We start from the raw sequence: 56,981 nt of genomic DNA on the forward strand, positions 1-56,981 counted from the left end.
GGATCAGCGAGGCCTGGAGGATGACCGCGACGGCGTACGGGATTCTGCGCACCCAGCGTCGGCGGGAGTTGCCGAGCAGCGGGGGCGAACGTTCGCGGCGGGCCCCCGGCGGTGGCGGTCGGTCACTGCACGGGGATGATCGTGGTCAGCCACTCGAAGGCGCTCGGGACCATCCGCTTCCACATGTCGGTGGTGTGCGGGCCGGTGCTCTCCTCGACCTGGACCTTGGTCGGCTCCTTGGCCGCGGCGGCGATCGCCTGGCCGTCCTCGTAGCCGTCGCCCTTGGCGCCGCTGACCAGCAGGGCGACCTTGGGCGGCTGCTGGGCGGACTTGAGGATGTTGACCGGGTTGTTCGCCTCGCGCAGCTTCGGGTCCTTGCCGACCAGCGAGTCGCCCTCGGTGGCCGGGTCGTTGTAGCCGGACATCGCGATGCCGGCGCGGTAGCGGTTGGGGTGGGCGAGCGACAGCTTGGCCGCGCAGTGGGCGCCGGCCGAGTAGCCCGCGATCGCCCAGCGGTCCGCGGACGGGTCGGCGCGGAAGTTGTCCATCACCATCTGGGGGACGTCGCGGGTGATCCAGGCGTCCGCGTTGATCTTGCCGGGGATGTCGGTGCAGCCGGCGTCCTGGTGGCTGCCGAGCAGCAGGGTGCGCGGCGAGACCAGGATGAAGGGCGCGACCTTGCCCTGCTGCATCAGCGGCTTGAGCTGCTCGGAGACCTTCAGGGTGCCGTACCAGGTGGAGGAGGAGCCCGGGTAGCCCGGGATCAGCTCGACCACCGGGAACTTCTTGTCCTTGAACGCCGGGTCGTTGTACTGCGGCGGCAGCCAGACCAGCACCTCGCCGTCGACCCCGGACACCTGGCCCTTGAGGTCGGTCTTCTGGACGTCGCCGGGCACCGCCGGGTCGTTCACGCCGCCGAACTTCTGCAGCACCTTGGGCGGCTGCTTGGCGGCGTCGCCGGGCTGGCCGTTGCCGGCCGGGTCCGCCGGCGGGACCGAGGGCACGGCCCGGACGTGGTCACCGGTGCCGAGCAGGTCGTCCCAGTTGCCGTAGATCAGGTTCGCGTTGTTGACCATCACGAAGACCATCAGGACGGCGGTGACCTGGCAGAACATGATCATGACGATCCGGGACAGGGTGCGCACCGGCTGGGGGCCGCGCACCTTCCCCCAGAAGAGCAGCGCCACCGTGATGGACACCGGCACCAGGATGACGGTGAGGATGAAGAATGGCGTACCTGTCAGTTCCATCAAGTTCTCGTATCCGGGTCGCTCGCCGCCCGGGCCCCACTCGCCCGAACGCACGTCAATGGCATCAGACGGCAGTCGACGGATGATCGGTTGCCGTCCGAATCTGTGCGGAACCTGAGAGGAACATCACGTTTCCGAGCTGTTCCCGCTTCGGGTCGGCGCCTAGTCTGTCACCCGGACGGTCGTGGTCCGGACCAGATGTTCAGCGAACTTCCAGGAAGGTCCCCCGGGGCACCTTACCTGCCGCGCCGATCGCACTGCCGGGCGAGGCGGTGCGATCCCGCGCGGCCGGGCCAGAGAGACTATGGGGATGAGCACTACCCGCTTTCGCCCGTCCCGCCGCTTCTGGCCCGTGTGCGCCGTCCTGGCCCTCGCGGTCACCGCGGCCGGTTGCAGCAGTACCGGAGGCAGACGCGCCGAGGAGGCCCGCGCCAAGGCCGCGGCCGCCGGCGGCAGCGCCGTGACCACCCCGCGCTGGAAGGTCGCCATGGTGACCCACGCCGGTGCCGGCGACGCCTTCTGGGACAGCGTGCGCAAGGGCGCGGAGCAGGCCGCCGCCAAGGACAACATCACCTTCCTGTACTCCAACGACGCGCAGACCCAGAACCAGGTCCAGCTCGTCCAGGCCGCCATCGACCAGAAGGTCGACGGCCTGCTGGTCACCCTCGCCAAGGGCGACGCGATGGCCGACGTCCTCGGCAAGGCCAAGGCGGCCGGCATCCCCGTGATCACGATCAACTCCGGTCAGGAGTTCTCGGCGAAGTTCGGCGCGCTGACCCACATCGGCCAGGACGAGTCCTCGGCCGGTCAGGCGGCCGGCGCCGAGCTGGCCTCGCGCGGCCGCAAGAACGTGCTGTGCGTGATCCACGAGCAGGGCAACGTCGGCCAGGAGCAGCGCTGCTCGGGCGCCCAGGCCAAGGCCGGCGGCGGCTTCCAGGTGCTGTACGTCAACGGCGTCGACATGCCCGACGCCCGGGCGTCGATCTCCGCCAAGCTCCAGGCCGACCCCTCCATCGACACCGTGCTCACCCTCTCCGGCCCGATGGCCGCCACCGGACTGCAGGCCGTCCAGGACGCCCACCGCGGCGTGGAGCTGGACACCTTCGACCTGGGACCGCAGGTGGTCGCCGGGCTCAAGTCCGGCAGCGTCGGCTTCGCCGTCGACCAGCAGCCCTACCTCCAGGGCTACGAGGGCGTGGACCTGCTCTGGCTGTACAAGTCCAACCTGGACATGCTCGGCGGCGGAAAGCCCGTCGCGACCGGCCCGCAGATCCTGACCAAGGACAACGCCGACGCGCTCGCCGAGTACGTGGCGAGGGGGACCAGGTGAGCGGCTCGACCACCCCGGACCTGCTCGTCCAGGACCGTCCGGCCGCCCTGCGGCGCCTGCTCGCCCGCCCGGAGCTCGGCTCGCTGATCGCCGCCGTCGCGGTGTTCGCGGTCTTCGCCGCCGCGGCCGAACCCTTCCTGCGGGTCTCCTCGCTGGGCACCGTGCTCTACGCGGCGTCCACCATCGGGATCATGGCCGTGCCGGTCTCGCTGCTGATGATCGGCGGCGAGTTCGACCTGTCGGCCGGCGTGCTGGTCACCACCGCCGCGCTGACCTCCTCGATGGTCTCGTACCAGTTCACCGCCGTCACCTGGGTCGGCGTCCTGGTCTCGCTGGCCACCACGCTGGCGATCGGCGGGTTCAACGGCTGGATGCTCGGCCGCACCAGGCTGCCCAGCTTCATCGTCACCCTGGGCACCTTCCTGATGCTGACCGGCGCCAACCTGGGCGTCACCAAGGCGGTCTCCGGGACGGTCTCCACCAAGTCGATCTCGGACATGCAGGGCTACCAGACCTGCCGCTGGCTGTTCGCCTCCGAGGTGAACATCGGCGGGCTGACGGTCAAGGCCACCGTCTGGTGGTGGCTCGGCCTGCTGGCGATCGGCAGCTGGGTGCTGCTGCGCACCCGCTTCGGCAACTGGGTCTTCGCCGTCGGCGGCGACGCGGCCGCCGCCCGCGCGGTCGGCGTGCCGGTCGCCCGGACCAAGACGGTGCTCTACCTGGGCGTCGGCTTCGGCGCCTGGGTGCTCGGCCAGCACCTGCTGTTCTCCTTCGACACCGTGCAGTCCGGCGAGGGCGTCGGCAACGAGCTGATCTACATCGTCGCGGCCGTGATCGGCGGCTGCCTGATCACCGGCGGCTACGGCTCGGTGGCCGGCTCCGCGCTCGGCGCGCTGATCTTCGGCATGGCCAGCAAGGGGATCATCTACGCCCAGTGGAACCCGGACTGGTTCAAGTTCTTCCTCGGCGCGATGCTGCTGCTGGCCGCGCTGCTCAACGCCTACGTCAAGCGCCGGGCGGAACGGGGTCCGCGATGAACGACGAACTCCGCTCCGGTACGGAGCTGCTGGCGCTGGAGGGCGTCGGCAAGACCTACGGGACGGTCCGCGCGCTGCAGGACGTCTCGCTGACCCTGCGGGCCGGCGAGATCAGCTGCGTCCTGGGCGACAACGGGGCCGGCAAGTCCACCCTGATCAAGATCATCTCTGGGCTGCACCGGCACGACGAGGGCGTCTACACCGTCGGCGGCGAGGAGGTCCGGCTCGACTCCCCGCGCCAGGCCCTCGACCGCGGCATCGCCACCGTCTACCAGGACCTCGCCGTCGTCCCGCTGATGCCGGTGTGGCGCAACTTCTTCCTCGGCTCCGAGCGGGGCACCCGCCGCTGGGGCGGCCTGCGGCTGGACGCCGAGGGCATGCGCGCCACCACCCGCGAGGCGCTCGCGCGGATGGGCATCGACCTGCACGACGTCGACCGGCCGATCGGCACCCTCTCCGGTGGGCAGCGCCAGTGCGTGGCCATCGCCCGTGCCGTGCACTTCGGGGCCAAGGTGCTCATCCTGGACGAGCCGACCGCGGCGCTCGGCGTCAAGCAGTCCGGGGTGGTGCTCAAGTACGTCACCGCGGCCCGCGACGCCGGGCTCGGGGTCGTCCTGATCACCCACAACCCGCACCACGCCTACCTGGTCGGCGACCACTTCACCCTGCTGAAGCGGGGGCGGATGGCCGGCAGCCACCCGCGCGCCGAGATCAGCCTCGAACAGCTCACCACCGAGATGGCCGGCGGCTCCGACCTCGCCGAGCTCTCGCACGAGCTGGCCCGTCCGTCCGTCCCCGGCACCACCGAGCCCGGCACCACCGGACCCGGCACCACCGAACCCGACTCCCGTGAGGAGCGTCCGAAGCCGTGAACAGCCCCCAAGGCAGCACTCGGCCGGCCGTCCTGCCGACCCTGCTCGGCCTCGGCCCGCGCGCCGAGCGCCGCCGCCGCGCCCTGCCCGCGGGCATACTGCGGCTGCCCACCATCGGCGTCGACATCGGCGGCACCAAGGTGGTCGCCGGGGTCGTCGACGGCGAGGGGAAGGTGCTGGAGAAGCTCCGCACCGACACCCCGCACAAGAGCAGGAGCGCCAAGGTCGTCGAGGACGTGATCGTCGAGCTGGTGCTCCAGCTCGCCGACCGGCACGACGTCCACGCGGTCGGCATCGGCGCGGCCGGCTGGGTCGACGCCGACCGCTCCCGGGTGCTCTTCGCCCCGCACCTCAACTGGCGCAACGAGCCGCTCCAGCAGGCGCTCAGCGAGCGGCTGCGGTTCCCGGTGATCGTGGAGAACGACGCCAACGCGGCGGCCTGGGCCGAGTGGCGCTTCGGCGCCGGGCGCGGCGAGGACCACATGGTGATGCTCACCCTGGGCACCGGCATCGGCGGCGCGGTCGTCCGGGACGGCTACGTCGACCGCGGCAAGTACGGCCTGGCGGGCGAGTTCGGGCACATGCAGGTGGTGCCCGGCGGTCACCGCTGCCCGTGCGGCAACCGCGGCTGCTGGGAGCAGTACTCCTCCGGCAACGCCCTGGTGCGGGACGCGCGGGAGCTGGTCGCCGAGGAGTCGCCGGTGGTTCAGCCGCTGCTCGCCCGGGCGGGCGGCACGGTCGAGGGCATCACCGGGCCGCTGGTCACCGAGGCCGCCCGGGAGGGCGACCCGACCGCCACCGAGCTGCTCTACGAGGTCGGCACCTGGCTCGGGGTCGGCATCGCCAACCTGGCCGCCGGCCTCGACCCGGGGCGCTTCGTCATCGGCGGTGGCGTCTCCGAGGCCGGCGACCTGCTGCTCGGCCCGGCCCGGGACACCTTCCGCCGCACCCTGACCGGCCGCGGCTTCCGGCCCGAGGCCAGCATCGTCCACGCGGCCCTCGGCAACGAGGCGGGGCTGGTCGGCGCCGCGGACCTGGCGCGGCAGGTCGCGCGGCGGTTCCGCACCATCAAGCGGCGGCGGGTGGAGCGCGCGCTGTAGGGGCGGGGCGGGTGACGGCCTTCGGCGAACGGGTTTCAGCGAACAGATAACAGATGACGTTATCTGTTCGCTGAAATCTGAAAGCTGAAAGTTGAAATCTGTCAGCTGTCACCCGTCGGCCGTCATTCGCCGCACTCACCCCTCCGTCCCCTCCGTCACGTCAACTACCCGTTGGTAGCTGTGCGGTGTGGTTGTCGGAGTCATGCCTCCTGTGGAACAACTGAGGTGACGTCGACTCAGGAGGACTCGGATGAGGGCTCTGACCCGCTTAGCGCCACCACTGCTGCTCGCCACCGCACTGGTCTGGGCCACCACCGGGCCCGCCGGGGCCGCGGCACCGCCGCCCAAGGCGCCGGAGGCGGTGGGCTGGGGCGGGGCGGTGGCCTCCGTGGACGCCGATGCCACCGCCGCCGGGATCGAGGTGCTGCGCAAGGGCGGGAACGCCGTGGACGCGGCCGTGGCCGCCGCCGCGGCGCTCGGCGTGACCGAGCCCTACTCCTCCGGAATCGGCGGCGGCGGTTACTTCGTCTACTACGACCACGCCACCGGCCGGGTGCACACCATCGACGGCCGCGAGACGGCCGGCCGCACCGCCGACAGCGGACTGTTCCTGGAGGGCGGCAAGCCGCTCGCCTTCGCCGACGCCGTCACCAGCGGACTGTCCGTCGGCGTCCCCGGCACCCCCGCCACCTGGGACTCCGCGCTGCGCCAGTGGGGCACCCGCTCGCTCGCGCAGAACCTCGAACCCGCCGAGCGGATCGCCGAGGACGGCTTCGTCGTCGACGGCACCTTCCGCGGCCAGACCTCCGACAACTACAGCCGGTTCAAGGACTTCCCGGCCACCGCCAAGATCTTCCTGCCGAACGGCAAGCTCCCCGAGGTGGGCTCCGTCCTGCGCAACCCCGACCTCGCCGCGACCTACAAGCTGCTCGCCAAGGACGGCGTGAAGGCCTTCTACCAGGGCGAGTTGGCGCAGGACATCGCCAACACCGTGCAGCACCCGCCGGTTGACCCGGCCTCCGGCCGCAACGCCCGTCCCGGGAAGGTCGACACCGCCGACCTGGCCGCCTACCAGGTCCGCCGCCAGGCGCCCACCCACGTCGCCTACCGCGACTACGACGTCTACTCGATGGCCCCGTCCAGCTCCGGCGGCACCACCGTCGGCGAGGCGCTGCACATCCTGGAGGACGGCGACCTCTCCGGCTACAGCGGCACGCAGTACTACCACCACTTCCTGGAGGCCTCCCGTATCGCCTTCGCCGACCGCAACCGCTGGGTCGGCGACCCGGCCTTCGGCGACGTCCCGACCAAGCAGCTGCTGTCCGAGCGCTACGCCGCCTCCCGGGCCTGCCTGATCAGCCCCGACCACGCGCTCACCAGCCCGCTCGCCCCCGGCGACCCGCGCCACCCGGCCGACTGCGCCGACACCGGCCAGGCCCTCCCCGAGCCGTACGAGGGCCCCAACACCACCCACCTGACGGTGGCGGACCGCTGGGGCAACATCGTCTCCTACACCCTCACCATCGAGCAGACCGGCGGCAGCGGCATCACCGTCCCCGGCCGGGGCTTCCTGCTCAACAACGAGCTGACCGACTTCGACTTCACCCCGCTCGCCGCCGGCGTCCCCGACCCCAACCTGCCCGGTCCGGGCAAGCGGCCGCGCTCCTCGATGTCCCCGACCATCGTGCTGCGCGACGGCGAGCCGCTGCTGGCCACCGGCAGCCCCGGCGGCGCGACCATCATCACCACCACCCTCCAGGTGCTGCTCGGCCGCCTCGACCGGGGGCTGAGCCTGGAGCAGGCCATCGCCGCGCCGCGCGCCAGCCAGCGCAACAGCGCCGTCACCCAGGCCGAGCCGGGCTTCCTGGCACTGCCGGAGCGGAGCGCGCTGGAGGCCCTCGGGCACCGGTTCGCCGACGGCGGCGAGATCGGCGCCGCCACCGGCGTGGAACGGCTGCCGGACGGCCGCTGGGTGGCCGCCGCCGAACCGGTACGGCGCGGCGGCGGCTCGGCCGCGGTGGTGCGCCCCGCGGGCTGACACCCAGCGGGCCGGAGCGCCGGGGCCTTGCGCCCCGCGGGCCGGGGCACCGACCCGCCCGGCCGGGTCGTCGGTCGGGCCGGGGCGCCGGTCGGGCCGGGGCGCCGGTCGGGCCGGGTTGTCGGTGCCGGGCGGTATGTTCGGGGTGGGCCTCCCCCGGGGGCCCACCCCCGTCCGCACCGACCGAACCACCGGGAAGGCCGCCCGCCGTGACCGTCCGCATCGCCACCTGGAACATCAACTCCGTCACCGCCCGGCTGCCCAAGCTCCTGGAGTGGCTGGAGAGCGCCAAGCCCGACGTGCTCTGCCTCCAGGAGCTCAAGTGCGCGGCCGACGCCTTCCCGTACGAGGAGGTCCGCGAGCTCGGCTACGAGACGGCCGCGCACGGCACCGGCCGGTGGAACGGCGTCGCCATCGTCTCCCGGCTCGGCCTGGACGACGTCGTACGCGGCCTGCCCGGCCAGCCCGGGTACCTGGCCGACGGCGCCCTGCTGCCCGACGTCGAGCCGCGCGCCATCGCCGCCACCTGCGGCCCGGTCCGGGTCTGGTCGGTCTACGTGCCCAACGGCCGCGAGGTCGACCACCCGCACTACCACTACAAGCTGGAGTGGCTGGAGGCCCTGCGCAAGGCCTCCGCCGAGGACGCGGCCGGCCCCCGCCCGTTCGCCGTCCTCGGGGACTTCAACATCGCCCCCACCGACGCGGACGTCTACGACGTCGCCGCCTTCGAGGGCCTCACCCACGTCACCCCGGTCGAGCGCGCCGCGCTGGAGGCCCTCGGCGAGATCGGCCTGCACGACGTGGTGCCGCGCCCGCTGAAGTACGACCACCCGTACACCTACTGGGACTACCGCCAGCTGGCGTTCCCGAAGAACCGAGGCATGCGGATCGACCTCACCTACGCCAACAAGCCCTTCGCCGACGCCGTCACCGACAGCTACGTGGACCGCGAGGCCCGCAAGGGCAAGGGGACCTCGGACCACGCCCCGGTCGTGGTCGACCTGGACCTCTGACCGGCTCCGGGCGGTGGCCCCGCGCGGCGGCGACACCGGCGGCGACACCGACGGTGGTGACACCGAGTGACGGTTACACCGGGTGACGGCCCGTCGCCCGAACGGTCCTGAGCGGTGGCCGGGCCCGCCGGGCCTCCCTACCGTCGGTGAATGACCGGGTGCGGTTGACACACCACGTGGACATGGGAGTCCCCGGCCGCGCCCGAGAATCCCGGAGGTTCCGGCATGCGCTCCACGCGTACGGCGGCCGCCGCCCTGATCGGCGCGACGGTGCTGACCGGTCTGACGGCCCCCCTCGCAGCGGCCAGGGACGGCGCGGCCTCGGTCAGCCCGTCCCAGGCCGCACCGGGCCAGACCGTGACGGTCACGGTCTCCTGCGAGAAGTCGGACAAGCCCGACGCCAAGACCATCACCGCCCACTCCGCCGCCTTCGAGGGCGGCCCCGCGACCCTCACCCTGGGCGCCGACGGCAAGCACAGTGGCTCCGCCCGGCTGGCCTCCCAGCACAACGGGGACAGCAGGGTCGACGGCACCTGTCCGGACGGCGGCGCCTTCTCCACCACCGTCACGGTCTCCACGGTGACCGCGAGCGGTCCGGACAAGGGCCTCGGCGACTGGGGCAAGGCCGCGGGGGAGTGGGCCGGCTCGCTCGGCCAGTCCGGCGCCGGCAGTCAGCAGGTGGCCCCGCACGGAGCGGTGAAGACCGGCCTCGGCGGCTCGGTCGCGGCGAACCCGGCGGAGCTGGCCGGAGGGCTGGCCCTGGTCGCGGGCGGCGTCGGCGGCTTCTGGCTGCTCCGGAGGCGCAGTGCCTGAAGGCCCCGCCCGCCCCGCACGCGCGCGCCGCGCCGCCGGACCCTGAGCGGGGTCGGCGGTGCGGCGGTGCGACGGTGTGTCGGTGGACGGCCGGTGCGGCCGCCCGGCGGTGCGTCAGAGGGCCGCGCGCTCCTGCCGCTCCTCGTGCTGGAGGAGGCCGCTGGCCAGCAGGTACTGGGCCAGCACGTACGTCGCCATGATCCAGAACTGATGCCCCGGCAGCTCGCGCCACTTCGCCAGCTGGGTGGCGATCAGCGTGTCGGAGAGCAGGAACAGCGCCCCGCCCAGCCCGGTCCGCCAACCCAGCCCGGCCGCGGTGACCGCCGTCGAGGCGAGCAGCAGGCTGTAGCCGGCCACCGGGGCCTTGAGGTCCCCGAGGTCCGGCCAGAGCTGACCGATCATGCCCGCCCACGCCGCCGCGTACGCGGCCGCGACCACCAGCGCGCGCCGTCGGTCGGTGAACGCCCCGCGCTGGACGAACATCGTGACGTAGCAGACGTGCGCGGCCGCGAACGAGCCCATCCCGGCCAGGAACGCGGTGTCGTCCTTCAACTGCAGCAGCACGTCCCCGCCTGCGCTCGCCAGCAGCGCCGGGGCCAGCAGCTTCGGGGCCTCGCGCTCGGCCCGGGCCGCCGCCGCCGTGCTGTGTGCCGCCAGCAGCGGCATCAGGGCCGGCTTGGTGGCGTTCCGCAGCACCGAGGACCCGGACAGGATCGAGCCCAGGTGCACCGCCGAGGTGGCCGCGAAGCCGCCGAGCAGGCCGGTGGCCGAACGCAGGCGCCCGCCGAGGCCGGTGGCGCGGGTGATGGTCGTGCTGATGCTCATGCGCCCGCCTCGCTGCGCTCGGCAGGGGCGTTCGCCCCTGCGCACCTCTTCATGATTCGTTCGCTGCGCTCGCTCATTCGGCGCGTGCCTCCGGGGTGGGCGGGATTCACAGACCTTAGGGACCGGGCGAAGCCGGGAAGGACAGGTTACCGGTGCGTAACCCGGTCCGGGCGCGGCGGCTGACGGCGCGGCCGGGAGAGCGGAGCGTCGGCGGCCGCTTCCAGGGCTCCTGCGGAGACTTCCTCAGGAGGGCGGTTGCTGCCACCGGGTGAGCGGTCACCGTCTACGCTGGACCCCGACATGGAGCAGCAGGAGTACGCGGTCGGCGCCACCCGGGTGGCCGCCGGCAGGCCGGACGGACGCACGGGCGGGGCAGGGCGGGGAACCGCCGCCGCCGTCCTCGCCGTACGCGGACCCGAAGCCGCCGTCACAGCCGGCGCCGCTGCCGAACCCGACGCCGCCGCCGACACCGAGAGCGCCGCCGGGCCCGCTGCCGGCGCCACCGGGCCCGCCGACCCGGCCGATGCCGTGGGCGGGAGCCGTGCTGACGGCCCGCAGGAAGTGGCCCAAGGGCTCTCGCCCGACCCGGGCCTGCTGCGGCTCGCCCACTGGTTCGCCGCCGCCACCCCCGCCGACGCCGACGACCTCTGCGCCGCCTCCTTCGGCCTCTACCCCGCCCGCCACCTCGGCGCCGCCGCCGAGCCCGGCGACCCCGCCGTCAGCTGGTGGCACGGCCCGACCGCCCACGCCGCCTCCGCCCCGCGCGCCCGCGAGGCGCGCGCCGACGGCGGCCTGCGGCGCGCCCGGCGCGACGCCGCCGCGCTGCCCGTCGTCCGGTCGGGCGCCAAGCCCGGCAGGCCCGGCCGGCACCGCAGGCCGGAACGCTCCCGGGCCCTCCCGGAGCTGCCCTGCGACCTACCCGACCCCGTGGTCGTGGAACTCCCGGACGCCGAACGCCGCATCGCCGCCCGGCTGCTGCTCGCCCACCCGCTGGTCACCGCCTCCGGCCCGCACGCCGACGGCTTCCCGCTGATCCGCCGTCACCGCGACTGGCTCACCGAACGCTTCGACACCCTGCTCGGCTACCGTCTGGTCGTTGGCCCCTGGCACGCCCGGCTGTGCAAGGCCGGTCTCGGCCCCGGCGCCGCCCGTCGCCTCGAACACCCGGTCACCGGCGCCCCGTTCACCCCGGCCGACTACGCCCAGCTCACCCTCGCCCTGGCTCTGCTCGTCGACGCGCCCGAGCAACTCCCGTACGGGCAGCTGCTCGACGCGATGCGGGCCGCCGCACCCGAGCTCGCACCCGGGTGCGCAGCCGAGCTCGCGGCTGGGGCCGCGACGCCCCCGGACCGCGCGGCCCCCGGGATGGCGCTCGCCGCGCTGGCCGAGTGGCAGGTCCTCGGCGACCTGCCGGCCGACCCCGCCGACACCGCCTTCGTGCTGACCGTCGACCGCGAACTCGCCCGCGCCGTCCCGGCCGGCCCGCCCGCGCTCGCCGACGACGCCGCCGACCTCATCCGCCGCGCCGCCGAGGCCGAACCCGCCACCGCCGTGCGGCGCCTGCTCGCCGAGACGCCCGTGGTCCTCGCCGCCGACCTCCCCGAGGACCGGCGCGCCTGGCTGCACGAGCACCGGCTCAGCGGCCCGGCCGCCCTCGCGGAGTTCCTCGGACTGGAGGCCGAACTGCGGGCCGAGGGCGTCGCCCTGCTCGACCCGGCCGCCGAACTCACCGACCTCGCCCTCCCCGGCACCGGCACCCTCGCCCAGGCCACCCTGCTGCTGGTCGAACGCCTGGTCGAGGAGGTCCGGCCGCTGCCCGGCGAGGCCGCGGACGGCGACGTCCCGATCGCCGACGCGCTGATAGACGGCCTGCTCGGCGACATCGCCGACGACCACGACCTCCCCGCCCGCTACCTCGCCGACCGCACCGCCCTGCGCCGCGACGCCCTCGACCTCCTCCACCGCCTCGGCCTGATCACCCCCACCCCCCGCACCACCTGGCTGCTCCGGCCCCCGGCCGCCCGCTACGCCCCGGCCCCCGACCTCCACCCCACTCCCGGCACCGGCCGCCACTCCCGCCCCGCCACCCCGCCCCGCGACGGCACTCGGGCGTAGGGGCACTCCCGTGGCCGGGGGTTCGACGACGGACCCCAGGGGCCCGAGCCCCGACCTCCACTCCACCCCGACCTCCACTCCGCCCCCGGCCGCCGCTCCCGCCCCGTGAGGGCACTCGGACGTAGGGGGCGCCGGGCCCCCTCCCGGCCCGCCGGGTGCCGGGCCGGGTGCGTCGGGTCGCCGACTCCCGCTCGCACCAGCGGCCTTGGGTCCGCCCCGCTCCCCGCTGACCAGGGTCGGGCGACACCTGGGCGGCGGGCCGGGGGTCAGGCCGGGATGAGGGCGGTCCATTGGGCGCGGGTGGGGCCGTCGTGGTCGGGGGTGAAGTCGGGGTGGGCGGCCAGCCAGGCGGTGAGGTGGCGGTCGACCTCCTCACTCCCGTAGGCGTCGTCGGGGGTGCGGACGAGGTGGCGCACGTGGGCGCGGGCGCGCATGACGACCGGGTCGTCGAAGGCGCAGGCGGCGAGGGCGGCGGCTCGACGGTCGGGGAGGGCCGAACTGTCCAGGAGTCGCTGCTCGTTGGCGCGGTCGGCGGTCACCTGGGCGTCGAACCAGGGGCGCAGGGTCCGGGCCGCCCAGTCGTGGTAGCCGGTGGGGTCGGCGGCGACCTGGTCGGCGTGGCCGGCGAGGTGCTGGGCGGCGCGCAGGCCGAGGGCGACGCCGTGGCCGAGGGTGGGGTTGGTGTGGACGAGGCTGTCGCCGGCGTTGACCAGGCCGGTGACGACGGGGCCGGCGTCGTCGGCGAGGGAGGTCCAGCGGTTGTCCAGGCCGGCCATCGCCAGGACGGGCGAGCGGGGTTCGGGGTCGAGGTCGAGCCAGGCGGCGCAGGCGGGGAAACGGCGCAGGACGGCCTCGAACACGTCGGGGTCGAGGAGTGCGCTGCGGGTCGGGTCGCCGGTGGAGAGCACCATGCTCAGCGCGAAGGTGTCGTTGTCGGAGGGGAAGACGCCGGCGAGGGCGAACGCGGCGGCCGAGCCGGTCTTCACCCGCCCGGGGTCGCGCGGGCCGTCGGCGCGCAGGCGGTACCAGCGGCACAGGTAGGTGATGCCGGTGCGGTGGCTCTCGACGACGGGCGGGCGGCAGCCGGCGGCGGCCAGCCAGGCGGGTACCGGTGAGCGGCGGCCGGCGGCGTCGACGACGAGGTCGGCCGGGTGGGTCTCGTTGTCGACCCGCAGTCCGGTGACCCGGGGCGGTCGGCCCTCCTCGAGGGTGAGGGCGCCGACCCGCCGGCCCAGCCGTACCTCGACGCCGGGTTCCCGCCGTACGGCCTCGGTCAGGGCGGCTTCCAGCACGATGCGGCGGGTGCGCAGGGTGATCAGTTCCTCGTCGCCGTCGCGGTGCGGCGGGTGCCGGTCGAACCAGTCGAAGTCGTGGTACTCCCGGGCGCCGCGGGCCAGCAGGTCGGTGTAGACGTCGGGGGCCTCGGCGCGCAGCACCGTGCGCACGGGGGCGAGGAAGGAGTGGGGCTGGTCGGCCTGGGGGACCCGGGGGCGCTTCCAGTGGAAGAAGTCCTGGTCGGGGTCGGTTCCGGACTGCCGGGTGTCCTGTTCGAACAGGGTGACCGGATGTCCCCTCCGGCCGAGCATGAGGGCCGTTCCCAGCCCGCTGATCCCGCCACCGATGATTGCAACCCGAGCCACTGCATCCCCTTCGCGTCGTGTTGCAGAACGATCATAGGGCTTACCGATCTTCGCCTTGACATGCCCCCCACCCCACTCCGGTACGGCGCCGGAAAGGCGAAAGCACCGCGTCCTGAGCCGGACGGCGGTGCTGGGGGCGGGACCGGTCGGTTACTTGCTCGCGCTGGCGGTGGCGAGCGGGCCGTGCTGGACGGTCTCCACGGTGGCGCCCACGCCGAGGGTGCCGAGGGCGATGGAGGCGAGGACGGCGATGCAGGCGAGGAGGCGGCGGTGGCGCTGGGGGAGCGGGAAGCGCGGTTCCTGGTAGGGCGCCTGAGGGCTGGCGTTCATGACAGGGAGGCTCCCAGTGCGGTGTGAACGGTCGGTACGCGCGGGTGAAGTCCGGACGGGGATCGGGCGTCGGTTGGCCGCATACGCCCCACCGGACGGCCGGGCGGGGCGTATGCGCTGGTCAGCGCGGGGCCCAGCGGGCTCAGCGGCCCCGGCCGCGCTCCGCGAGGGCTTCGCCCACCGCGACCCGGACGGCGTCCCGCAGGCCGTGGGCGGGGTGGAAGCGGGAGGGTCCGGCGGCCGGGTCCTCGCGGAGTTCCTTCACCAGGGAGACGCACAGCAGCAGCATCACCACGACGAAGGGCAGGGCGACCAGGATGGTGGCGTTCTGCAGCGCGGTGAGCCCGCCGGCCAGCAGCAGCGCGGCGGCGACCCCGCCCATCAGCACGCCCCAGACCACCACCAGCGGGGTGCGCGGGTGCAGCGAGCCGCGGCTGGAGAGCGAGCCGAGCACCAGGGAGGCGGAGTCGGCGCTGGTGATGAAGAAGGTCATCACCAGCAGCACCGCGATCACGCTGGTGACCGAGCCGAGCGGCAGCGAGCGCAGCATCTCGAACAGCGAGGCCTCGGCGCCGCGCGGGATGGTCGCGACCAGGTCGGCGGCGCCCGTACCGACCAGCCGGATCGCGGTGCCGCCCATGACGCAGAACCAGATCACCGTCGCCCCGCTGGGCACCAGCAGCACGCCGAGCAGGAACTGCCGGATGGTGCGGCCGCGCGAGATGCGGGCGATGAAGGTGCCGACGAAGGGCGCCCAGGAGAGCCACCAGGCCCAGTAGAAGATCGTCCAGGAGCCGAGCCAGCTCTCGTCGGTGAAGGCGCCGGTCTGGGTGGACATGGCGAGCAGGTCGGAGAGGTAGCCGCCGACGGTGGCCGGGACCGAGTCCAGCGCGAAGACCGTCGGCCCGAACACGAAGACGAAGGCCATGATCAGCGAGGCCAGCACCACGTTCGCGGTGGAGAGCCACTTGACGCCCTTGTGGACGCCGGAGAAGGCGGAGAGCACGAAGGCGGCGGTCAGCGAGCCGATGATGACGAGCTGGGCGTTCTGGGTGTTGCGGACGGAGGTGATGTACCCGAGGCCGTCGGCGACCTGGAGGGCGCCGAGCCCGAGGCTGGTCGCGGAGCCGAAGACGGTGGCGAAGACGGCCAGCAGGTCGATGGTGCGCCCGGCCCAGCCGTCCGCGCCGCGCTGCCCGATCAGCGGGACGAAGGCGGCGGAGATCCGGTTGCCACGGCCCTTGCGGAAGGTGGTGTAGGCGAGGGCGAGGCCGCCGACCGCGTAGATCGCCCAGGGGTGCAGGGTCCAGTGGAAGAGCGAGAACTCCAGCGCCTGCTGGGCGGCGGCCGCGCTCTGCGCTTCGAGGCCGGAGCCGGGCTGCGGGGCGGCGAACAGTTGCAGGGGCTCGCCGACGCCGTAGAACATCAGGCCGATGCCCATGCCGGCGCTGAACATCATGGCGACCCAGGCGAGGGTGGAGAACTCGGGTTCGTCGTCGTCGCGGCCGAGCCGGATCCGGCCGAAGCGGCTGAACGCGAGCAGCACGGTGAGGGCGAGGAACACGTCGGCGGCCACCACGAACAACCAGCCGAAGTTGTGCAGGACCCAGCCGAGCGCGGTGCTGGAGGCACGGCCGAGCGACTCGTCGGCGAACACGCCCCAGGCGACCACCGCCAGCACCAGGACGGCGCTGATGCCGAACACCGCCCGGTCGGTGGGGAGGGTGGCGGCGGGTTCGCCGGGCCCGTCGGGCTCCTTCACACGAGGGGAGGGCTGCGGCGGCTGGCTGCTCATCGGGGGCCTCTCGACATACTCGGAATACGGGGATTCAAGATGTATGTCGCACTATGTCCAGTCGGCGGCGCGAGTGCCGGGAGGGCGCGCCGGGCAGGCGGACGGTGGGGGCCTTCGACCCGAGGGGGCGTGCGGACCTGCGTCCCGTCAGGCCGCCTGCTCCTCCTCGCTCGGGGCGTGCGCGGTCGCGAGGTAGTGGGAGAGCACCCGGCGGCTGCGGCTGAGGTCGTCGATCCGGGCGTCCAGGTCGGCGAGTTCGCCGCGCAGGGTGGCGAGCAGGCTCGGGCAGGCCGTCAGCGCGGGGGCCGGACCGGTGGCGCAGGGCAGGATCCCGGCGATGACCCGGGTGGGCAGGCCGGCCGCGAGCAGGCTGCGGATCTGCCACACCCGGACGGTGTCCTCCTCCTGGTACTCGCGGTAGCCGGCCGGGGTGCGGGCGGGCTGGAGCAGCCCCTGCTCCTCGTAGTAGCGGAGCAGCCGGGCGGACACCCCGGTCAGGCGGGCGAGTTCTCCGATGCGCATGACCGGGCCAACGCGGGGCGGGACGGGGGTGTTCCCGGAGCCGGACCGCGACGCGTCCCCCGCGCTGCTCAGCCCGTCACGAACTCCAGCACGGCCGCGCGCAGTTGGGGCAGCGCCTCGACCATCGGCAGGTGCCCGCTGGGCAGTTCGACATAGCGCGCGCCGGGGATGCCCGCGGCCAGCAGGCGGTGCTGGGCCGGCTGGACGAGCATGTCCTCGGCGGCCCCGACGACCAGGGTGGGCACGGTGATCGAGGCCAGCTCGGCGCGCACGTCGGTACGGGCGGCGAGCCGGAACTGCTGCGGGAACCCGGCCGGCAGCGGGGACTCGAGCCCCGCCCGCAGCGCCGCGAGCCGGTCGGCGGGCAGCGCGTCCACCCAGCTGTGGCCGAGGACGACGGTGAGCATCAGGTCGGCGAGCTCGGCCGGCCGGTCGCGCAGCCGGACCATCAGTTCGGACAGCGCGCTCTGCCGCGCCGATCCGCCCGCCAGGCCCGCGATCAGCAGCAGCGAGCGGACCCGCCCGGGGTGGCGGGTGGCGATCCGGACGGCCACGGCGGCGCCCAGCGAGAAGCCGGCCAGGTCGAAGGTGTCGAGGCCCTCCTCGTCGGCGGCGGCGACCAGCCGGTCGGCGTACTCGTCCAGGGTGGGCTCGCCGGGCTCGTACGGGCTGTCGCCGGAGCCCGGGTAGTCGGGGGCGACGACGGTGCGGTGCGCGGCGAGGTCGGGCAGCAGCGGGCCCCAGTTGTCCCGGGCGCTCCCGCCGGCGCCGTGCGCGAGCAGCAGGCCGGGGCCGGAGCCCTGGACGATCCGGGCGAGCGGGGCGAAGGCGGAGGTGGTGGACGACACGGGGGCTCCTCGGGTTCGGTGCGGCGGGGCTTGTTCCGACACCGGGAACGCTAGGAGTTCACACCGGTGGGAAGGTCAAGGCCTGGGCCGGCGCGAACCCCCGCCCGCCGCCGTGGTCACGGAACGCGCCGGAACCCCTGCGCCGGGAGACGCGGCGGCATCCGGACGGTGCCGTCCGGATGCCGCCGCGCTCCTCCGGGGCGCCCGCGTGCCCGCGTCGGCCGCGCCGGTGTTCGCCCGGGCCGGGCGGCCGCCGAGGAGGTGCTCAGCCGTCCGGGCCGCCCCGGCTCAGCCGGTGGAGGTGGACCGGACCTCGTACGGGGCCGGGTAGTGGGTCTCGTACGGGGTCAGCACCAGCCGCACCACGTCCTCCAGCCGCCGGCGGGCGTCCCCGAGGGTGGTGCGGCCGGTCACCCAGGCCGTCAGCTCACCCTGCCAGGCGTGCGCCACGATGTGCCGCACCAGGTCGCTGGCCGACGCCGGCACCTCGGCCGTCACCGCCTGGAGGGCGGCGCTGTCGGCCCGGGCCATGCCTTGCAGGGCCTCGCTGGCGAAGGGGTCGGTGGAGGCGGCGACGGCGACCCGCAGCCGGGCCAGCTCGGGTTGGCGCTGGTAGGCCCGCATCCCGCCGCGGACGAACCGGACGGCCCGGTCGGTGGCCCCCAGCCCGGCGCGCGGTCCCCGCAGCTCGGCCACCAGGTCCGCCAGCAGCAGGCGGTGCCACTCGGCGATCGCCGCCGCCAGCAGGTGGTCCTTGGAGGAGAAGTAGCGGTACGCCGTCCCCAGGGCTACTCCGGACCGCTCGCACACCTGCTTCATCTGCAGCCGCTCGACGCCGATCTCGTTCACCAGGGCGAGGGCGGCCGCGATCAGGCTTTCGCGGCGTTCGAGCTGACGCGGAGACATCGCCTCCACCGGCCGTGGTGACAGGTCAACCTTGGTCACCCGCACCATGATACGGGCCGGGACCGCTCAGGAGTATGACGCCGACCGGCCCCCTTCCGTTCGCCCGGCGGTCACCGCGGTCCTCCCGGGCGCGCGCCGGGGCGTCCGGCGGCCTGCAGGTGGTCTTCACCGGCGGGTCCCGGCGGGTCCCGGCGGGCCCCGGCGGTCGTCGGCGGTCGTCGGCGGCCGTTGGGGCGCCGGGTGGGCGGGTCCGGGGGCGGGTCCGGCTCAGGGCATCCTGCGGATCAGCGCCTCCTGGACGGCCGAGGCCACCAGCCGGCCGTCCCGGTCGTAGAACTCGCCGAGCGACAGGCCGCGGCCGTCCGAGGCGGAGGGGCTGCGCTGGGCGAACAGCAGCCAGTCGTCGGCCCGGAACGGGCGGTGGAACCACATCGCGTGGTCCAGCGAGGTCATCAGCAGCCGGGACGGCCCGGTGCGCTGGAAGAAGTTCGGCTGCTCGTGCAGCCCGGCCGTGGAGGCCAGGGTGAGGTCGGACAGGTAGGTGAGCGCGCAGCTGTGCAGCAGCGGGTCGGTGTCCGGCAGCCGGCCGGTGATGCGCAGCCAGACGAACTGCTGCGGCATCCCGGGGACGTCCGGCGGCAGGCCGGGGGCGTCCGGCGGCACGAAGCGCAGTTCGAGGCCGCGGAAGCCGTTGGAGGCCTTGACCGAGGTGCGCAGCCCCTCGTCCGAGTGCGAGAAGGCGTCCGGCAGGGTCTCCGGGGCGGGCAGCGGCGGCACCTCGCGCTGGCGGTCGCCGCCGGTGGCCGGTTCGGGGCGCTTGAAGGAGGCGGTGAGGTTGAAGATCTCCTTCCGGTCCTGCACCGCCCGGACCCGGCGGGTGGCGTAGGTGAAGCCCTCGCGCAGCCGGTCGACGTGGTACTCGATCGGCCGGGTCGGGTCGCCGGGCAGCAGGAAGTAGCCGTGCAGCGAGTGCACCGCGCGCTCCGTGGCACTGGTGCGTCCGGCGGCGGCGAGGGCCTGGGCGGCGACGTGGCCGCCGAAGGCGCGCATCGGGGCACCGGCGTGGCAATGGCCCCGAAACGTGTTCTCGTCCAGCTGCTCGATCTCCAGCAGTTCGGCGAACGGGGCGGCCGGGCCGGGGGCCTGATCGGCCGGTCGCTGCTCTTCTCTCAGGTCGGTCACCGGCCCATAGTGGCAGAAGGCAACCGTGCGGCGGTGTGACCTGGGTAACGCCTGGCTCGGGTAGAACGTGTTTCATTACGGTGTGCGGTCGAGGGGCTGTCGGACCCGTCACCCAGCGTGCTGCGCATGATGCGATCCGCGCAGGCGTACGCCTGTCTGCGGCCGTCGGCCGTCCTGGACACCGCCGCGTGGCCGGGCGGGCCCTAGGGTGGGCGGATCCGTTCCGTCCGCCTCGCACCGGAGTGCCCGTGCTGCACCTTCGTCTGATCGTTCCGCCCGACCTGCGCGAGCCGGTGCTCGGCTGCCTGGACGACGCGGTCGGGGTCACCCACGTGGTGGTCCTGCCGGACGCGGCCGTCCGGCCCGCCGGGGACGTGGTGCTGTGCGACGTGGCCCGGGAGGCGCTGGACGAGGTACTGGGCGCGCTGCGCGGGACGGGTCTGGTCGAGTGCGGGGCGATCGACGTCTCGGCGCTCGAACTGTCCCTCTCGGCGGCTGCCGACGAGGCCGAACGGCTGGCCCCGGGGGAGGGGGCCGACGCGCTGGTATGGGAGTCGGTCTCCGAGATCACCCACGAGGAGTCCACCCTCACCTGGGTGTTCCTGGCCTTCCTCACCGTCGCCACCATGCTGGCCGCCTGCGGCTCGGTGCTGGACAGTGCCATCCTGATCGTCGGCGCGATGGCGGTGGGCCCTGAGTTCGGGCCGCTGGCCGGGCTCTGCGTGGCCCTCGTCCAGCGGCGGACGCGCCCGGCGCTGCGCTCGCTGAACGCCCTGGTGACGGGCTTCCTGGTGGCGATGGCGCTGACCGTCTGCTTCGGGCTGCTGATGGACGCTCTGGGACTGTTCTCGGAGGCCGCGTTCGAGGCCGCGCGACCGAACACCTCGTTCATCTGGCAACCCGACGCGACCTCCTTCGTGGTCGCCTTCCTGGCCGGCATCGCCGGGCTGCTCTCGCTGACCTCCGCGAAGGCGGGCACCCTGGTGGGCGTCGCGATCTCGGTCACCACCGTGCCCGCCGCCGCCAACGCGGCGGTGGCGCTGGGGTACGGCAAGGTCGATCAGTTCTGGGGCTCCAGCGTGCAGTTGCTGCTGAACCTGCTGGGGATCGTGCTGGCCGGGGTGCTCACCCTGCTGGTGCAGGAGGCGGGTTGGGCGGTGATCCGCCGTCGGCGGCGGGCCGGGGCGGGCCGGGTCACCGTGGACGGGTGACAGCGAACAGATGACAGCGAACAGATAACAGCAAACAGATAACAGATTTCAGCGAACAGAGTTTGAAATCTGTTCGCTGAAGCCCGTTGCCTGTTCCCGGACCTCCGTCCGCTCCGCGACCAGCGGCTCGATGCCGCGCGGCCTGGCCGCGACGGCGCGCCACCACAGCCGAAGCGCCGGTGGGTCGGCGGGTTCGAAGGGCTTGCCGGGGCGGGGCACCGCCAGGTGGGCGCCGAGCGCCTGGGCGGCGGTGACGACGCGTTCGGCGGGCTCCTCCCAGGGGTGGACCGCCAGGTTGAAGGTGCACCAGTGGATCGGCAGCAGCAGCTCGCCGCCCAGGTCCAGGTGCGCCCGGACGCCCTCCTCGGGGGTCATGTGCACCTCGGGCCAGAACTCGCTGTACGCGCCGACCTGCATCATCGTCGCGTCGAACGGGCCGAGCCGGCGGCCGATCTCCGCGAAGCCGGGGAAGTAGCCGGTGTCCCCGCTGTGGAAGATCCGGTGCCCGCCGCCCGCGATCACCCAGGACGCCCAGAGGAACAGCGCGCTGGTGCGCGGGCCGCGGCTGCAGTAGTGCCGGGCGGGCGTGGCGGTCAGGGTCAGCCCGGCGACCTCGGCCGACTCCCACCAGTCCAGCTCGACGATCCGCCCGGTCGGCACGCCCCAGTGCTCCAGGTGCGCCCCGACCCCGAGCGGTACGGCGAACACCGCGTCGCCGCCGGTCAGGGCCCGCACGGTGCGCATGTCGAGGTGGTCGTAGTGGTCGTGCGAGATCACCACCACGTCCACCGGCCCGAGTTCGGACAGGGGCAGCGGCACCGGGTGCAGCCGCTTGGGGCCGGTCCAGCCGAACGGGGAGCAGCGCTCGCCCCAGACCGGGTCGATCAGGACGCGTCGTCCGCCGATCTCGGCGAGCACGGTGGCGTGTCCCAGCCAGGTGAGCCGCAGTCCGGAGGCCGGCGGAGCGGCGAGGTCGACCGGGAGCAGCCGGTGCACCGGTACGGCGGCGGCGGGCGCGCGGCGGGTCTTGTCCCCGCTCAGCTGGGCGAGGGTGATCTCCAGCGGGCTCCGCTCGTAGACCAGGCGCCGGGTCGGCACCGGGTTGCGGAAGGCGCCGTCGGCGAACTGGGGCGAGCGGTGGATCCGGGCCAGCCGCTCGCCCCGGGGGTCGGCCCCGAAGGCGTCGGTGCGGACCCGGTGCCAGGCGGCGCGCGGCAGCCCGGCCAGGCCGGGGACGGTGCGGTCCGGGGTGTCGCGGCCGAGCGCGGCGCGGTCGGCGTCCGGTGCGGTGGGGGGCGGCGCGAACTGTGAGGTCAGACCGGCGAGGCGGGAGAACCACGGAACGGGGCGGGGCACGGCTCCTCCAGGGACGGTCACGGCTACCGGGCAGGCCGGGGGGCGTACCCCGGCGGCGCAGGAGGCCACTGGGGTACGACAACCATCTCGTCGGACGTTACTCGCCGTGGGCCGTTCGGACCCGGTGGGGAGCCCGGTGCGGTCCAATCGGCGTACCCGGTGCCCGCCCGGGCACTGCCCCGGTCGCCGCCCGCGCCCCGCGCCCCCTGCCAGGCCGCCCGGCGGCCGCCTGCCGGTCCTACGCGTAGAAGCGGGTGATCGCCTCCGCGACGCAGTGCGGCTTGCTGCTCCGCTCGCTGGTGATGGTGAAGCGCACCACCGCCTGGACCCCGCCCGGTACCTCGGTGGCCGAGAGCAGCTCGGCGGTGGCCCGGATCGCCGTGCCCACCGGCACCGGGGCCGGGAACCGCACCTTGTCCGAGCCGTAGTTGAGCGCCATCCGCACGCCCTCGACGCCGTAGCACTCCTTGGCCAGCACCGGGATCATCGACTGGGTCAGGTAGCCGTGCGCGATGGTCGAGCCGAACTGGCTCTCCTTCGCCCGCTCCGGGTCGACGTGGATCCACTGGTGGTCCCCGGTCGCCTCGGCGAACAGGTCGATCTTCCGCTGGTCTATGGTGTGCCACTCGCTGGTGCCCAGCTCGGTGCCGACGGCGGCGGTCAGCTCGGCGAGGGAGGCGAAGGTCGTCACGGTGCGCTCCTGGTGGGGGACGGGCCCCGGGGAGGGGTCAGGACGCGGGAAGCGTATGCCTACCCGCCGGTACCTGTCAGGAGCGGAGCACGAAACCCGAGCTCAGGGCCGCAGCAGCGGCCGCCCCGTCGAGTCCGGTCCCGGCGAGCCCAACCCCGGCGAGCCCAACCCCGGCGAGTCCTGCGTCGGCGAGCCCGCCCCCGGGGCGCCCCACCCGGCCGGGAACAGCCGACGGCCGCTCACCAGTTCCGGCACCAGGGCGATGAACAGCGGTTCGGGATCCCCCACCCACGGCCGCAGCCCGGAGCGCAGCACCCGCCGCACCTGTGCGGGCTCGCTGACCGCGTCGGCCCGTCCGTGCACCAGCACGCTCCACCCGGTGCGGGTGACCGGGTCCAGCTGGTCCGCCTGGAAGGCCACCACCGTGCCGTCAAGCCCGCGCGCGGTGGCACTTCCCCGGCGTACGGCGAGCACCAGCCGCCCGTCCAGGACCTCGAAGGAGACCGGCAGGACGGCCGGCAGCGCGTGCTCGGTGTACACCACGCGCCCGACGGGCACGGTGCTGAGCAGCCGCAGGCACTCGGCCTCGCTCAGGGTCTCCACACGGTCCTCACGCTCCATGCGTCCGATCGTCCTCGGTCGGCGCGGGCGTCGATAGGGCCCATGGTCCCTGGGCGGACGGGCCGGGAGCCCCGTCGGCGCCCGCCCGGAGCGGTAGCCTGCCCCGCGGCGGGATCGGTGGAGGGGTGGGCGCAGGAGGGGGCGGACGGATGGCCGGCGGAGTCGATCTGGTGGTGATCGGGGCGGACGGCGGGCCCGACCGGGCCTATGGCGGGTCGGCGCACGCCCCGGCGGGCGCCAGGCTGTTGGCCGAGGTGCTGCCCGGGATGTGCTTCGACACCGGTGCCGCGGGCTGCCGGGTGACGGCCGTCGCACCGGACGCGGACGCCAACGCGATGCTGACGGCGGTGCGGGACGCCGCCCAGCACCCCGGCCGCTGGCTGGTGGTCTGCCTGGTCGGCCAGTTGGTGGCCGACCCGCGCGGGCGCCGGCTCGCCCTGGTCACCCGGGGCAGCACCCCCGACAACGCCTACCGCCGCGGCCTGGCCTGGGACTGGGTGGTCAGCGCGATGGTGCACGGGGACCAGGAGGAGGCGCTGCTGCTGGTCGACGCGGTGGCCGACCGCGATACCTGGACGGCGCTGGAGCGCTCCGGCGAGGACAGCGCGGGCGAGCTGCTCAGCTACTCCAGGGTCCCGCTGTGGGGCCGGATCGGCCGCTACGCCCCGGGCAGACGCGGCCGGGACGCCGTACTGCCGGGCGAGGAGGGCTCGTTCAGCCGGGCGCTCACCGCCGTCCTGCGGCAGGGCGTCCCGGGGGCCCCGGCGGCGGTCGCCCCGCTGGACCTCCAGCCCGCCGTCGCCGGGTTGCTGGACGGGGGTGATCCGCCCGGTAGTTCGGGTGCGCCGGGCGCGCGCCTGCTCGTTCCGCCGCACGGCGGGCGCCTGTTGATGCGCAATCGGGCCGCTGTCCGGGGCGCATTGGCCGGATTGTCGCTTTCCGAAGAACTGTTGGCCGTTCTGTGGCGGGAAAACGCCCCGACGGAACCGCCTTCCGCGTAAGGTCAGGGGGCCTGAGGTGTTGCCGTGATGGGGTGGGTTGGCGAAGAATCGATCCCCAGCGGAAACATCGGCGGGACTTCGGAATTCTCCTGGCGGCCGTTGATCACGGATCGGCTCGGTCGCGACGAGGTGGGGCGATGCGGCAGCGCGGAAATGTGTTGCGCCCTGGGGCGGTTGGGACTGGCGGGGCGGTTCTGATGCTGCTGCTCGGCGCTTGTGCGAGTGGTGGTGGCGGCGGTTCCGTCGATCATCTGGGGTCGCCCGTGCCCACGGTTGCGGGAGTGGATCCGTTAACTCCTTCGGGTGGTTCGGCAAACGGCGCGATCGCGCCGACCGACGGGCCGGAAGGGGCCCGGGGGCGGCTGGCCCTGAGGACGTATCAGGACTGGTGGCAGGCTCAGGCCACGGCCTACGGGCGTATGGATTCGGACGGTTCCGCGCTCGAGGCGTACTCCTCCGGGCGGGCCCTGTCCGATGCCCTGGTCGGCCTCCGTCAACTCCACGACGGCAAACTGCTGATGACCGGAATGCCGCGGAATTCGGCCGTGGTGAAGGCCGTCGACCTGAATGCCGATCCGCAGACCGCGGTGATCGAGGACTGCGTCGACGTCTCGGACTGGCACCGCGTCGATGCCGTCACCCGTACCGCGAAGGATCCGGCCGACCGACTGAACCGTTATGTCGCGACCGCTTCCCTGCGTTGGTTCCAAGCGCACTGGCTGATCTACGACTTCAAGCGGGAGGTGGACCGGACATGCTGAACTCACCGAAACCGGCCCGGCGGTTCGCGGTCGTCGCTTCGTTGTCCGCCGGGCTGTTGTTGTCCTCGGCGGTAACGGCGACGGCGGACGAACCACCGGACGCCGGGGCGAACACGTGCTCCCCGAGTGTGATCTGCTCGCACGTCGGCACCGGCGGCAGCAGTACCAGCACGTCCGGCACCTCGCAGGGCGGGGGCGACACCGGGGGCGGCGGGCCGCAGTTGTGCAGCTACCACGACACCCAGTGGGCCTGCTACGACCCGGAGCGCGGCTACTTCAACAGCGACGTCGGGTGCTACTTCCGGCCCCTGGACCAGCAGCCGGCCGAGGGCGACAAGGCCTGGGAGGGGCACAAGCCCTCGGAGGGCTCCGTCTACTCCAAGGTCTGCCCGCAGACCGCCGGCGGGCAGGACGGCCTGCAGACCCAGTTCGTGAGCAACGCGGCGGGCGCGACCCCGGTGATCAACCTGACCGTCCAGGCGAAGCTGCTCGCCGACCGGATGGCCTTCCCGGCCCCGAAGGCGGGCCTCGCGCCCAAGGAGACGGCCGTGGTGAAGGCGCCGGTCTGGCTCTGGGCCGAGGGCATGGTGGCGCCCAAGCCGAGTTCGCTCACGGTGCCGGGCGCCTCCGTCACCGTCACCGCGCAACTGGACGGCATGACCTGGGACTTCGGCCAGGGGATGACGGTGGACTGCGCCACGGCCGGGACGCCGTACGACCCCGTGTACAAGGACGCGAAGTCCCCCGACTGCGGCTACGAGTTCGCGGCCGGCTCGGGCACCCGGAAGGGCGGTGTCTTCACCGGCACCGTGACCGCGCACTGGCGGGCCCATGTGGTGATCACCGGGCCGCAGGCGAAGACCTTCGACATCGACATGCCGCGCGGATCGGACCTCGCGCTCAAGGTCGCCGAGGTCCAGGTCCTCAACTGACCCTGCCACACCGGCCGTTCGGCCACTGACGATCCGGAAAGCGAAAGAGGAAGGGCGGAACCCGGTGGAGAACCGTACATTCGCGACGCCGGGGACCGGCACACCGGCGGGCGCCGCGGTGTCCGTGACGGTGCCGGAGCAGCAGGAGCAGGGCCGCGGCCGGGCCACCCCGCACGCGCCCGGCCGCACCTTGCGGGCCCGGCGCCGGCGCCCCGCGGTGCTCGCGATGGCGGTCGCGCTGATCGCGGCCGGCGGGCTGGGCGGCGCCGTCCTCTACAACAGCACCGGTCAGCGGGTCGCGGTGCTGGCGCTGGCCCGGGACGTGCCCTGGGGGCAGGTGATCACCGACGACGACCTGGTGGTGGCCCGGATCGCGGGCGACCCGGCGCTGCGTCCGGTGGCGGCCCAGGACCGGGGCAGGGCGGTCGGCCTGCGGGCCGCCACCGACCTCAAGCGCGGTGCCATGCTGACGGGTTCGGACCTGGCGCAGGGCCTGTCGGTGCAGCCGGGGCAGATCGTGGTCGGGGTGTCGGCCAAGCGCACCCAGCTGCCCGCCAGCCGGCTCCAGCCCGGGGTGCAGATCGTGGTGGTCAACACCCCCGACAACGGCCGGCCGGACTCGCTGGCCGCGACGGTCATCACCGTCGGCCGGGTGGACACCGACGGCAGCCAGGTGGTCGACGTGGCGGTCGGCTCGGCGGACGGGCCGCGGCTGGCGCAGTGGGTGGCCGGCGGCCGGATCCAGGTGCTGCTGGCGCCGCGCCCCGCCGCGGGCGGGACCGGCCAGGCCGGTGGCGCCCCGACCTCCCCGTCGGCCTCCCCGTCGGCGGCCCCCTCGGGCGCTGCTCCCTCTGGCGCGGCTCCCTCGGGCGGTGCCTCCTCCGCGGGGGCCGGCGCGCCCTCGACCCCGGCCGGAACGGGTGGCGCCTGATGGCGGTGATCGCGGTCGTCGGCGGCCCGGGCGCGCCCGGTGCGACCACGACCGCCCTGGCGCTGCTGCTCGCCTGGCCGCTCCAGCCCGGCCGGCGGATCCTGCTGGTCGAGGCCGACCCGGACGGCGGCGCCGTGCTCGCCGGAGCCCTCGAGGGCCGGGTCGAGGCGGTGTACGGGCTGCGCAACCTGGCCGTCGCCGACCGGCGCGGACTGCTCGCCCAGACCATCTGGGAGCAGCTGATCGACCTCTCGCCCGAGGGCAACGCCGAGCGGCTGCTGCTGCCCGGCCTCACCGACCCGGTCCAGGCCTCCGGCCTCGCCTACACCTGGGAGCCGCTCGCCGAACTGCTGCACGGCATCGAGCAGCAGGGCTACGACGTCATCGTCGACCTCGGCCGCTCCGGCGCCACCGGGACCAGCGGGGTGCTGGCCCGCCGCGCCGACGTGGTGGCGGTGACGGTCCGCAGCACGCTGCGCGGACTGAGCTCGGCCCGCCCCCGGCTCGCCGCGCTCGGCGAGGACCTCGCCGCCGCCGGGACGGGGGCGGACGCGCTCGGACTGCTGCTGGTCGCGGAAGGGCCGTACTCGGGGGCGGAGGTCTCCCGCGAGTTCGGCCTGCCGGTGCTCGGGGAACTGCCGCACGCCACCCGCACCGCCCGGGTGCTCTCCGACGGCGGGGACACCACCGACCGGCGGTTCATCCGCTCGGAGCTGATGCGCACGGCGCGGTCGGCGGCGGACGAGGTGCAAGCGCTGGTCCGCCGCCGGCGGCAGCGGCTCGCACCGAACGCGGTCGCCGCGGTCGCGCCCGCGGTCGGGCCCGCGCAGCCCGTGCCCGTGGCCGTATCCGCCGCGCCGACGCCGGTCGGGCCGGGCGGTCCCGTCGCTCCGGTGCCGCCCACACCGGCGGTGCCCGTGCCGGCCCCGTACGGGCAGCCCGCCCACCCGGACCAGACCTACCAGGCTCACCAGGGATACCGGGCGCAGCCCCAGGGCCAGTCCGGCTACGCCCAGCCCGGCTACGCCCAGTCCGGCTCCGGGCAGCCCGGCTACGGTCAGGCGGACCCCGGCCCCGGCGCGGCCGAGCCGCCCTCCTACGCCCCGCCGGTGATTACCACCGGTCCGGTCGCGCCGCTCGCCGGACTTGCGCCGCAGCCCGCCGCCCCGGCGCCGTTCCCGGCGCACGTCCAAGGGGCCGGGCGGGCCGACGAGGACGGCCAGTACCAGCTCCAGCAGCCCACGGTGACGGACCGTCAGGACGACGACCGGTATCCGTACAACCCCGGGGAGGTGCTCCGTGCGCGGTAGCCCCCTGCACCAGCACCCGGCGGCCGACCCGGCCGCCCTGCCCTGGGCCGCGCCGGCACCGGCCGCCGGCCAGTACCAGACCCAGCCCCAGTACCAGCCCCAGCACCAGTCGCAGCCGCAGGCGTACCAGCCCGGCCCGGTCGCCCCGCAGCCCGTCGCCCCCGGCGCCGGTGACGCCGTCGGACCCACCGCCGTGCCCGCCCAGCTGCCCTCGCTGGACGTGCGCGGTACCGCCACCCGGCCGGCCGTCGACCCGCAGGTCGCGCGTGAGCTCAAGCGCCAGGTCGCCGCCGAACTGCACCAGCAGATCACCCGGTTGACCACCACCTCGGGCACCGAGCCGGACCGGGCCACCCGTCGTCAGCGCGGCCGCGCGCTGATCGAGGAGGCGGTCGCCCGCTGGTCCGACGCCTACGCCCAGACCCACGGCATCCCGCCCACCCGGGACCAGGACCGCGCCCTCGCCGAGGCCGTCTTCGACCTGCTGTTCCGGGCCGGCCGGCTGCAGCCCTACCTGGACGACCCGGAGATCGAGAACATCCTGGTCAACGGCTGCGACGACGTCTGGGTCTCCAAGGTGCACCAACCCCTGCGCCAGGTACCGCCGGTGGCCGACAGCGACGCCGAACTCGTCGAACTGCTCCAGGACCTGGCCCGGCAGCACGGTGGCGGCGAGCGCAGCCTGTCCACCGCCAGCCCGACCCTCGCCCTGCGCCTTGAGGGCGGCATGCGCCTCCAGGCGCTGACCGAGGTGACGCCCCGCCCGTACGTGGCGATCCGCCGCCACCGGGTGGCCTCGGCGACACTGCCCGAGATGGTCGAACTCGGCACCCTGGACGGGACCTTGGCGGCTTTCCTGGCCGCCGCGATCCGGGCCCGGAAGAACGTGATGATCACCGGCACCCAGGGCGTCGGCAAGACCAGTCTGCTGCGCGCGATGGCCGCCGAGATCCCGCCGGACGAGCGGATCGGCACCCTGGAGTCGGAGTTCGAGCTCTGGCTGCACACCCTCGGCCACCTGCGCCAGGTCGTCCCGATGGAGGCCCGGGAGGGCAACGGCGAGCGCGTCGAGGGCCGCCTGGCCGGGGAGTTGACGATCGGCGACCTCATCCCGGCCGCGCTGCGGATGACCCTCTCGCGGATCATCGTCGGCGAGGTCCGCTCCGGCGAGGTCGTCCCGATGCTGCGGGTCATGACCAACGGCGAGGGCGGCTCGATGTGCACCCTGCACGCCCGCGGCCCGCACATGGTGGTCGACCGCATCGCCGAACTCTGCCTGGAGTACGGCTCGCACATGACCGACGCGCTCGCCTACCGGCTGACCGCCAACGCCCTGGACCTCATCGTGCATGTCTCCATGGTCGACGAGACCGCCGTCGGCGGCCGCCGGCACCGCTTCGTCTCCCACGTCCTGGAGGTCACCGGCCTCGGCGAGAGCGGCCGGCCCGCGCTGAACACCGTCTTCGGCCCCCGGCCGGAGCTGGGCGAGCCGCGCGCCGTCCCGCACACCCCGCCGCAGTGCCTGGACGACCTGCGCCGGGCCGGCTTCGACGCCGCGCTGCTCGGTTCCCGGTACGGCAGTTGGGCCGCCCCGCTGCAGCTGCGGATCGGCGGTGGCGCGCGGTGATGCTGCTCTTCGCCCTGTGCGGGCTGGCGCTCACGGGCGGCCTGGTCGCCCTCGTGGCCTGGGTGCGCGGCAGCGAGCCCGCCGACGAGGACGAGCCCGCCGCCCGGGCCAACCCGCTGGCCGGCCGCGCCCACGTGTTCTGGTACGGCGCCCCGGGCAGCGCCTCGCTGCGGATGGTGCGGCTGCGCCGGATCCAGCTGCCGCTCGCACTCGTCGGCGCCCCGCTGGCCTGGCTGTTCACCGGCATCCCGCTGACCGCGCTGCTGGTGCCGCTGGCCGTCTTCGGCCTGCCCTGGCTGTTCGACACCACCCGCCCGGACACCCACCGGATCGAGCGGCTGGAGGCGCTCTCCGAGTGGACCCAGCGGATCGCCGACGTACTGCTGCTCGGCGTCGGCCTCAACCAGGCCATCGTCACCAGCCGCCGTACCGCGCCCGCCGCCCTGGAGGACGAGATCGCCGAACTGGCCGCCCGGCTGCAGGCCCGGTGGCGGCCCGAGGAGGCGCTGCACGCCTTCGCCGACAGCCTGGCCGACGCCACCGCCGACAAGGTGCTCGCCGCCCTGGTGCTGCGGGCCGGCGACAGCGGCCCGGGCCTGGCCCGGACGCTCGCCGACATGGCCGACTCGGTGCGCGAGGAGGTCCGCCAGCGCCGAGCCATCGAGGCCGACCGGGCCAAGCACCGCACCACCATCCGCTGGCTGGTCGGCATCATCGTGCTGGTCGTCACGGTCGGCTCCTTCAACACCGAGTACACCCGCCCGTACGGGACCTTCCTCGGCCAGATCGTGCTGGCCGTGGTCGCCGCCCTGTTCGTCGCGATCATCGCCTGGATGCGGGCCCTGGCCTCGCACCCGCCGGTGCCCCGGCTGCTCGCCCCGGACCGGCGCAGCAGGGGCGGGCGCCGGCTGCGCGGTTCCGGGCCGGAGCCGGTCGAGCAGCTCGGGGAGGTCCGGTGATCTCCCCCTGGTCCGTGCTGGCCGGCGCCGTCGCGGCCGGCGGCCTCGCCCTGCTGGTCGCCGAACTGCGGCCCGCGCCACCGGACCTGCGCCAGGCGCTGGACCGGCTGCACCGCACCCCGGCCGACCGCGAGCAGGACCCGGACGAGCGGCCGAGCTGGTACGACCGGATCGGCGAGCGCTCGCTCACCCTGCGGGGGGTGACGATCCCGCGCCGCGAACTCGCCCTGATCGGCCGCACCCCGGCCCGGTTCATGGTGCACAAGCTGCTGTTCGCCGCGCTCGGCCTGCTGCTGCCCGCCTACCTGGGCGCGATGGCCGTGCTGGTGGACGTCGGCCTGCCGTTCGCCCTGCCGCTGGTCGTCGGGCCGCTGCTGGCCGGACTGCTCTGGTTCGTCCCGGACGCGGTGGTGCGCGGCGAGGCGAAGGAGGCGCGCACCGAGTACCTGCACGGCATCGCCGCCTACCTGGAACTCGTCGCCATGGAGCGGGCCGCCGACTGCGGCCCCGCCGAGGCGCTGCGCCGGGCGGCCTCGGTCGGGCAGGGCGTGGTGTTCGGGCGGATCCGCGACGCGCTGGAGCGCGCCGCCACCGACCGGCTCCCGCCCTGGGCCGGACTCGACGCGCTGGCCGAGGAGTTGGGCCTCAGTCCGCTGCAGGACGTGGCCGACATCATGCGGCTGTCCGGCACCGACGGCGCCGCCGTGTACGACACCCTGCGGGCCCGGGCCAAGGGCCTGCGCGGCGAGCTGCTCGCCGAGGACCTCGCCCGCGCGAACGCCGACAGCGAACGGATGGTCGCGCCGGGCGCCGCCCTGACCCTGCTGATGACCGTCCTGATCGTGTTCCCCGCGCTCCACCAGATGCTCGACTGACGGGTCCGACGACGTGCCCGATACCGCGCCCGAAACCGTGCCCGACCACCTGTCCCCAGCAGCTGACACCACACACCACACCCCCGGGAGACCCCGATGACCGTACGACTCGCCCAGTTGGCAGGCCGGGTGCTGCGGCCCGTCCTGCTGCCCGTGCAGTTCGCCCTGCTGTTGTTCACGCTCCGGCTGGGCCGGCTGCGGGCCGCCCGGGCGCGCGGCGACCGGGGTGCCATCAGCATCGAACTCGCCCTCGCCATCATCGCGTTGGTGTTCGTCGCGGGGGCCGTCGCGACCGCGCTGTACCTGTTGAAGGACAAGGTGGTCACCAAGGTCGAGCAGGACCCGAACCTGCCCGGCGGCGCCGCGGGCGGCGCGGGCGGCGCCTCCAAGTGATCCGGGCCCGTCGTCGTCCGCTCCGCCGCCGGGGCGACCGGGGATCGATGAGCATCAGTCTGGCCATCGTCTTCCCGGTCGTCCTGCTGCTCCTGTTGCTGGTCGTCCAGGCCGCGTTGATCTGGTACGACCGGCAGGTCGCGCTCACCGCCGCCCGCGAGGGCGTGGACGCCGGCCGGGTGCAGGGGAAGGCGACGAAGCAGGAGGCGGACGAGGCCGCCGCGCGCCAGGCCCGGGACTTCCTGGACCGGCAGGGCGTGCACGCGTACCAGGTGGGGACGGGCGGCAGCACCGACGAGACGATCAAGGTCACCGTGGAACTGACGCCGCCGCTGCTGATACCCGGTCTCACCGGGCCCAGCATCCGCCAGTTCGCCGAGGCGCCGCGCGAGCGCTTCGTCCCCCCGGTGGTGAAGCCGTGAGGCGGCGGCTCGGGAGGTCCGGGCGGCTGGGGCGGCTCCGGCGCCCGGACCGGGGCGGGATCGCCATCGAGGCGGCGATCGTCGTCCCCGGCGTGGTGGGGCTGGTACTGCTGGCGATCGCCGCCGGGCGGGTGCAGACCGCGGCCGGCACGGTCGAGGCCGCGGCCCGCACCGGGGCCCGGACCGGCTCGCTCCAGCGCAGCGTCGCGGGGGCGGACGGGCCCGCCAAGGAGTCCGCGCTGGCGGTGCTGCGCCAGCAGGGCGTGTCCTGCCGCACCGCGGACGTCCACGTCGACGAGGGCACCCTGGACCTGCCGGGCGGCCCGGTGGTGACCGTGACGGTCAGGGTGACCTGCGACGTCGAACTCGCCGACCTGCTCGGCGGACCGTCCGGGCTGCCCGTGACGAAGCACCTCGTCGGGGAGTTCACCTCCGTGATGGACCGCTACCGCGGCACATGACGGCGGCACCGGGCGGCGCGCGGGCCGCAACGGGCGCGGCAGGGGGATTGGGGACGGCCCGCGCGGGGGAGACGCAAGCGGAGAGCGCTCGGGGGATGACGCAACGGCACCGAGGGGCGTCCGGTGGGGAGCCGGTGGGGAGACATCGTGCGGATCGGGGGAAGGGGGTGCGAGTGCTGAGCGGGCTGAGCGGGCTGAGGGACCGCCGTCGGCGAACGACCGGGCGACGGTCCGACCGGGGCGCGGTCGCCCTCTTCGTGGCGATCTGCGCCGCCTACCTGGTGCTCGTCATCGCGCTGGTGATCGACGCGGGCGGCCGGCTGCGGGTGGCCGAGCGCACCGACGCGTACGCCCAGGAGGCCGCGCGGGTCGGCGGACAGCAGCTCGACCAGGCGGCCGTGCTGCAGGGGACGGGCTTCAAGGTCCGCCAGGACTACGTCCGGCAGGCCGCCGGCAGCTACCTCGGCCGGTACGGGCTCCAGGTCGACGACGTCGTCTTCTCCGATGAGGGCAAGGTCGTCACCGTCACCGTGCGGGCCGACTACCGGCCGGTCCTGCTGGGCGCCCTCGGGGAGCGGAAGGTAACGGGCAGGGGCAGTGCGACCCTCGTCCACGGAGTCGAGAAAGCGGAGACCCACTGATGGCCGCGCCACGTGCCAAGGACCAGGCCCGTACCGCCCAGGCCCGTACGGGCGGGGCCGGTGCCGGCCCGGGCGGAACCCGGAACGGCGGAGCCGGGAAGGGCGGAGCAGGGAACGGCGGAGCCGGGAAGGGCGGCAGGCCGACCGTGCGGGGGCACGCCCGCTCCGGGCGCCGCCGACCCGGCCGCGGCGGCGCGCTGATCGGCGCGCTCGCCGCCCTGGTCACCCTGCTCGCCCTGCTGTTCGGCGTCCCCGCCCTGCTGCTGTACGGCACCCAGGCGGTCGCCTCGATGGGCGAGGTCGCCTCCGGCGGGGTGGGCGAGGCACTCACCAGCCCGGACGACGGGCGGCTGTTCCTGTGGCTGCTGGTGGTGGTCGGCTGGCTGGCCTGGGCGTGCTTCGCGCTCTCCGTCCTGCTGGAGGTCCCCGCCCAGCTGCGCGGCCGGATCGCCCGCCGGATCCCGGCCTTCGGCTGGAGCCAGCGGATGGCGGCGGGGCTGGTCGGTTCGGTGCTGGCGCTGCTGCCGGTGGCCGGTTCGGCCTTCGCCGCGGTGCCCGAGACCGCCCACGGCCCGTCCGTCCGGGCGCAGTTGACCCCGGGCGTGCAGCGGGCCGCGCTGCCCGCCGCCCAGCCCGCGGCCGCACCGGTCCAGGCGGCGGACCAGCACCCCACGTACACCGTTCGGGACAGCCGGCCGGCGGACAGCCTGTGGTCCATCGCCGAGCGCCAACTGGGCTCCGGGGAACGCTGGGTGGAGATCGCCAAGCTCAACGACGGCCGGGCGATGGACGATTCGGGCACCCGCTTCGACGCGGAGCGGCCGATCCAGCCCGGCTGGGAGCTGCTGATGCCGGCGGACGCCAAGCCGGACGAGGCGAAGGCCCCGGCTCCGGCACCTGCCCCGGCGCCCACCCAGACCCGGACGCCCGGACAGGGGCAGACGGCCGGGCAGGCCCAGGTGCCCTCGTCCGCGGCGCAGGTCCCGCAGGCCGGCACGGAGCCGGGAGCGGGCGGGCCGAAGACGGTGACCGTCCGTTCCGGGGACAGCCTGTCGGCCATCGCCCAGCGGGAGTTGGGGGACGCCGAGGCCTGGCCGAAGCTCTTCGAGGCGAACAAGGGCGTCCAGGCGCCGGACGGGGAGCGGCTGACCGACCCGGACGTGGTGGAGCCCGGGATGGTGCTCACCGTCCCCGGAACGGCCGCACCGGCCGAGCCCGCCCCTGCTCCCGCTCCCGCTCCCGCGCCGGCCCCGGCCCCGGCTTCCGGCACCGGTGCGGCGACCACGCCCGAGCCCGCCCCGGCCACCCAGGCTCCCGCTCCCGCCCCCTCCCAGGGCGCGTCGCAGCCCGCCCCGGCGCCGACCCACGCGCCCGCCCACACGCCCGCGCCCGCCCCCGCCGCGCACGCCGACCCGGCACCCAGCGGCGACTACGGCGTCGCCCTCACCGCGTCCACCGTGGGCGTGCTGCTCGCCGCCGTGATGGTCGGCACCGTCGCCTACAAGCGCGGCAGCCAGCAGCGCGGCCGCCGCCCGGGCCACCGGATCGCGATGCCCGAGGCCGAGGCCGCCGCCTTCGAGAACGAGCTGATGGCCCGCCAGGACCAGGCCGGCCTGGAGCTGCTGGACCGCGCCCTGCGCACCCTGGCCCGCAACACCACCCGGGGCGGCAAGCGGCTGCCCGCGATCGTCGCGACCCGGATCACCCCCGACCACACCATCGAGCTGCACCTGTCCGGCCCGGCCACCCCGATCGCGCCGTTCCGCGCCGCGCACGCCGCCAACGTCTGGTGGTGCAGCGAGGAGTCCGGCGACCTGCTGAGCCCCGCCCAGGCCCGCAAGACCCCCGCGCCCTACCCGGCGCTGGTCACCCTGGGCACCTCGCCGGACGGCTCGGTGGTCCTCGCCGACCTGGAGGCCGTCCGGCTGCTCCACCTGTCCGGGCACCCCGACGACGCCCGCGACGTGCTGCGCACCCTCGCCATCGAGCTCGCCCACAGCCCGCTGGCCGACCGGCTCCACCTGCACCTGGTGGACCTCGCCGAGGAGGTGCCGATCACCGGACCGGCCGCCGAGCGGGTCCACCGCCACCCCACCCTGGAGGCCGCGCTCGCCGCCCTCGGCCCGCGCACCGCCAAGGCGCGCGCCACCCTGGTCGCGGCCGAGGCCACCAGTCCGCGCGAGGCCCGCAGCCGGGGCCAGGCGGACGAGTCCTGGGTGCCCGAGATCGTGCTCTGCGCCCAGCAGCCCGGCGGCGACACCCCCGCCGAACTCGGCCGGCTGCTGGACGCCCGCCCGCGCACCTGCGTCGCCGTCATCACCCGGGCCCCCGAGCGAGGCACCGGACCGGTCGCCCGCTGGACCCTGCCGACCACCGGCCAGGCCGCCATCCCCGGACTGCACCTGACCGTCGAACTCCAGCGGCTGGACGACCACCAGTACGACCAGGTCGCCGAGCTGCTCCGGGCCGCCGACGACACCACCCAGCACCCGGCGCCCGCCTGGACGCTGGACGGGCCGGGCCTCGACCCGGATCCGGACGAGGACCCCGACACCACCGAACTCCCGCTCGCCGTACCGGTGCTGGCCGCCGTCGGCGCCCCGGGCGGGACGGCCGAGGAGGAGGCGGGGACGGCCGCCGGGCCCCGGCTGCCGGCCCGGGTCATCGGGACCGGCGCCAGCCCGTTCGCGGGCACCGACCCGGTCGCACCGGCTCCCGCGCCCGCTTCCGCCCCCGTGCCCACGCCGGCCGGTCCCGCGCGCTTCGCCGTCAACGGCCAGGGGCGGCAGGCGGCCACCGGGACGGAGCAGCCCGCCGACGAGGCCACCCGCGACCTGCGGCTGCCGGGCGGGCCGGCGCAGCAGGCCGAGCCGGTCGAGTCGGTCGAGTCGGTCGCGCCCGGTGAGGCGGAGGCCGACGGTTCGGAGGCTGCCGGTACGGATGCCGCCGGTACGGTGCCGACGCCGGCAGAGGCCTCGGTGCCGGTGCTCCCGGTCCAGCCGGTGCGGCCCGTCGCGCCCGTCGCGCCCGCCGTGCCCGTCGCGCCCGCCGTGCCCGTGCCCGCGGTGCCCGTGCCCGTGGTGCCCGCCGAGCCCGTGCCGACACACCAGAGCGCGCCCGCGCCCACCGGTGCCGCCCCGCGGGTCCCGGCCCGGCCGGAGCCCGGCGTCGGTTCCGGACCCGGCCCCGAGGACACCACCGGCGGTACGGCCCCGGCGACGGGAACGGCCGTGGTCGAGCCCGGCCCGGCCGCCGTCGCACCCGTGGCCCTGACCGCCCCCGGCCGCAGCGACAGCGACGACCTGCTCGCCATCCTGCGCTCCCCGGAGGCGCACACCCCGCGCAACGCCCCCCGGATCCGGCTGCTCGGCCCGGTCGACGTGGCGGGCACCCCCGGCACCGTCGAACCCGGGGCGCTGCCCCGGCTCACCGAACTCGCCGTCTACCTCGCGCTGCGCCCCGGCGCCGACCACCACGCGCTCGACCACGACCTGCACCCGGGCGCCGCCCACCTCGACCCGCACCCCACCGCGTCCGACGCCGGGAGCCCGCTGCCGGCCAAACTCGCCGACCTGTCGGCCTGGTTCGGCAGCACCCCGGACGGCCGCGTCTACCTGCCCACCGACACCACCGAGGGCTACGCCTTCGCCCCCGCCGTGACCTGCGACTGGGACGAGTTCCGCAGCCTCTACCGGCGCGGCATGCGCAGCACCAGCGCCACCGCGGACGCCGCCCTCGCCCACGCCCTGGCCCTGGTCCGCGGCGCCCCGTTCGCCGAGGCTCCGCCCGCCTCCTACGGCTGGGCCGAGGCCGAGCGCCAGGACATGATCGCCGCGATCGTGGACACTGCCCACGAACTCGCCGCCCGCCGCCTCCAGTACGGCGATCACCGCAGCGCCGAGGCCGCCGTCTTCCGCGGCCTCGCCGTCGCCCCGGACGTCGAACTCCTGCACCGGGACCTCTTCTACGCCTACGCCTCGGCCGGCGCGCGCGACCAGCTGCTGCGCGCCGTCAACCGCCTCGACGCGCTCAGCCGCCGGACCGGCCGGGACCTGGACGCCGACACGGTCGCCCTGCTGCGCGACCTGCTCGCCGGGTCCTGAGCAGGATCCCTCGGAGGTCGGTTGACGAATGGCCGAGCGCGCGGCCGGCCGGTGGGTTCCACACGCCCGGTCTCGATGTGTCCTGGACGTACGGCGGGGCCTTCGACGGTCTCGCCCCTGTCGCCCGGCCGGACCGGTGAGCCCCGCCCGGCCGCCCCTGATCCGTCGGGGCCGGCCGGGCGGTGGTCATTCCTCCCAGGAGAACGGGCGGCAGGCGCAGGCGCCGTCGCGCGCGGGTGCGGAGGCCGTGTGGACGTCCTGCACGGATGCCGTCGCCAGCCTGGCCACGGCCACCATGACCCGCCGGGGGTCGGCCGGGGTCCGCGCGAGCACCTCGGCGTCCGTCTGCTCCTCCGCCGTGGCCCGGACCAGCACGCTGAACTCGTACGCGCCGTTCTCGACGCGGTAGCCGTCTGCCCACAGTTCGAGCAGGGCCCCGTCCCGCAGGGTCAGGTGCCAGCGGCTGGGCGGTCCGGCCTCGTACTCCATGGCGGGGGAGTGTAGCGGGGGCGGGCGGGTCAGGCGGTGCGCAGCCAGGCCTCGATGGTCGCGAAGTCGGCGACGGTGAGGCCCACTTGGTGGTCGACGAGGTGTAGCAGCGCGGCGGCGGGGGAGTGGGCCGCGACCCAGCGGCGGTCGGCCCGGGTGAGCTCGTCGTCCACCCAGGCGAACCGGCGTCCGGCCGCCCAGGCGACCAAGGTGCGGGTCTTCCAGTGCAGTTGGGCGTCCGTGCCGGTGCCACCGCCCGGTTCCTCGGCGTCCGGCCAGTCCACGTAGGGGAGTCGGGGCAGGCCCAGCCGGGGTGCGAGGCAGTCGTTCGCGTCCGCCAACCAGGTGGTGGCCCACACCAGTTGACAGCGCAGGGCGAGCAGCCGCGGCCCGAGCGCCGGGTCGACCCGGGCCACCAGCGGATTGCCGGACGGGCCCGTGCCCGGGCCGGGGTAGGCGGGGTAGCCGCCTGGGGGCGGGGCACCGAAGGGGATCAGGGGTCCGTCGACGTCGAGGAACAGCAACGGCAGTCCGGGGCCGGTCATGACGGCACGATAGCGGCCGACGCCCGGGGCGTGGCACGCTGATCGGCCACCCGGCCTGGCTCGGGCGTGCCGGGATCTCGTAGGGTGGCGCGCACGGGACGTGGTGGCAGGCACCACGAAGGCAAGGGCATCAGACGCCGTGGACGCGGCGGGGCGGGGCGGTGACCAGAAGATGGCGGAGACGACAGCTGTTTCCGGAGGTCCCGAGCCGACAGCGGACTCGGGCCCCTGGGACGCCGTACCGCCGCCGCCCGCGGACCGGCCCGCCGAGGAGCACCCGCCCGGGCCCGCCGCGCTGTACGAGCCGCCGCCGGTGCCTCCGGTGCCGCCCGCGGCCTTCGCCGCCGTGGTGCCGCCCGCACCGCCGGCCGCGCCCACCGGATGGACCCTCACCGGCCTGCCCGCCGCGGGCGCGGGTGCTCCGGCCCCGGCGGCGGTCCCGTCCGCCGCCACGGCTCCGGGGGCTGCGGCGGCTCCGGCGGGCCAGGGCGGGCTCGGTGCGACGCCGCGCGGCCGGATCCTGGTGGTCGAGGGCGGCTACGGCAACTCCGGCCGCCGCACCTGGGGCCGGGGCGGCGCGGCCCAGGCGCCGGTGCTGTCCGCCATGCTGGCGGCCGTGTCGCCGCAGGTACTGCTCGCCGCGGACGGGGTGGACGCCGTCCACCTCCCCGGCGCCAGCGACCCGCACACCGTCCTCGCCCACCTGCGCGCCGCCTCCCGGCACCCGGGCCCGCTGCTGGTCCACCTGGGCGGGCACGTCGTCGCCGACAAGCGCGGCGGGCAGCTGCAGCTGACCCTGCGCGACGCCAAGCAGGACGGCCTGCCCTGGCAGGCGATCGCCGCCGAGCTGAGCCACCGGCCGGCCGAGTGGCAGACCCTGGTCATCGCCGACCTGAGCGCCGACCAGAACGCCTGGCCCTACCTCCAGGGCACCGTCTCGCCGCTCAGCGAGGGCATCCCGCTGTGGGCGGTGGTCAGCCCGGACCCGGAGCAGATCGGCACCTTCACCCGCGCCCTGATCGAGGCGCTGCACGGCGGCCGCCCGGGCGCGGGCGAGATGCTCTCCCCCGAGCAGCTGCGCCAGCAGGTGTACTCGGTGCTGCGGCCGGACGTGGTCATCCTGGCCACCCACGCCCCGGACCGCCCGGTCTTCCGCAACACCGCCCGCCGGGGCGAGGCCCCGGTGGCGGACGTCGTGCTGCCGGTGCCGGAGGCGCCGTCCCTCGCGGACGCGGTGCCTGTCGTGGACGCGATGCCGTCCGAGCTGCCGCTGCCGCTGCCGACCGTGCCGCCGCTGCCGCCTCTGGCGGAGCCGCAGGACGCCGTGGTCGAGCGGGCGTCGGGGGCTTTCGCCCCGGTGCCGGTCACGCCCGTCGGCGGGCCGGTGAGCCTGGTCAAGCCCGGCGTGCCGCCCACGCCGCCCCGAGCGGCCCGCCCGGTCAGCCTGCGCAAGGCCGGCGAGCAGCCCGTGCAGCAGCCCGTCGACCCGTCGGTCGGGCAGCCCGTGGAGGAGTCGTCCAGCGTGAGCCTGCGCAAGGCGGCCGCTGGCGAGGCCGATGCCGATCTGTCGGTGGAGGTGACGCCCGCGGCGGGTGTCACGCTGCGCAAGGCCCGCCCGGAGCCGGCGGGGGCCGTCGAGGCGGTCGAGGCGGTTCTCCGGGCCGCTGTCGAGCTCGCCGAGGACACCGACGTCAGCGAGGTCGCAGAGGCCGCCGAGCCGGCCGAGGAGCCCCGGGACGCCGTTCCGGCCGAGGCCCGGACGACGGAGGAGTCGGCCCAGGACGCGCTGCCGGCCGACGCGGTGCCTGCCGAGCAGCCGCCCGTACCGGCCGGGGCCCCCGCCGCCAACGCGCCGCGCGAGGACTACCGCGAGGTCATCGGACGGATCGTTCGCAGCGCCGACGCCGGGGACCACGCCGCCGCCACCGATCTCGCCTTCGCCCTCGAGCTGGAGGCGATCGCCGAGCACGGGGCCGTCTCGGAGCCGGTCCTCCAGGTGCGCCAGGTGCGCGCCCACGTGTGCCGGCTCGCGGGCCGACCCGCCGAGGCGGCCGCCATCTACCGCGAGGTGGCCCTGACGCTGCTCCGCTCGCAGGGCGCGGACCATCCGGAGACCCAGCGGGCGGCCACCAACGCCGAGGCCTGCTGGCGTTCGATCGCCGACCGGGCGGAGGCCATCCGGATCGCCCCGGAGATCATCGAACTGCGCGCCTTCCTCCCGGGCACGGACAACCGCAAGCTCCGGGCCGCCGAGCGCTACCTCGCCCAACTGGCCGCCACCGCAACGGCGGTGGCCGACCAAGCCTGACGCCATGGCTGCACGGCTGCCGACCGCCGGTCGGCAGCCGTGCAGCCATGGCGCACAGCCGAAGCAGCCGAAACAGCCAGAACGGCTGACAGCACACAGCCGACGGCGAACAGATCACAGAAAACAGATAACAGAAAACAGCGAACGGATAACAGATGTTGAAATCTGTTATCCGTTCGCTGTTACTTGTCAGCTGTCAGCTGTCAGGCCGCCAATCGCGACCGTCCGCCGCTCACTGCTCGTTGTTACTGCTCGTCGCCCTGGCTGTTGTCGTCGAACTGCACGTCGCCGGCGATCGCGTGGACGAACTTGGCGCCGTCGATGGTGCCGAGGCCGCTCGCGAGGTCGTAGCCCTCGGTGGCGTTGTAGCCGGTGACGCCGCCCCAGCCGTTGTCGCCGTCCTTGACGTCAACGATGCCGCTCCACTTGCTCGGGAGCAGGCTCAGGCCGTACAGGCTCGGGTTGAGCTGGCCGAGGCGGTGGCCGGCGAGCTGGTCGGCGAGCGCGACGATGCCCGAGAACAGCGGGGTGGCCTCGCTGGTGCCGCCGGTGAGGTGCCAGCCGACAGCGGTCGGGTCGTAGGACTCGTAGGTCCAGGCTGCGCCGTCGACGGCGGCGCTCATGCTGATGTCCGGGGTGCCGCGGTGCTCGCCGGTGACGTCGGAGACGGCGGTCTGGTACCACGGGCGGGAGAAGATGCCGGACACGCCGCCGCCGCCGGCGCCGGACTTGTCGTGCCACACCTTGTCGGCCGCGGTGCGCTTGCCGTTGTCGTCCAGGGTCAGCTGGGTGCCGCCGATGGAGGTGACCAGCGGGTCCGAGGACGGCCAGGAGTTGACCTTGAACGGGTACAGGTCGGTGCCGTTGGTCTGCGAGTCGGTGGCGCCGTTGTCGCCGGAGGCGGCGAGCACGGTGACGTTGCGGTCTGCGGCGGCCTTGAAGGCGTAGCGCAGGTCGGTCAGCGACTTGAAGTCGCCCTTGTCGTAACCCGGGAAGGTGTTCTCGGTGGCGCCGAAGCTCTGCGAGATGACGTCGCCGACGCCCTTCTTGATCAGGTCCTTCTCGGCGTCCATCATCTCGGGCAGGCCGGTGGTGCCCTCGGTCTCGGCGACACCGGTCTCGACCAGGACGATGTGGGCGTCCGGGGCGATCGCGTGGGCGTACTCGACGTCCAGGGTGGTCTCGCCGGCCCAGCCGGTGTGGTCGGGGTTCTTCGGGTCGAAGGCGGGGACGTTGCCCCACTTCCGCACCTCGACCTGGGTGTCCTTCAGGCCCCACTGCTTGTCGAAGACCTCCAGGTCGTGCTGGATGGTCGGCGAGCCGAAGGAGTCGACGATGACGATCGTCCGGCCCTTGCCGGTGATGCCCTCCTTGTACAGCGGCGCCAGGTTGTAGGCGGCCTGGTACTGGACCGGCGAGTAGCAGTGGATGCCGATCTGGCTGACGCACTGGGTGGTGGTCAGCGGCGCCGGGCGGGTGGTGGCGAGGTGGTGGCCGAAGGAGGCGGGGCGGACGTGGACGCCCGAGAGGTCGTGCGCGGGGGCTGCGGTCGCGGCGCCGACGGCCGGAACGGCAACGGTGCCGGCGGTGAGGGCGGTGGCCCCCACGGCGAGCAGAGCCAGGGCACGGCGGAGGGAGGCGGGGCTGCCCATGGGACTCCTTGGGACGCAGAGGGCCCGACCAGGTCCGGTCGGGTCGGTTCGGACATCCCATCGAGTGCCGCATGATCATGCCATAGTCATTTGGTGGGGTCACTTGACCGGGCGCATGGTCATGATCGGCCACGCGAAAAGGTAAAGGCCGTCCCAGGGAAAAGTAACCATGCACCTGGGACGGCCTTGTGATGACACGTCAGTAATATTCAATGAATATTAACCGTATCTACCCGGCACCTACGCATTTCAATCGAGGGATGCCGGAAATGCCGCATCGACCGGAACTACCGGGCCCCGCCGTTGACGTAGAGTGTCTGCCCGCTCACGTAAGAGGCCTCCTCGCTCGCAAGGAAGGCCACCACCGAGGCGATCTCCTCGGGCTGCCCGACCCGGCGCAGCGGCGTGCGGGCCGCCACCTCGGCCTGGTGGTCCTCGGCGCTGGCGCCGACCCGCTCGGCGGTGGCCGCGGTCATCGCGGTGGCGATGTAGCCGGGGGCGACGGCGTTGACGTTGATGTTGAACGGCCCGAGCTCGATCGCCAGGGTCGCGGTGAGCCCCTGGATGCCGGCCTTGGCGGCCGCGTAGTTGGCCTGGCCCCGGTTGCCGAGCGCGGAGCGCGAGCTGAGTGAGACGATCTTCCCGTACTTCTGCGCCACCATGTACTTCTGCGCCACGTGGCTGCAGTTGTACGCGCTGGTCAGGTTGACCGTCAGGACGGTGTCCCAGTCGGCCTTGGCCATCTTGAAGAACAGGTTGTCCCGGGTGATCCCGGCGTTGTTGACCAGGATGTGCAGCCCGCCGAGTTCCTCGGCGACCCGCGCGAACACCTCCTCGACGGCGTCGTAGTCGGCCACGTCGCAGCCGTAGGCCCGGGCGGTGCCGCCCTTGGCGGTGATCTCGGCGACCGTCCCGGCCGCCCGCTCGGCGGTCAGGTCGAGCACCGCGACGGCCGCGCCGTCCTCCGCCAGCCGACGGGCGGTGGCCGCGCCGATGCCCTGTGCCGCGCCGGTCACCACGGCGACCTTCCCTGCGAACCGCGTCATGTCCGTTCCTCCGCTCACTTGATGCTTCCCTCGGGCGTTCCCGCCCCTGAGATCGCCCCTGGACGTTCCCGCCCCGTGGTCGTTCCCGCCCCGTGGTCGTTCCCGCCCCTCGGGCGTTCCCGCCCCGGGCGCTCCCCTCTCAGACGTTCTCGACCAGCACGGCCGTACCCTGCCCCACGCCCACGCACATCGTGGCCAGACCGCGCCGGGCGCCGGTGCGGCGCATGCGGTGCAGCAGGGTGGTGAGGATGCGGGCGCCGGAGCCGCCCAGCGGGTGGCCGAGGGCGATCGCCCCGCCGCTGGGGTTGACCACCTCGTCGGCCCGCTCCGGGCTGAACCCGATGCCGTCGGCGGAGGCCAGCGCCTGGGCGGCGAAGGCCTCGTTCAGCTCGGCGGTGTCCAGGTCGGCGAGGTTCCACCCGGCCCGGCCGAGCACCTTGGCGGTGGCCGGCACCGGGCCGATGCCCATGACGTCCGGGTGCACCCCGGCCGAGGCCCCGGCCACGTACCGGCCGAGCGGCTGCAGTCCGAGGTCGCGCAGCGCCTCCTCGCCGACCAGGACGAGCCCGGCCGCGCCGTCGTTCATCGGCGAGGCGTTCCCGGCCGTGACGGTGCCGCCCGGGCGGAAGGCCGGCTTGAGGCGGGCGAGCTTCTCGATGCTGGTGTCCTCGCGGATGCCCTCGTCCTGGCTCACCGTCACCCCGTCCGGCCGCTCGACCGGGATCAGCTCGGCGTCGAAGTGCCCGTCCTTGCGGGCGGCGGCGGCCCGCTGGTGGCTGCGCAGCGCGAAGGCGTCCTGGCGCTCGCGCCCGATGCCGTACCGGCTCGCCACCTCCTCGGCGGTCTCGCCCATGCTGAGCACGCCGTGCAGTTCGGCCATCCGCGAGTTGGTGAGCCGCCAGCCGAGCCGGGTGTCGTAGGTCTCGATCCGGTGCGGCAGCGCCTCGTCGGGGCGGGGCAGGATGAAGGGCGCGCGGGTCATCGACTCGCAGCCGCCGGCCAGCACCACGTCGGCCTCGCCGGAGCCGATGGCCCGGGCGGCGAGGGTGACGGCCTCCAGGCCGGAGGCGCAGAGCCGGTTGACGGTGGCGCCGGGGACGCTCTCCGGCAGTCCGGCCAGCAGGACGGCCATCCGGGCGGCGTTGCGGTTGTCCTCGCCGGCCTGGTTGGCGGCGCCCCAGTAGACGTCGTCGATCCGGGCCGGGTCGAGGGCGGGTACGTCGGCGAGCAGGGCGCGCAGCACGGTGGCCGAGAGGTCGTCCGGCCGGACCGCGGCGAGCGATCCGCGCAGTCGGCCGATGGGTGTGCGGCGGGCTGCGGCGAAGTAGACAGGGCGCACGTCGTGCTCCTTATCGGGTGTTCGGGGTGGTGGGTCAGAAGGCGTTGACGCCGGTCAGGGCGCGCCCGATGAGCAGTTGGTGGATCTGGCTGGTGCCCTCGTAGAGGGTCATCACCCGCGCGTCGCGCAGGTACTTGCCGACCGGGTACTCGTCGATGAAGCCGTAGCCGCCGAACACCTGGAGCGCGTTGTTGGCGGCCCGGACGGCGGCCTCGCTCGCGTAGAGCTTGGCGACGGAGGACTCGGTGGCGAACGGGAGGCCGCGTTCGATGTGGTCGGCGACCTTCCAGGTGAGCAGTCGGGCTGCTTCGACGTCGACCGCGATGCCGGCCAGCAGCTGCTGGACGAGCTGGTGCGAGGCGATCGGCTTGCCGAACTGCTCGCGCTCGCCGGCGTAGCGGACGGCGGCCTCCAGGCAGGCCCGGGCGATGCCGACGCAGCCGGCCGCGACCGACATCCGGCCCTTGGCCAGGGCCGCCATCGCCACCGTGAAGCCCTTGCCGACCTCGCCGAGCCGGGCGCTGTCGGGTACCCGGGCGCCGTCCAGGGCGAGTCCGGCGGTGGCCTGGCCGCGCAGGCCGAGCTTGCCGTGGATCTCGGTGCGGCCGAAGCCGGGCAGGTCGGTGGGGACGAGGAAGGCGGTGATGCCCCGGTGGCCCTGCTGCTCGGGCCGGTCGCCGCCGGTGCGGGCGAAGACCAGGGCGACGTCGGCCCAGGTGCCGTTGGTGATGAAGGTCTTGGCGCCGCTGATCAGCCAGTGGTCGCCGTCGCGCACCGCCCGGGTGGTGAGGTTGGCGGCGTCCGAGCCGGTGCCGGGTTCGGTGAGGGCGAAGCAGGCCAGGGCCTCGCCCGAGGTGAGCCGGGGCAGCCAGTGCCGCTTCTGCTGCTCGGTGCCGTAGGTGTTGATCGACTTGCCGACCAGGCCGAGTGAGACCGAGACGATCCCGCGCACCGCCGAGTCGCCGCGTCCGAGCTCCTCCAGTACCAGGCAGTAGGCGAGGTGGTCGCCGCCGCTGCCGCCGTACTCCTCGGGGATGGTCAGGCCGAGGAAGCCGAGCTTGCCGAGCTTGCCGATGATCGAGCGGTCCACCTGCTCGGCGCGGTCCCACTCGGCGGCGTACGGCACGATCTCGCGGTCGGTGAAGGAGGCGGCGAGCTCCCGGACGGCGGCCTGCTCCTCGGACAACTCCAGGTTCACGACGGTGCCACCTCGTTAAACTAGCGCTGCAAGTTTTACGAGGGGACTGTAGACCCGACCAGCCCGCGCGGGGAAGGGGCACCTGCCAGAATCGGTCCCCACCCACCCGACCGGAGGTAGCGACCCGATGGCTCGCCCGCGCACCCCGCTGCTCAGCCGTGAGCGCATCGTCACGGCTGCCCTGCGGCTGATCGACGACGAGGGGCTGGAGGCACTCTCCACCCGCCGCCTCGCCGCCGAGCTGTCGGTCAGCGGGCCCTCGCTCTACAACCACTTCGCGACCAAGGACGAGCTGCTGGACGCGGTGGTGGACAGCGTCATCGGCGAAGTCGACTTGTCGATGTTCGAGTCCCAGGACACCCCCTGGCCCCGGGCGCTGCGCGACTGGGCGCGCTCCTACCGCGCCGCCCTGGCCGCCCATCCCAACATCGTCCCGGTGCTCGCCCAGGGGCCGGGGCGGCGGCCGAACGCGCTGCGCCTGGCCGACGCAGTCTTCGGGCACCTGGTCGGGGCCGGCTGGCCGCGCGGCCAGGCCACCCGGATCGGCGCGCTGATGCGCTACTTCGTCACCGGCTCCGCGCTGGCCTCCTTCGCGGCCGGCTTCCCGGCGGACGCCGAGGTCTACGACGCCGCGGACTACCCGCACCTCGGCGAGGCGCATCGGCTCGCCGGGCACCGGGGGGCGGTCGACGAGGGGGCCTTCGAGACCGGGCTGGAGGCGCTGCTGGACGGGCTCGCCCTGCGCTTCGAACGCCTCGCCGTGCCGTCGCCGTAGCCCGTCCCGGCCGCTCCTGCCCCGTCCCGGCCCGGGGTCCGGGTCCGGCGCGGCCCGGCGGCCCCGGCGGCCGACCGCTCCCGCCCCGGGCCGGCAGGGCTCACCAGGGCTCGCGGGCCAGGAAGGCCGGCCGCTGCTCCGGGTCCACCGGGTCGTAGTACCGGTGGTATACCGGCGTCAGCCCGCCGGAGACCGGCGGCACGATCCAGCTCCAGTCCGCCGGGGTCGGGCGGCCGAGCCGCTTCTCCTGGGCCACGTGCTTGAGGAAGCGCTCCGACTCGGTGTGGTGGTCGGCGATCGTCACCCCGGCCTCCTGGAAGGAGTGCAGCACCGCGAGGTTGAGCTCGACCAGGGCGCGGTCGCGCCAGAGCGTGCGGTCGCTGGAGGTGTCCAGGCCCAGCCGCTCGGCGACCGTCCCGAGCATGTCGTAGCGGTCGGCGTCGGCGAGGTTGCGGGCGCCGATCTCGGTGCCCATGTACCAGCCGTTGAACGGCGCGGTGGGGTAGCGGACCCCGCCGATCTCCAGGGTCATGTCGCTGATCGCGGGCACCGCGTACCAGCGCAGCCCGAGCTCGGCGAACCAGGCGTGCTCGGGGTGGCTCAGCGGCACCTCCAGGGTGGTGTCGTCCGGCAGCCCGTACCAGTGCGGACACTCGTCCGGACGCTGCTGGATCAGCAGCGGCAGCACCTCGAAGCGGTCCTCGGCGCACTTCCAGCCGAGCTCGCGGGCCCGGTCGGTGAGCACCGCGCCCGCCGGGTCGCCGACCACGGCGCCGTCGACCCGGTGCCCGGCGTAGCGGACCAGCTGCTGGTTGAGGATCCGCGGGGCCGGGCGGCCCGGGCGGTCGGGGGCGAACACCGAGACCACCGGGCGGATCCGCCCGCCGTTGCCCGCCAGTCGCAGGTGCTCGAAGCACTCGGCGGCGATGTCGTCGGCGGTGGACAGGTGGCGCAGGTCGCGGACCACCAGGCTGCGCCAGTACAGCCGGCCGATGCAGCGCGCGGCGTTGCGCCAGGCGAGCCTGGCGCCGTGGGCGAGTTCGGCGGGGGTGTGGTGGTAGCTGCCGGTGCGGTCGATCTCCTCCCGGACCGCGCGCAGTCTCGGTTCCGGGTCACCGGCGGCGGGCTGCTCGCGGTGGAACTGGCGGATGAACTCGACGGCCTGCTCGGGATCGGTGAACGGCGATGGCGCGGGCGGCAGTTGTGGGTCCGCCGGTTGCCGCGGGGCGGATGCCGCTACGGCCTGCGCGGACACGGGGGCGCTCTGCGCGGGCGTCGGTGCGGTCTGCGGGGGCACCGGGGCGCTCTGTGCGGGCACCGGGGCGCTCTGTGCGGGCACCGGGGCGGTCTGCGCGAACGCGCCCGGTGCGTGGGTGTGGGCGTGGGCGTACGGACAGCCGCCGATCGGGGCGGTGGTGGTTCTGCGGGTACGGAGCCGGTTGAAGATCAAGGACACATCCCTCCTGGCGAACAGGAGTACCGGAGGTGCCCGGTTCGGCGCAGAGAGTGAACGATTCGGCCCCCGCTCCCGCGCTCAGCGCGCTAGGGTGCGGGGGCCGAAGGTCGGACTGTACGACCGGCAGGCGCGGGCCTCGGTCAGCCCATGTCCTCCAGGCGGACGCCCTTGGTCTCCTTCATGTACTTCGCCACGAAGACCAGCGACAGCGCCGCGAAGGCCGCGTACACCAGGTAGGTCGCGGAGAGGTTCCAGCGCGAGAGCGACGGGAACGACACGGTGATCACCCAGTTGGCGACCCACTGCGCGGAGGCGGCGACGGAGAGCGCGGCGGCGCGGATCCGGTTCGGGAACATCTCGCCGAGCATCACCCAGACGACCACGCCCCAGGACATCGCGAAGAACAGCACGAAGGCGTTGGCGGAGATCAGCGCGACGGTGCCCTGGAGGTCGGGCAGCGTGACGTTGTCGCCGGAGCCGGTCGCGGAGGAGAACGCCCAGCCGGCGGCGGCGAGGGTGACGGCCATGCCGGCCGAGCCGATCAGGGCGAGCGGCTTGCGGCCGATCCGGTCGACCAGCAGGATCGCGATCACGGTGCCGAGGATGTTGATGACCGAGCCGATGAAGCTGATCAGCAGCGAGTTGCTCTGGTCGATGCCGACCGACTGCCACAGGATCGACGAGTAGTAGAAGATCACGTTGATGCCGACCAGCTGCTGGAAGACCGACAGCCCGATGCCGACCCAGACGATCGGGAGCAGGCCGAAGCGGCCGCCGAGCAGGTCGCGGAAGCGCGGGCGGTGGTCGGAGGCGATCAGCGACTGGATCTCGGCGATCCTGGCGTCGGTGTCGATGCCGTCGCCCTCGACCTCGGCCAGCACCTTGCGGGCGTCGTCCAGGCGCTCGGCCTGGATCAGGTAGCGCGGGGACTCCGGGATCACCGAGGAGAGCACGAAGTAGACCGCGGCCGGGACGACGCAGATGCCGAGCATCCACTGCCAGGCCTCCAGCCCGAGCAGCCGGCCGCGGGTGTCGCCGCCGGCGGCGTCCGCCAGCACCCAGTTGACCAGCTGGGATATCGCGATGCCGAGCACGATCGCGGCCTGCTGGAAGGAGGCCAGTCGGCCGCGGTACTTGGTCGGCGCGACCTCGGCGATGTAGGTCGGGGCGATCACCGAGGCGATGCCGATGGCGGCGCCGCCGAGGACGCGCCACGCGGCGAGGTCCCAGGGGGAGAACGGCAGCATCGAGCCGACCGCGCTGACCGCGAACAGCAGCGCGCCCGCCTTCATCACCTTGATCCGGCCGTACCGGTCGGCGAACCGGCCGGCCAGCGCGGCGCCGACCGCCGAGCCCAGCAGCGCGGAGGAGACGATCAGGCCGGTCTCGCCGCTGCCGACTCCGAACTTCCCCTGGATGCCGGAGACGGCGCCGTTGATCACGGAGCTGTCGTAGCCGAACAGGAAGCCGCCGAGGGCGGCGGCGGCGGTGATGAAGACGACGAAGCCGAGGCGGCCGGGCGCGGTGGCCTCGGCGGCCCCGGAGGGCTTCTGGGTGACGCTCACGATCTTGACTCCTGGTACTCAACACTGAGCTCGGTAAGCGAGATCGTAACCCCGATTCGTTCAAGCCTTGTAAGCGGGGAGGCCCATGCCTTGCTCGGAGAATTCGTAAGGTGAACAAGCAAATTGGGCTTCCCCAGCGTTCCACCGCTCCGTCGGGGGGCGCCGCGCTCAGGCCGGGGCGGACAGCGAGAGCCCGAACCGGCCCTCCGGGTCCGTCCACCAGTGGGTCAGCCGCAGCCCGGCCGCTGCCAGCTCCCCGGTCACCCGCTCCCGGCGGAACTTGGCCGACACCTCGGTGCGCAGCTCCTCGCCCCGCTCGAAGTGCACCGGCAGGTCCAGGGCCGGGATCTTCACGGTCTGGGTGCGCAGCGAGCGCAGCCGCATCTCGATCCACTCCTGCTCCGGGTCCCAGAGCGCGACGTGCTCGAAGGCCTCCGGGTCGAAGTCGGCGCCCAGCTCGCGGTTGAGCACGTTGAGCACGTTGCGGTTGAACTCGGCGGTCACCCCGGCGCCGTCGTCGTACGCGGCGACCAGCGCCGCCGGGTCCTTGACCAGGTCGGTGCCGAGCAGCAGGAAGTCGCCCGGGTCGAGGGCGGCACGCAGGCTGCTCAGGAAGGCGGCGCGCTCCTTCGGCAGCAGGTTGCCGAGGGTGCCGCCGAGGAAGGCGACCAGGCGGGGGCCGCCGTCCGGGGGCAGGCCGAGGCGGGCGGTGAAGTCGGCCAGCACGCCGTGCACGGCCAGTCCGGGGTACTCGGCGGCGAGCGCGGTGCCGGCCGCGACCAGCGCGCTCACGCTGACGTCCACCGGGACGTAGGCCTCCAGGTCGCCGGTCGAGCGCAGTGCGTCCAGCAGCAGCCGGGTCTTCTCGGAGGAGCCGGAGCCCAGCTCGACCAGGGTGCGGGCGCGGGTGGCGGCGGCGATGTCGCCGGCCCGGGCGGCGAGGATGGCCCGCTCGGCGCGGGTCGGGTAGTACTCGGGCAGCCGGGTGATCTCCTCGAACAGCTCGCTGCCCCGCGCGTCGTAGAACCACTTGGGCGGCAGCCACTTCGGGTCGGCGGTCAGTCCGTGCCGCACGTCGTGGTGCAGCGCGGTGCTGAAGTGGTCGGCGGGCAGCAGTCGGGTGAGATCGAATGTGTCCATGACAGGGTGGTTCCTCTGTTCAGAAGGTGAAGGGAGACGGAAGGGTCAGTAGTGGCTGGGGAGCTGTCGGACGCTGACGCCCCGGGCATCGGCCAGCAGCAGGGAGCCCTCCGGGACGGACGTCCAGCCCGGGTCGTCGTCGTACGGCTCGGAGGCCACCACCGTGCCGGGGCCGGGCAGGCTCCGGTGGTGCAGGGTGTCGCCCCAGGCGGTCGCGGCGATCGCGGTGCCGTCGGTGAGCAGCAGGTTGAGCCGCCCGGTGGTGTGCGCGGCGACGTCCGCCACCGTGCCCGCCAGCGCCTCGCCGAGCCCCTCGCCCCGGCGCAGCCGGTGCAGGGTGAGGGCCCACAGCAGGGCCGAATCGGTCCGCGCCTCCAGCTCCAGCAGTTCGGCGGGTGGCAGCAGGGCGGCGAGCGCGTCCAGCTTGCCGGGCCAGCCGGCCACCGCGCCGTTGTGGCTGAACAGCCAGCGCCCGGCGGCGAACGGCGCGGCCGCGGCCTCGCCCGCCGCGCAGCCCTCGGTGGCGGAGCGGACCGCCGCCAGCAGCGCCCGGGTGCGGATCACCCGGGCGAGGTCGGCGAAGGCCGCGTCCGCCCAGATCGGCCCGGCCCGGCGGTAGCGGGCGGGCAGCTCGTCGCCGTCCGCGTACCAGCCGAGGCCGAAGCCGTCCACGTTGACCGTCCCGTGCCGCTGGGTGCGGGGCGCCCAGGACTGCCGGTACAGCCCGTACGGCGGGTGCACCAGCAGCTCCTGTGGCGCCACCGGCTCACCCAGGTAGGCGATATGACGGCACATCAGACTCCCTCCCGGTTGTGCTCCGGGCCGCGGGTGTCGTGCTCCGGGCTGCGGGCGGTGCGGAAGCCGGAGAAGATCTGCCGCCGGACGGGGTAGTCCCAGTTGCGGAAGGTGCCCCGGCAGGCGACCGGCGCCACCGCGAAGCAGCCGCCGCGCAGCACCTTGTACTCGGGCCCGAAGAACACCTTCGAGTACTCCTCGTACGGCCAGGCCCGGAACCCCGGGTAGGAGTGGAAGTCGCTGGCCGTCCACTCCCACACGTCGCCCATCAACTGGCGCACGCCGTAGGGTGACCGGCCCTCCGGGTAGCTGCCGGCGGCGGCCGGTCGCAGGTGCCGCTGGCCGAGGTTGGCGTGCTCCGGGCCGGGCGGGCCGTCGCCCCAGGGGTAGCGGCGCGAGCGGCCGGTGGCCGGGTCGTGCCTGGCCGCCTTCTCCCACTCGGCCTCGGTCGGCAGCCGCCGCCCGGCCCAGCGGGCGTACGCGTCCGCCTCGTACCAGCTGACGTGCAGCACCGGCTCGTCCGGCGGGACGGGCTCGACCGTACCGAAGCGGCGGCGCAGCCACTGGCCGTCCTGCCGCTCCCAGAACAGCGGGGCGGTCAGGCCTGCGCGCAGGCGGTGCGCCCAGCCCTCCGGGGTCCACCAGTGCGGTTCGTCGTAGCCGCCGTCCGCGATGAAGCGCTGGTAGGCGGCGTTGGTGACCGGGGTGGTGTCCAGGAAGTAGGCCGGCAGGTCGACCCGGTGCGCCGGGCGCTCGTTGTCCAGCGCCCACGGCTCGGTGTCCGTGCCCATGGTGAACGGGCCCGCGGGGACGAGGACTTCGGCGGGCAGGTCGGCCGCGTCGGCGGGTGCGGGCGGCGGCGGGGGAGCGGCCAGGGCGGGCTCCCCCCGGCGCAGCTGATGGGTGATCAGCATCGTTTCGTCGTGCTGCTGTTCGTGCTGGGCGATCATCCCGAAGGCGAATCCGGCGTCCAGCAGCGGAGCGCCCTCCAGCGGGCTGGCGGCCAGCAGGTCCAGCACCCGGCCGCGCACTTCGTGGGCGTAGGCGCGGGCCTCGGCGGGCGGCAGCAGCGGCAGGCCGGGGCGTTCGGCCCGGGGGTGCTGGAACGCGTCGTACAGCGGGTCGATCTCGGGGTGCATCGGGTCCCGGCCGCCGACGTTGCGCAGCAGCCAGAGCTCCTCCTGGTTGCCGATGTGCGCGAGGTCCCAGACCAGGGGCGACATCAGCGGGGAGTGCTGGGCGGTGAGGTCGGCGTCCTCGACGCAGTCGGTCAGCGCGGCGGTCCGGGCGCGGGCGGCCAGCAGTTCGGCGGCGATGTTCTCGCGCAGCGCCTCGGTCCCGGCCTCCGGGGTGGCGGTGCCGGTTCCGGCAGCGGCGGTGCCCGGTCCGGGGTGGGTGGGCGGTCGGACGTCGGTCATGATGCCTCCTCCGGGGGAGTGCGTCGGGTGCCGGAGCGCAGGGCGTCCAGCTGGTCGTCGGCCGGGCAGCGGCCGCGCGCGGGGTAGCGCTCGGCGAACTCGGCGACGGCGGCGCGCAGTCGACCGGCGCCGGGCAGGCGGGCCAGCGCGGCGTCGGCGACGGCGAAGCAGGTGAGGGCGGCACGGCGCAGCTCGGGATCGGCGACGCCCAGGGTGGCGGCGCGGCGCCAGACCCCGCTGCGCGGCGGGCGCGGGCCCGAGGCGCAGTCGAGCGGCTCCAGCGCGGCCAGCGCGGTGGCGGCGGCCACCGGGTCGTCCAGCAGCGCGGTGACCAGGGCGGTGGGCACCACCCAGCCGTCGCCGGGCTGGGCGTCGATCATCCGTAGCTCCAGGTGGCCGCGCGGACGCACCGGTGGGAACAGGGTGGTGCAGTGGTAGTCCAAGTCGGCGAGCGTGGGCGGGCGTTCACCCGTGCCGCGGGTCCACTCCCGGAAGGTCAGACCGGCCGGGGCCGTCCAGGGCAGCCCCTCCGGCCTCTGCACGCACAGGACTTGGGCATCCAGGACGTACTGCGCCCAGGCCTCACGCGGGTCGCCGTGGTCCGGCTCGGGGGCGAGGGTGCGGGTCGGGTCCATCCGGGACCAGACGGTCTGCCGGGTGGACCGGTGGCCGGTCGGCTTCCCGTCCAGGAGCGGGGAGTTGGCGAACGCGGCGACCAGCACCGGGCCCAACCGGTGGACCAGCTGCCAGCGCCGTTCCACCGCGTGCGGACCGGCCGCGTCGCCGGCGTCCAGGCACACCTGGACCGATGCGGTGCCGGTCATCATGACCCGGCCCCAGGGCCCGGCCGAGTCGAAGAAGCGCTCCATCGCGAGGTAACGGGGGTGGTCCAGCACCATCTGGCGGGGGCGGGCGAGCGGGTCCGTCCCGGTGCCGGTGAGTCGCAGGCCCTGTGCCGCGAAGGCGGCCCGCAGGGCGGTCAGATCGCGTCGGGTGTCCTCGACGCAGGCCAGCAGGCCGGTGGCGGGCGGGGAGCTGAGCTCTACCTGTCCGCCGGGTTCGAGCGTTAGGCGCGAACCGGAGGGGAGCGAGGTGCCGTCCGCGCCGCCCAGGGGCAGCGATTCCAGTGCGGCGTGGAGCAGTTCCGGGGGGACGGGCCGGCCGGGACATCGGTCGTCATGGACGAACCACTCGACTTCGACCCCCACCAGGCGGGGCGGTCCGATCTTGAAACAGACGCCCGACACATGGCTGCGCGCCCCCGATTCGGTCAACGGGGTCACCCCCGTCGGGGGTGGTGCTGCGCTCTGCCGGTCGGGCGGAGTGGTGCGGGATGTCGGTATCACCGGACTCACCATCCTCGGGATCACGATTGCGGCCCGGTCTACTTTGCCCAGTCTGCTACGGAGCATGCGGAGGCGCTTCGCAAATATCGTGTGAATGTTCGTTTTCGCAGGTCAGAGGCGTGGCGAAAGGGTGAATGCGGGCCCTGCGGGCCGGTTCGGCGACGGGCGGCCGACCCGGGCACGTGCCCCGGTCACGGGCGGTCCAGGCGGTCCAGACGCGCCATGACGGTGTCCAGCAGCGGCCCCGGCAGGGCGTAGTTGAGGCGCAGCGAACCCGCGCCGCCCGGGCCGAAGTCGGTGCCGTCGGAGGACTCCAGGCCGCAGCGCTCCAGCAGCGCCGCGCGGGCGTCCTGCGACGGCAGGCCGAGGGCGGCGGCGTCCAGCCAGAGCAGGTACGAGGCCTGCGGGGCGGAGCGGACGGCGGGGCCGAGCCGGTCGGTGAGCCGGGAGCGGGCGGCGGCGAGGTGGGCGAGCAGCGCGTCCAGCCACGGGCCGCCCTCGCCCAGCGCGGCCCGCTGCACGGTCTGCTCCAGCAGGCCGCCCTCCCAGAGGCCGTAGCCGGCCAGGGTGTCGGTGAGCCGGGCGCGCAGACGGGGGTCCGGGACGAGGGCGAAACTGCTGGGAATGCCGGAGCAGTTGAAGGTCTTGCCGACGGAGTTCAGGGTGACGACGGACGGGCGGTCCGCCGGGTCGGCGCAGGTCGCGGCGACGGGGTGGGTCCGGCCGGGGTGGGTGAGGTCGCCGTGCACCTCGTCGGAGACCAGCAGCGCACCGCTCTGCGCCGCCCAGGAGGCGAGACCGCGCACCGTGCCGGTCGGCCAGACCCGGCCGGAGGGGTTGTGCGGGTTGCTCAGCAGCACGGCGGAGGCCGGGCGGGGGAGCGGGCCACGCGGCATTCGGTAGCCGTCCGGGGCAAGGTGCAGCGGCAGCTCGTGGTGGGCGAGGCGCATGGCGCGGCAGAGCTGGGCGAAGCCGCCCCACTCGGGGGTGGGGAAGAGGACGGGGGCCTGCGGCCGTACCGTCTCCAGGAGCAGGCGCAGGGCGGTGCGGGGGCCGCAGGGGAGCAGCAGGACCCAGTCCGGGTCCACCTCGGCGCCGTGCCGGGCGCGGTACCAGTCGGCCACCAGGGCCCGTCCGGCCGGGTCGCAGACGGTGTACCCGTAGGCCCGGTGGCGGGCGCGTCGTTCCAGGGCCTCGGCGACGGCGGGCGGGCCGGGGAGGTCCATGTCCGCCAGGCCCATCGGGATGACCCCGGGGGCTGCGGCCCGGGCCCACTTGCTGCTGCCGGTGCCGGTGCGGTCGAAGGGGGCGTCGAAGCCGAAGTCCGGGGCGGGGGGCGGCGAACAACTGACAGCTGACAGATTTCGAAAGTTGTCATCTGTTCGCTGAAATCTGTTTTCTGTCATCTGTTCGCCGTTCCTCGTTCGTCGTCATCGCCGCCACCGCCCGTCAGGTACGCCGCCAGCCCGCGGCGCCCCCGGCGCATCATCGCCGCGTGGTTCGCCCGGAACAGCAGGTGCAGCGGCAGGGCCAGGCGCCGCAGCAGGGGCTTGCCGGGCCGGACGTCCTCCTCGAAGAGCACCCGGCACCGCGTGCCGTCCGGGCCGTCCGTCGTGACGGTGAACCGCGACCACCCGTCGAGGTCGCCCCGCATCGCCGCCTCCAGCACTCCGGCCGCCGGGTCCTGTCGTTGCGCCTCCAGGTCGATCACCAGCCGGTACGGCAGCAGTGCCCGGACCACTGCCCGGCCGCTCCGCGCGCCGGTCTCCCGGACCTCGAGGATCTCCGGCCACCACAGCGGGTAGCTCCGGACGTCCTCCAGCGCCGCGTACACCGCCGGGGCGGGTGCCGCGAGCCGCCACACGCCCCGGAAGCGGTAGTGGTTGGGATCCACGCGCCCCACCCTAGTGGGGTGTCCGTCGTCCGAGGGGCGAACGGGACTGGCTCGCCGCCGAGTTGGCGGCAACCGTCCGGATCCCGCCGCCCGGCCGCCCCCGG

50 protein-coding genes are annotated in these 56,981 nt (G+C 74.5%); 24 read left to right on the plus strand and 26 right to left on the minus strand.

Features of this window, described 5'->3' with window-relative positions; all coding sequences use genetic code 11:
- Positions 1-122: 122 nt before the first annotated feature.
- On the minus strand, positions 123-1,250 hold the full coding sequence (locus ABTY61_RS17430) for an alpha/beta hydrolase (protein ID WP_350505864.1): 1,128 nt from the start codon (positions 1,248-1,250) through the stop codon (positions 123-125).
- 310 nt (positions 1,251-1,560) lie between these two features.
- Here ABTY61_RS17430 and ABTY61_RS17435 point away from each other — a divergent pair, with 310 nt between their 5' ends.
- The 7 genes from ABTY61_RS17435 (at position 1,561) to ABTY61_RS17465 (ending at position 9,453) form a co-directional block, all read left to right on the plus strand.
- On the plus strand, positions 1,561-2,580 hold the full coding sequence (locus ABTY61_RS17435) for a sugar ABC transporter substrate-binding protein (RefSeq protein ID WP_350505865.1): 1,020 nt from the start codon (positions 1,561-1,563) through the stop codon (positions 2,578-2,580).
- A complete protein-coding gene (locus tag ABTY61_RS17440) occupies positions 2,577-3,617 on the plus strand; it encodes an ABC transporter permease (protein ID WP_350505866.1) in 1,041 nt (346 codons plus the stop codon). Before ABTY61_RS17435 ends, ABTY61_RS17440 begins: the two co-directional genes overlap by 4 nt.
- Positions 3,614-4,489: an ATP-binding cassette domain-containing protein gene (locus ABTY61_RS17445; protein WP_350505867.1), complete on the plus strand. Its 876-nt coding sequence runs from the start codon at positions 3,614-3,616 to the stop codon at positions 4,487-4,489. Before ABTY61_RS17440 ends, ABTY61_RS17445 begins: the two co-directional genes overlap by 4 nt.
- The gene (locus ABTY61_RS17450) at positions 4,486-5,589 is read left to right on the plus strand and encodes an ROK family glucokinase (RefSeq protein ID WP_502895342.1); all 1,104 of its coding nucleotides are present in this window, start codon (positions 4,486-4,488) and stop codon (positions 5,587-5,589) included. Before ABTY61_RS17445 ends, ABTY61_RS17450 begins: the two co-directional genes overlap by 4 nt.
- A gap of 250 nt (positions 5,590-5,839) precedes the next feature.
- A complete protein-coding gene (ggt, locus tag ABTY61_RS17455) occupies positions 5,840-7,627 on the plus strand; it encodes a gamma-glutamyltransferase (protein ID WP_350505868.1) in 1,788 nt (595 codons plus the stop codon).
- Between the two features lie 209 nt (positions 7,628-7,836).
- Positions 7,837-8,640, plus strand: coding sequence for an exodeoxyribonuclease III (locus ABTY61_RS17460; RefSeq protein ID WP_350505869.1), 804 nt, complete (start codon positions 7,837-7,839; stop codon positions 8,638-8,640).
- Between the two features lie 225 nt (positions 8,641-8,865).
- Positions 8,866-9,453, plus strand: coding sequence for a hypothetical protein (locus ABTY61_RS17465; RefSeq protein WP_350505870.1), 588 nt, complete (start codon positions 8,866-8,868; stop codon positions 9,451-9,453).
- A gap of 114 nt (positions 9,454-9,567) precedes the next feature.
- Here the strand turns inward: ABTY61_RS17465 and ABTY61_RS17470 are convergent, their stop codons facing one another.
- Positions 9,568-10,278, minus strand: a complete 711-nt coding sequence (locus ABTY61_RS17470) for a lysoplasmalogenase (RefSeq protein WP_350505871.1) — start codon at positions 10,276-10,278, stop codon at positions 9,568-9,570.
- Positions 10,279-10,578: 300 nt separating this feature from the next.
- Here ABTY61_RS17470 and ABTY61_RS17475 point away from each other — a divergent pair, with 300 nt between their 5' ends.
- Positions 10,579-12,393, plus strand: a complete 1,815-nt coding sequence (locus ABTY61_RS17475) for a DUF2398 family protein (protein WP_350505872.1) — start codon at positions 10,579-10,581, stop codon at positions 12,391-12,393.
- Between the two features lie 266 nt (positions 12,394-12,659).
- Here the strand turns inward: ABTY61_RS17475 and ABTY61_RS17480 are convergent, their stop codons facing one another.
- From ABTY61_RS17480 to ABTY61_RS17510, 7 genes are all read right to left on the minus strand, one after another.
- A complete protein-coding gene (locus ABTY61_RS17480; protein ID WP_350505873.1) occupies positions 12,660-14,033 on the minus strand; it encodes an FAD-dependent oxidoreductase in 1,374 nt (457 codons plus the stop codon).
- Between the two features lie 150 nt (positions 14,034-14,183).
- Positions 14,184-14,363 (minus strand): hypothetical protein, encoded by a 180-nt coding sequence (locus ABTY61_RS17485; RefSeq protein ID WP_350505874.1) that lies wholly within the window; start codon positions 14,361-14,363, stop codon positions 14,184-14,186.
- 142 nt (positions 14,364-14,505) lie between these two features.
- Positions 14,506-16,158, minus strand: a complete 1,653-nt coding sequence (locus tag ABTY61_RS17490) for a BCCT family transporter (protein ID WP_350505875.1) — start codon at positions 16,156-16,158, stop codon at positions 14,506-14,508.
- A 147-nt stretch (positions 16,159-16,305) separates the two neighbouring features.
- Complete coding sequence (locus tag ABTY61_RS17495) at positions 16,306-16,680, minus strand: MerR family transcriptional regulator (RefSeq protein ID WP_350505876.1); 375 nt, start codon at positions 16,678-16,680, stop codon at positions 16,306-16,308.
- Between the two features lie 68 nt (positions 16,681-16,748).
- A complete protein-coding gene (locus ABTY61_RS17500; protein ID WP_350505877.1) occupies positions 16,749-17,528 on the minus strand; it encodes an alpha/beta fold hydrolase in 780 nt (259 codons plus the stop codon).
- Positions 17,529-17,816: 288 nt separating this feature from the next.
- A complete protein-coding gene (locus ABTY61_RS17505) occupies positions 17,817-18,473 on the minus strand; it encodes a TetR/AcrR family transcriptional regulator (RefSeq protein WP_350505878.1) in 657 nt (218 codons plus the stop codon).
- A 228-nt stretch (positions 18,474-18,701) separates the two neighbouring features.
- Positions 18,702-19,616 carry an acyl-CoA thioesterase gene (locus ABTY61_RS17510; RefSeq protein WP_350505879.1) on the minus strand — a complete coding sequence of 305 codons (915 nt, stop codon included), beginning with the start codon at positions 19,614-19,616 and terminating at the stop codon, positions 18,702-18,704.
- A gap of 248 nt (positions 19,617-19,864) precedes the next feature.
- On the opposite strand from ABTY61_RS17510, the gene ABTY61_RS17515 reads away from it, so the two are divergent.
- Positions 19,865-20,827, plus strand: a complete 963-nt coding sequence (locus ABTY61_RS17515) for a DUF389 domain-containing protein (RefSeq protein WP_350505880.1) — start codon at positions 19,865-19,867, stop codon at positions 20,825-20,827.
- A 48-nt stretch (positions 20,828-20,875) separates the two neighbouring features.
- Here the strand turns inward: ABTY61_RS17515 and ABTY61_RS17520 are convergent, their stop codons facing one another.
- The 3 genes from ABTY61_RS17520 to ABTY61_RS17530 form a co-directional block, all read right to left on the minus strand.
- On the minus strand, positions 20,876-22,054 hold the full coding sequence (locus ABTY61_RS17520; protein ID WP_350505997.1) for an MBL fold metallo-hydrolase: 1,179 nt from the start codon (positions 22,052-22,054) through the stop codon (positions 20,876-20,878).
- A gap of 367 nt (positions 22,055-22,421) precedes the next feature.
- Positions 22,422-22,874: a MaoC family dehydratase gene (locus ABTY61_RS17525; protein WP_350505881.1), complete on the minus strand. Its 453-nt coding sequence runs from the start codon at positions 22,872-22,874 to the stop codon at positions 22,422-22,424.
- A 102-nt stretch (positions 22,875-22,976) separates the two neighbouring features.
- Complete coding sequence (locus tag ABTY61_RS17530) at positions 22,977-23,495, minus strand: pyridoxamine 5'-phosphate oxidase family protein (protein WP_350505882.1); 519 nt, start codon at positions 23,493-23,495, stop codon at positions 22,977-22,979.
- Between the two features lie 149 nt (positions 23,496-23,644).
- Between ABTY61_RS17530 and ABTY61_RS17535 the strand changes: the two genes are divergently transcribed.
- The 13 genes from ABTY61_RS17535 (at position 23,645) to ABTY61_RS17595 (ending at position 37,911) form a co-directional block, all read left to right on the plus strand.
- Positions 23,645-24,496 carry a hypothetical protein gene (locus tag ABTY61_RS17535; RefSeq protein WP_350505883.1) on the plus strand — a complete coding sequence of 284 codons (852 nt, stop codon included), beginning with the start codon at positions 23,645-23,647 and terminating at the stop codon, positions 24,494-24,496.
- Positions 24,497-24,693: 197 nt separating this feature from the next.
- Complete coding sequence (locus ABTY61_RS17540; protein WP_350505884.1) at positions 24,694-25,257, plus strand: hypothetical protein; 564 nt, start codon at positions 24,694-24,696, stop codon at positions 25,255-25,257.
- Positions 25,251-26,189, plus strand: a complete 939-nt coding sequence (locus tag ABTY61_RS17545; RefSeq protein WP_350505885.1) for a hypothetical protein — start codon at positions 25,251-25,253, stop codon at positions 26,187-26,189. The genes ABTY61_RS17540 and ABTY61_RS17545 overlap by 7 nt, the downstream gene beginning before the upstream one ends.
- A gap of 64 nt (positions 26,190-26,253) precedes the next feature.
- A complete protein-coding gene (locus tag ABTY61_RS17550; RefSeq protein ID WP_350505886.1) occupies positions 26,254-27,120 on the plus strand; it encodes an SAF domain-containing protein in 867 nt (288 codons plus the stop codon).
- Positions 27,120-28,430, plus strand: coding sequence for a CpaE-like family protein (locus ABTY61_RS17555; RefSeq protein ID WP_350505887.1), 1,311 nt, complete (start codon positions 27,120-27,122; stop codon positions 28,428-28,430). The genes ABTY61_RS17550 and ABTY61_RS17555 overlap by 1 nt, the downstream gene beginning before the upstream one ends.
- Complete coding sequence (locus tag ABTY61_RS17560; RefSeq protein WP_350505888.1) at positions 28,420-30,057, plus strand: TadA family conjugal transfer-associated ATPase; 1,638 nt, start codon at positions 28,420-28,422, stop codon at positions 30,055-30,057. The genes ABTY61_RS17555 and ABTY61_RS17560 overlap by 11 nt, the downstream gene beginning before the upstream one ends.
- Complete coding sequence (locus ABTY61_RS17565) at positions 30,057-31,016, plus strand: type II secretion system F family protein (RefSeq protein WP_350505889.1); 960 nt, start codon at positions 30,057-30,059, stop codon at positions 31,014-31,016. Before ABTY61_RS17560 ends, ABTY61_RS17565 begins: the two co-directional genes overlap by 1 nt.
- Complete coding sequence (locus tag ABTY61_RS17570; protein WP_350505890.1) at positions 31,013-31,891, plus strand: hypothetical protein; 879 nt, start codon at positions 31,013-31,015, stop codon at positions 31,889-31,891. Before ABTY61_RS17565 ends, ABTY61_RS17570 begins: the two co-directional genes overlap by 4 nt.
- A gap of 96 nt (positions 31,892-31,987) precedes the next feature.
- Positions 31,988-32,284 (plus strand): hypothetical protein, encoded by a 297-nt coding sequence (locus ABTY61_RS17575; protein WP_350505891.1) that lies wholly within the window; start codon positions 31,988-31,990, stop codon positions 32,282-32,284.
- A 47-nt stretch (positions 32,285-32,331) separates the two neighbouring features.
- Positions 32,332-32,706 (plus strand): TadE/TadG family type IV pilus assembly protein, encoded by a 375-nt coding sequence (locus tag ABTY61_RS17580; RefSeq protein WP_350505892.1) that lies wholly within the window; start codon positions 32,332-32,334, stop codon positions 32,704-32,706.
- Positions 32,703-33,167 carry a TadE/TadG family type IV pilus assembly protein gene (locus tag ABTY61_RS17585; protein WP_350505893.1) on the plus strand — a complete coding sequence of 155 codons (465 nt, stop codon included), beginning with the start codon at positions 32,703-32,705 and terminating at the stop codon, positions 33,165-33,167. The genes ABTY61_RS17580 and ABTY61_RS17585 overlap by 4 nt, the downstream gene beginning before the upstream one ends.
- A gap of 173 nt (positions 33,168-33,340) precedes the next feature.
- Positions 33,341-33,808: a hypothetical protein gene (locus ABTY61_RS17590; RefSeq protein WP_350505894.1), complete on the plus strand. Its 468-nt coding sequence runs from the start codon at positions 33,341-33,343 to the stop codon at positions 33,806-33,808.
- Positions 33,808-37,911, plus strand: a complete 4,104-nt coding sequence (locus ABTY61_RS17595) for a LysM peptidoglycan-binding domain-containing protein (RefSeq protein ID WP_350505895.1) — start codon at positions 33,808-33,810, stop codon at positions 37,909-37,911. The genes ABTY61_RS17590 and ABTY61_RS17595 overlap by 1 nt, the downstream gene beginning before the upstream one ends.
- A gap of 186 nt (positions 37,912-38,097) precedes the next feature.
- Here the strand turns inward: ABTY61_RS17595 and ABTY61_RS17600 are convergent, their stop codons facing one another.
- A complete protein-coding gene (locus ABTY61_RS17600; RefSeq protein ID WP_350505896.1) occupies positions 38,098-38,400 on the minus strand; it encodes a hypothetical protein in 303 nt (100 codons plus the stop codon).
- Positions 38,401-38,429: 29 nt separating this feature from the next.
- Entirely contained in the window at positions 38,430-38,945 is a 516-nt protein-coding gene (locus ABTY61_RS17605; RefSeq protein ID WP_350505897.1) for an HAD domain-containing protein, read from the minus strand.
- A 172-nt stretch (positions 38,946-39,117) separates the two neighbouring features.
- On the opposite strand from ABTY61_RS17605, the gene ABTY61_RS17610 reads away from it, so the two are divergent.
- Complete coding sequence (locus tag ABTY61_RS17610) at positions 39,118-41,253, plus strand: hypothetical protein (RefSeq protein WP_350505898.1); 2,136 nt, start codon at positions 39,118-39,120, stop codon at positions 41,251-41,253.
- A gap of 245 nt (positions 41,254-41,498) precedes the next feature.
- Here the strand turns inward: ABTY61_RS17610 and ABTY61_RS17615 are convergent, their stop codons facing one another.
- The 4 genes from ABTY61_RS17615 to ABTY61_RS17630 form a co-directional block, all read right to left on the minus strand.
- A complete protein-coding gene (locus tag ABTY61_RS17615; protein WP_350505899.1) occupies positions 41,499-42,905 on the minus strand; it encodes a S53 family peptidase in 1,407 nt (468 codons plus the stop codon).
- A 287-nt stretch (positions 42,906-43,192) separates the two neighbouring features.
- Positions 43,193-43,951 carry a 3-oxoacyl-ACP reductase FabG gene (gene fabG, locus ABTY61_RS17620; RefSeq protein WP_350505900.1) on the minus strand — a complete coding sequence of 253 codons (759 nt, stop codon included), beginning with the start codon at positions 43,949-43,951 and terminating at the stop codon, positions 43,193-43,195.
- 139 nt (positions 43,952-44,090) lie between these two features.
- Positions 44,091-45,290, minus strand: coding sequence for a thiolase family protein (locus tag ABTY61_RS17625; protein ID WP_350505901.1), 1,200 nt, complete (start codon positions 45,288-45,290; stop codon positions 44,091-44,093).
- Positions 45,291-45,324: 34 nt separating this feature from the next.
- Positions 45,325-46,488, minus strand: a complete 1,164-nt coding sequence (locus tag ABTY61_RS17630) for an acyl-CoA dehydrogenase family protein (protein ID WP_350505902.1) — start codon at positions 46,486-46,488, stop codon at positions 45,325-45,327.
- Between the two features lie 127 nt (positions 46,489-46,615).
- On the opposite strand from ABTY61_RS17630, the gene ABTY61_RS17635 reads away from it, so the two are divergent.
- On the plus strand, positions 46,616-47,263 hold the full coding sequence (locus ABTY61_RS17635; protein ID WP_350505903.1) for a TetR/AcrR family transcriptional regulator: 648 nt from the start codon (positions 46,616-46,618) through the stop codon (positions 47,261-47,263).
- A gap of 100 nt (positions 47,264-47,363) precedes the next feature.
- On the opposite strand, the gene ABTY61_RS17640 is transcribed toward ABTY61_RS17635, so the two are convergent.
- From ABTY61_RS17640 to ABTY61_RS17675, 8 genes are all read right to left on the minus strand, one after another.
- Positions 47,364-48,560 (minus strand): nitric oxide synthase oxygenase, encoded by a 1,197-nt coding sequence (locus ABTY61_RS17640; protein ID WP_502895350.1) that lies wholly within the window; start codon positions 48,558-48,560, stop codon positions 47,364-47,366.
- Between the two features lie 299 nt (positions 48,561-48,859).
- Complete coding sequence (locus ABTY61_RS17645; protein ID WP_350505904.1) at positions 48,860-50,284, minus strand: sugar porter family MFS transporter; 1,425 nt, start codon at positions 50,282-50,284, stop codon at positions 48,860-48,862.
- Positions 50,285-50,452: 168 nt separating this feature from the next.
- Positions 50,453-51,424: an L-histidine N(alpha)-methyltransferase gene (gene egtD / locus ABTY61_RS17650; protein ID WP_350505905.1), complete on the minus strand. Its 972-nt coding sequence runs from the start codon at positions 51,422-51,424 to the stop codon at positions 50,453-50,455.
- A gap of 45 nt (positions 51,425-51,469) precedes the next feature.
- A complete protein-coding gene (gene egtC / locus ABTY61_RS17655) occupies positions 51,470-52,219 on the minus strand; it encodes an ergothioneine biosynthesis protein EgtC (RefSeq protein WP_350505906.1) in 750 nt (249 codons plus the stop codon).
- On the minus strand, positions 52,219-53,637 hold the full coding sequence (gene egtB / locus ABTY61_RS17660; RefSeq protein ID WP_350505907.1) for an ergothioneine biosynthesis protein EgtB: 1,419 nt from the start codon (positions 53,635-53,637) through the stop codon (positions 52,219-52,221). Before egtB ends, egtC begins: the two co-directional genes overlap by 1 nt.
- Entirely contained in the window at positions 53,634-54,920 is a 1,287-nt protein-coding gene (gene egtA / locus ABTY61_RS17665; RefSeq protein WP_350505908.1) for an ergothioneine biosynthesis glutamate--cysteine ligase EgtA, read from the minus strand. The genes egtB and egtA overlap by 4 nt, the downstream gene beginning before the upstream one ends.
- Positions 54,921-55,174: 254 nt before the next feature.
- Entirely contained in the window at positions 55,175-56,389 is a 1,215-nt protein-coding gene (locus tag ABTY61_RS17670) for an aminotransferase class I/II-fold pyridoxal phosphate-dependent enzyme (RefSeq protein ID WP_350505909.1), read from the minus strand.
- Positions 56,386-56,877, minus strand: coding sequence for an SRPBCC family protein (locus ABTY61_RS17675; RefSeq protein ID WP_350505910.1), 492 nt, complete (start codon positions 56,875-56,877; stop codon positions 56,386-56,388). Before ABTY61_RS17675 ends, ABTY61_RS17670 begins: the two co-directional genes overlap by 4 nt.
- Positions 56,878-56,981 lie beyond the last annotated feature (104 nt).

Source organism: Kitasatospora sp. NPDC096128, assembly GCF_040303105.1.
Classification (GTDB): Bacteria; Actinomycetota; Actinomycetes; order Streptomycetales; family Streptomycetaceae; genus Kitasatospora.

Bases quoted from the DNA above. Each gene is read 5' to 3' on its own strand.
- ABTY61_RS17595 (WP_350505895.1), top strand. From the start codon at position 33,808: ATGGCCGCGCCACGTGCCAAGGACCAGGCCCGTACCGCCCAGGCCCGT.
- ggt (WP_350505868.1), top strand. From the start codon at position 5,840: ATGAGGGCTCTGACCCGCTTAGCGCCACCACTGCTGCTCGCCACCGCA.
- ABTY61_RS17605 (WP_350505897.1), bottom strand. From the start codon at position 38,945: ATGACCGGCCCCGGACTGCCGTTGCTGTTCCTCGACGTCGACGGACCC.
- ABTY61_RS17530 (WP_350505882.1), bottom strand. From the start codon at position 23,495: ATGGAGCGTGAGGACCGTGTGGAGACCCTGAGCGAGGCCGAGTGCCTG.
- ABTY61_RS17495 (WP_350505876.1), bottom strand. From the start codon at position 16,680: ATGCGCATCGGAGAACTCGCCCGCCTGACCGGGGTGTCCGCCCGGCTG.
- ABTY61_RS17470 (WP_350505871.1), bottom strand. From the start codon at position 10,278: ATGAGCATCAGCACGACCATCACCCGCGCCACCGGCCTCGGCGGGCGC.
- ABTY61_RS17610 (WP_350505898.1), top strand. From the start codon at position 39,118: ATGGCGGAGACGACAGCTGTTTCCGGAGGTCCCGAGCCGACAGCGGAC.
- egtB (WP_350505907.1), bottom strand. From the start codon at position 53,637: ATGACCGACGTCCGACCGCCCACCCACCCCGGACCGGGCACCGCCGCT.
- ABTY61_RS17535 (WP_350505883.1), top strand. From the start codon at position 23,645: ATGGCCGGCGGAGTCGATCTGGTGGTGATCGGGGCGGACGGCGGGCCC.
- fabG (WP_350505900.1), bottom strand. From the start codon at position 43,951: ATGACGCGGTTCGCAGGGAAGGTCGCCGTGGTGACCGGCGCGGCACAG.
- ABTY61_RS17485 (WP_350505874.1), bottom strand. From the start codon at position 14,363: ATGAACGCCAGCCCTCAGGCGCCCTACCAGGAACCGCGCTTCCCGCTC.
- ABTY61_RS17540 (WP_350505884.1), top strand. From the start codon at position 24,694: ATGCTGCTGCTCGGCGCTTGTGCGAGTGGTGGTGGCGGCGGTTCCGTC.
- ABTY61_RS17600 (WP_350505896.1), bottom strand. From the start codon at position 38,400: ATGGAGTACGAGGCCGGACCGCCCAGCCGCTGGCACCTGACCCTGCGG.
- ABTY61_RS17545 (WP_350505885.1), top strand. From the start codon at position 25,251: ATGCTGAACTCACCGAAACCGGCCCGGCGGTTCGCGGTCGTCGCTTCG.
- ABTY61_RS17445 (WP_350505867.1), top strand. From the start codon at position 3,614: ATGAACGACGAACTCCGCTCCGGTACGGAGCTGCTGGCGCTGGAGGGC.
- ABTY61_RS17565 (WP_350505889.1), top strand. From the start codon at position 30,057: ATGCTGCTCTTCGCCCTGTGCGGGCTGGCGCTCACGGGCGGCCTGGTC.
- ABTY61_RS17615 (WP_350505899.1), bottom strand. From the start codon at position 42,905: ATGGGCAGCCCCGCCTCCCTCCGCCGTGCCCTGGCTCTGCTCGCCGTG.
- egtD (WP_350505905.1), bottom strand. From the start codon at position 51,424: ATGGACACATTCGATCTCACCCGACTGCTGCCCGCCGACCACTTCAGC.
- ABTY61_RS17465 (WP_350505870.1), top strand. From the start codon at position 8,866: ATGCGCTCCACGCGTACGGCGGCCGCCGCCCTGATCGGCGCGACGGTG.
- ABTY61_RS17575 (WP_350505891.1), top strand. From the start codon at position 31,988: ATGACCGTACGACTCGCCCAGTTGGCAGGCCGGGTGCTGCGGCCCGTC.
- ABTY61_RS17555 (WP_350505887.1), top strand. From the start codon at position 27,120: ATGGCGGTGATCGCGGTCGTCGGCGGCCCGGGCGCGCCCGGTGCGACC.
- ABTY61_RS17435 (WP_350505865.1), top strand. From the start codon at position 1,561: ATGAGCACTACCCGCTTTCGCCCGTCCCGCCGCTTCTGGCCCGTGTGC.
- ABTY61_RS17430 (WP_350505864.1), bottom strand. From the start codon at position 1,250: ATGGAACTGACAGGTACGCCATTCTTCATCCTCACCGTCATCCTGGTG.
- ABTY61_RS17580 (WP_350505892.1), top strand. From the start codon at position 32,332: ATGAGCATCAGTCTGGCCATCGTCTTCCCGGTCGTCCTGCTGCTCCTG.
- ABTY61_RS17670 (WP_350505909.1), bottom strand. From the start codon at position 56,389: ATGACAGAAAACAGATTTCAGCGAACAGATGACAACTTTCGAAATCTG.
- egtC (WP_350505906.1), bottom strand. From the start codon at position 52,219: ATGTGCCGTCATATCGCCTACCTGGGTGAGCCGGTGGCGCCACAGGAG.
- ABTY61_RS17475 (WP_350505872.1), top strand. From the start codon at position 10,579: ATGGAGCAGCAGGAGTACGCGGTCGGCGCCACCCGGGTGGCCGCCGGC.
- ABTY61_RS17490 (WP_350505875.1), bottom strand. From the start codon at position 16,158: ATGAGCAGCCAGCCGCCGCAGCCCTCCCCTCGTGTGAAGGAGCCCGAC.
- ABTY61_RS17635 (WP_350505903.1), top strand. From the start codon at position 46,616: ATGGCTCGCCCGCGCACCCCGCTGCTCAGCCGTGAGCGCATCGTCACG.